General features: G+C 61.2%; 53 protein-coding genes and 2 pseudogenes (2 of these 55 running past the window's edge). 19 read left to right on the top strand and 36 right to left on the bottom strand.

Annotated features, from left to right (window positions below; genetic code table 11):
• Window positions 1–1,311 carry the 5' portion of a glycine betaine/L-proline transporter ProP gene (gene proP, locus Q7C20_RS01570; protein WP_375064743.1) on the bottom strand. It extends 192 nt beyond the left edge of the window, so 1,311 of the gene's 1,503 nt are visible here — the first part of the coding sequence; its start codon is at window positions 1,309–1,311; the stop codon falls past the left edge of the window.
• Window positions 1,312–1,463: 152 nt separating this feature from the next.
• Here proP and Q7C20_RS01565 point away from each other — a divergent pair, with 152 nt between their 5' ends.
• Entirely contained in the window at window positions 1,464–1,994 is a 531-nt protein-coding gene (locus tag Q7C20_RS01565) for a GNAT family N-acetyltransferase (RefSeq protein ID WP_375064741.1), read from the top strand.
• Between the two features lie 143 nt (window positions 1,995–2,137).
• Window positions 2,138–3,541, top strand: coding sequence for an MFS transporter (locus tag Q7C20_RS01560; protein WP_375064739.1), 1,404 nt, complete (start codon window positions 2,138–2,140; stop codon window positions 3,539–3,541).
• Between the two features lie 45 nt (window positions 3,542–3,586).
• Here Q7C20_RS01560 and Q7C20_RS01555 read toward each other — a convergent pair whose 3' ends face one another.
• From Q7C20_RS01555 to Q7C20_RS01545, 3 genes are all read right to left on the bottom strand, one after another.
• Window positions 3,587–4,879, bottom strand: a complete 1,293-nt coding sequence (locus Q7C20_RS01555; protein WP_375064737.1) for a PQQ-dependent sugar dehydrogenase — start codon at window positions 4,877–4,879, stop codon at window positions 3,587–3,589.
• On the bottom strand, window positions 4,876–5,289 hold the full coding sequence (locus tag Q7C20_RS01550; protein ID WP_375064735.1) for a DUF2231 domain-containing protein: 414 nt from the start codon (window positions 5,287–5,289) through the stop codon (window positions 4,876–4,878). The genes Q7C20_RS01555 and Q7C20_RS01550 overlap by 4 nt, the downstream gene beginning before the upstream one ends.
• Before the next feature lie 89 nt (window positions 5,290–5,378).
• Entirely contained in the window at window positions 5,379–5,693 is a 315-nt protein-coding gene (locus Q7C20_RS01545) for a hypothetical protein (RefSeq protein WP_375064733.1), read from the bottom strand.
• 466 nt (window positions 5,694–6,159) lie between these two features.
• Here Q7C20_RS01545 and Q7C20_RS01540 point away from each other — a divergent pair, with 466 nt between their 5' ends.
• Together Q7C20_RS01540 and Q7C20_RS01535 are read left to right on the top strand one after the other, a co-directional pair.
• Entirely contained in the window at window positions 6,160–6,639 is a 480-nt protein-coding gene (locus Q7C20_RS01540; protein WP_375064731.1) for an AAA family ATPase, read from the top strand.
• The gene (locus Q7C20_RS01535) at window positions 6,636–7,412 is read left to right on the top strand and encodes a nucleotidyltransferase domain-containing protein (protein WP_375064729.1); all 777 of its coding nucleotides are present in this window, start codon (window positions 6,636–6,638) and stop codon (window positions 7,410–7,412) included. The genes Q7C20_RS01540 and Q7C20_RS01535 overlap by 4 nt, the downstream gene beginning before the upstream one ends.
• 188 nt (window positions 7,413–7,600) lie before the next feature.
• Here the strand turns inward: Q7C20_RS01535 and Q7C20_RS01530 are convergent, their stop codons facing one another.
• Complete coding sequence (locus Q7C20_RS01530) at window positions 7,601–8,068, bottom strand: MarR family winged helix-turn-helix transcriptional regulator (RefSeq protein ID WP_375064727.1); 468 nt, start codon at window positions 8,066–8,068, stop codon at window positions 7,601–7,603.
• 64 nt (window positions 8,069–8,132) lie between these two features.
• Here Q7C20_RS01530 and Q7C20_RS01525 point away from each other — a divergent pair, with 64 nt between their 5' ends.
• On the top strand, window positions 8,133–9,641 hold the full coding sequence (locus tag Q7C20_RS01525; protein ID WP_375064725.1) for an FAD-dependent oxidoreductase: 1,509 nt from the start codon (window positions 8,133–8,135) through the stop codon (window positions 9,639–9,641).
• Here the strand turns inward: Q7C20_RS01525 and Q7C20_RS01520 are convergent.
• Entirely contained in the window at window positions 9,628–10,191 is a 564-nt protein-coding gene (locus Q7C20_RS01520) for a TetR/AcrR family transcriptional regulator (protein WP_375064723.1), read from the bottom strand. The genes Q7C20_RS01525 and Q7C20_RS01520 overlap by 14 nt on opposite strands.
• A 142-nt stretch (window positions 10,192–10,333) precedes the next feature.
• Between Q7C20_RS01520 and Q7C20_RS01515 the strand changes: the two genes are divergently transcribed.
• The gene (locus tag Q7C20_RS01515) at window positions 10,334–11,044 is read left to right on the top strand and encodes a glutathione S-transferase (protein WP_375064721.1); all 711 of its coding nucleotides are present in this window, start codon (window positions 10,334–10,336) and stop codon (window positions 11,042–11,044) included.
• A 29-nt stretch (window positions 11,045–11,073) separates the two neighbouring features.
• Here the strand turns inward: Q7C20_RS01515 and Q7C20_RS01510 are convergent, their stop codons facing one another.
• Window positions 11,074–11,718, bottom strand: a complete 645-nt coding sequence (locus Q7C20_RS01510; protein WP_375064719.1) for an aspartate/glutamate racemase family protein — start codon at window positions 11,716–11,718, stop codon at window positions 11,074–11,076.
• Window positions 11,719–11,803: 85 nt separating this feature from the next.
• Between Q7C20_RS01510 and Q7C20_RS01505 the strand changes: the two genes are divergently transcribed.
• Window positions 11,804–12,247 (top strand): HIT family protein, encoded by a 444-nt coding sequence (locus Q7C20_RS01505; RefSeq protein ID WP_375064717.1) that lies wholly within the window; start codon window positions 11,804–11,806, stop codon window positions 12,245–12,247.
• Window positions 12,244–12,672: a bleomycin resistance protein gene (locus Q7C20_RS01500; RefSeq protein ID WP_375064715.1), complete on the top strand. Its 429-nt coding sequence runs from the start codon at window positions 12,244–12,246 to the stop codon at window positions 12,670–12,672. The genes Q7C20_RS01505 and Q7C20_RS01500 overlap by 4 nt, the downstream gene beginning before the upstream one ends.
• Here Q7C20_RS01500 and Q7C20_RS01495 read toward each other — a convergent pair.
• Window positions 12,655–12,849 (bottom strand): annotated as a pseudogene (locus Q7C20_RS01495) (oxidoreductase); the annotation flags it as partial. The gene Q7C20_RS01500 and the pseudogene Q7C20_RS01495 sit on opposite strands and share 18 nt — an antisense overlap.
• Between Q7C20_RS01495 and Q7C20_RS01490 the strand changes: the two are divergent.
• Window positions 12,824–13,297, top strand: coding sequence for an NUDIX hydrolase (locus Q7C20_RS01490; RefSeq protein WP_375064713.1), 474 nt, complete (start codon window positions 12,824–12,826; stop codon window positions 13,295–13,297). The pseudogene Q7C20_RS01495 and the gene Q7C20_RS01490 sit on opposite strands and share 26 nt — an antisense overlap.
• Before the next feature lie 9 nt (window positions 13,298–13,306).
• Here the strand turns inward: Q7C20_RS01490 and Q7C20_RS01485 are convergent, their stop codons facing one another.
• A complete protein-coding gene (locus Q7C20_RS01485) occupies window positions 13,307–13,861 on the bottom strand; it encodes a cysteine hydrolase family protein (RefSeq protein ID WP_375064711.1) in 555 nt (184 codons plus the stop codon).
• A gap of 34 nt (window positions 13,862–13,895) precedes the next feature.
• Window positions 13,896–14,056 (bottom strand): annotated as a pseudogene (locus Q7C20_RS01480) (FAD-binding oxidoreductase); the annotation flags it as partial.
• Window positions 14,057–14,532: 476 nt separating this feature from the next.
• Between Q7C20_RS01480 and Q7C20_RS01475 the strand changes: the two are divergent.
• Window positions 14,533–16,731: an OsmC domain/YcaO domain-containing protein gene (locus tag Q7C20_RS01475; protein ID WP_375064709.1), complete on the top strand. Its 2,199-nt coding sequence runs from the start codon at window positions 14,533–14,535 to the stop codon at window positions 16,729–16,731.
• A gap of 192 nt (window positions 16,732–16,923) precedes the next feature.
• On the opposite strand, the gene Q7C20_RS01470 is transcribed toward Q7C20_RS01475, so the two are convergent.
• The 3 genes from Q7C20_RS01470 to Q7C20_RS01460 all read right to left on the bottom strand — a co-directional run bounded on the left by Q7C20_RS01470 (window position 16,924) and on the right by Q7C20_RS01460 (window position 20,158).
• A complete protein-coding gene (locus Q7C20_RS01470) occupies window positions 16,924–18,090 on the bottom strand; it encodes a cystathionine gamma-synthase (RefSeq protein WP_348060201.1) in 1,167 nt (388 codons plus the stop codon).
• Window positions 18,087–19,463, bottom strand: a complete 1,377-nt coding sequence (locus tag Q7C20_RS01465) for a cystathionine beta-synthase (protein ID WP_348060203.1) — start codon at window positions 19,461–19,463, stop codon at window positions 18,087–18,089. Before Q7C20_RS01465 ends, Q7C20_RS01470 begins: the two co-directional genes overlap by 4 nt.
• 308 nt (window positions 19,464–19,771) lie before the next feature.
• Complete coding sequence (locus Q7C20_RS01460) at window positions 19,772–20,158, bottom strand: ester cyclase (RefSeq protein ID WP_375064707.1); 387 nt, start codon at window positions 20,156–20,158, stop codon at window positions 19,772–19,774.
• A 147-nt stretch (window positions 20,159–20,305) separates the two neighbouring features.
• Here Q7C20_RS01460 and Q7C20_RS01455 point away from each other — a divergent pair, with 147 nt between their 5' ends.
• Window positions 20,306–20,554 (top strand): hypothetical protein, encoded by a 249-nt coding sequence (locus tag Q7C20_RS01455; RefSeq protein ID WP_348060207.1) that lies wholly within the window; start codon window positions 20,306–20,308, stop codon window positions 20,552–20,554.
• A 144-nt stretch (window positions 20,555–20,698) separates the two neighbouring features.
• Here the strand turns inward: Q7C20_RS01455 and Q7C20_RS01450 are convergent, their stop codons facing one another.
• From Q7C20_RS01450 to Q7C20_RS01355, 20 genes are all read right to left on the bottom strand, one after another.
• A complete protein-coding gene (locus Q7C20_RS01450; protein WP_375064704.1) occupies window positions 20,699–22,855 on the bottom strand; it encodes a TonB-dependent siderophore receptor in 2,157 nt (718 codons plus the stop codon).
• A gap of 226 nt (window positions 22,856–23,081) precedes the next feature.
• Entirely contained in the window at window positions 23,082–24,575 is a 1,494-nt protein-coding gene (locus Q7C20_RS01445) for a methyl-accepting chemotaxis protein (RefSeq protein WP_375064702.1), read from the bottom strand.
• A 407-nt stretch (window positions 24,576–24,982) separates the two neighbouring features.
• The gene (locus Q7C20_RS01440; RefSeq protein WP_375064700.1) at window positions 24,983–25,744 is read right to left on the bottom strand and encodes a PIG-L deacetylase family protein; all 762 of its coding nucleotides are present in this window, start codon (window positions 25,742–25,744) and stop codon (window positions 24,983–24,985) included.
• 177 nt (window positions 25,745–25,921) lie between these two features.
• On the bottom strand, window positions 25,922–26,581 hold the full coding sequence (locus Q7C20_RS01435; protein WP_375064698.1) for a glycosyltransferase: 660 nt from the start codon (window positions 26,579–26,581) through the stop codon (window positions 25,922–25,924).
• Window positions 26,578–27,177 carry an SAM-dependent methyltransferase gene (locus Q7C20_RS01430; RefSeq protein WP_375064696.1) on the bottom strand — a complete coding sequence of 200 codons (600 nt, stop codon included), beginning with the start codon at window positions 27,175–27,177 and terminating at the stop codon, window positions 26,578–26,580. Before Q7C20_RS01430 ends, Q7C20_RS01435 begins: the two co-directional genes overlap by 4 nt.
• Window positions 27,174–27,932, bottom strand: a complete 759-nt coding sequence (locus Q7C20_RS01425) for a PIG-L deacetylase family protein (protein WP_375064694.1) — start codon at window positions 27,930–27,932, stop codon at window positions 27,174–27,176. The genes Q7C20_RS01430 and Q7C20_RS01425 overlap by 4 nt, the downstream gene beginning before the upstream one ends.
• On the bottom strand, window positions 27,929–28,927 hold the full coding sequence (locus Q7C20_RS01420; RefSeq protein WP_375064692.1) for an acyl-CoA dehydrogenase: 999 nt from the start codon (window positions 28,925–28,927) through the stop codon (window positions 27,929–27,931). The genes Q7C20_RS01425 and Q7C20_RS01420 overlap by 4 nt, the downstream gene beginning before the upstream one ends.
• Window position 28,928: 1 nt before the next feature.
• On the bottom strand, window positions 28,929–31,088 hold the full coding sequence (glgX, locus tag Q7C20_RS01415; protein ID WP_375064690.1) for a glycogen debranching protein GlgX: 2,160 nt from the start codon (window positions 31,086–31,088) through the stop codon (window positions 28,929–28,931).
• Between the two features lie 176 nt (window positions 31,089–31,264).
• Window positions 31,265–31,519 carry a DUF2934 domain-containing protein gene (locus tag Q7C20_RS01410; RefSeq protein ID WP_348056642.1) on the bottom strand — a complete coding sequence of 85 codons (255 nt, stop codon included), beginning with the start codon at window positions 31,517–31,519 and terminating at the stop codon, window positions 31,265–31,267.
• A gap of 23 nt (window positions 31,520–31,542) precedes the next feature.
• Window positions 31,543–34,287 carry a malto-oligosyltrehalose synthase gene (locus tag Q7C20_RS01405; protein WP_375064687.1) on the bottom strand — a complete coding sequence of 915 codons (2,745 nt, stop codon included), beginning with the start codon at window positions 34,285–34,287 and terminating at the stop codon, window positions 31,543–31,545.
• Window positions 34,284–36,368 carry a 4-alpha-glucanotransferase gene (gene malQ / locus Q7C20_RS01400; RefSeq protein WP_375064685.1) on the bottom strand — a complete coding sequence of 695 codons (2,085 nt, stop codon included), beginning with the start codon at window positions 36,366–36,368 and terminating at the stop codon, window positions 34,284–34,286. The genes Q7C20_RS01405 and malQ overlap by 4 nt, the downstream gene beginning before the upstream one ends.
• Window positions 36,365–38,110, bottom strand: a complete 1,746-nt coding sequence (treZ, locus tag Q7C20_RS01395; RefSeq protein WP_375064683.1) for a malto-oligosyltrehalose trehalohydrolase — start codon at window positions 38,108–38,110, stop codon at window positions 36,365–36,367. Before treZ ends, malQ begins: the two co-directional genes overlap by 4 nt.
• Window positions 38,111–38,130: 20 nt before the next feature.
• Window positions 38,131–39,687, bottom strand: a complete 1,557-nt coding sequence (gene glgA / locus Q7C20_RS01390; RefSeq protein WP_348056650.1) for a glycogen synthase GlgA — start codon at window positions 39,685–39,687, stop codon at window positions 38,131–38,133.
• A gap of 573 nt (window positions 39,688–40,260) precedes the next feature.
• Window positions 40,261–41,214, bottom strand: coding sequence for a D-2-hydroxyacid dehydrogenase family protein (locus Q7C20_RS01385; protein ID WP_375064680.1), 954 nt, complete (start codon window positions 41,212–41,214; stop codon window positions 40,261–40,263).
• 26 nt (window positions 41,215–41,240) lie between these two features.
• Complete coding sequence (locus tag Q7C20_RS01380) at window positions 41,241–42,242, bottom strand: alpha/beta fold hydrolase (protein WP_375064678.1); 1,002 nt, start codon at window positions 42,240–42,242, stop codon at window positions 41,241–41,243.
• Between the two features lie 44 nt (window positions 42,243–42,286).
• Entirely contained in the window at window positions 42,287–42,730 is a 444-nt protein-coding gene (locus Q7C20_RS01375) for a YqaA family protein (RefSeq protein WP_375064676.1), read from the bottom strand.
• A 3-nt stretch (window positions 42,731–42,733) separates the two neighbouring features.
• Window positions 42,734–43,180, bottom strand: coding sequence for a DUF411 domain-containing protein (locus Q7C20_RS01370; protein ID WP_375064674.1), 447 nt, complete (start codon window positions 43,178–43,180; stop codon window positions 42,734–42,736).
• 99 nt (window positions 43,181–43,279) lie between these two features.
• Entirely contained in the window at window positions 43,280–43,738 is a 459-nt protein-coding gene (locus tag Q7C20_RS01365; protein WP_375064672.1) for an SRPBCC family protein, read from the bottom strand.
• A gap of 90 nt (window positions 43,739–43,828) precedes the next feature.
• On the bottom strand, window positions 43,829–45,823 hold the full coding sequence (locus tag Q7C20_RS01360) for a methyl-accepting chemotaxis protein (RefSeq protein ID WP_375064670.1): 1,995 nt from the start codon (window positions 45,821–45,823) through the stop codon (window positions 43,829–43,831).
• Window positions 45,824–45,964: 141 nt separating this feature from the next.
• Window positions 45,965–46,960, bottom strand: coding sequence for an aldo/keto reductase (locus Q7C20_RS01355; RefSeq protein ID WP_375064668.1), 996 nt, complete (start codon window positions 46,958–46,960; stop codon window positions 45,965–45,967).
• Window positions 46,961–47,078: 118 nt separating this feature from the next.
• Here Q7C20_RS01355 and Q7C20_RS01350 point away from each other — a divergent pair, with 118 nt between their 5' ends.
• Window positions 47,079–47,990 (top strand): LysR family transcriptional regulator, encoded by a 912-nt coding sequence (locus Q7C20_RS01350; RefSeq protein WP_375064667.1) that lies wholly within the window; start codon window positions 47,079–47,081, stop codon window positions 47,988–47,990.
• On the opposite strand, the gene Q7C20_RS01345 is transcribed toward Q7C20_RS01350, so the two are convergent.
• Window positions 47,987–48,892 carry an AraC family transcriptional regulator gene (locus Q7C20_RS01345; RefSeq protein WP_375064665.1) on the bottom strand — a complete coding sequence of 302 codons (906 nt, stop codon included), beginning with the start codon at window positions 48,890–48,892 and terminating at the stop codon, window positions 47,987–47,989. The two genes, Q7C20_RS01350 and Q7C20_RS01345, sit on opposite strands and share 4 nt — an antisense overlap.
• A gap of 102 nt (window positions 48,893–48,994) precedes the next feature.
• Between Q7C20_RS01345 and Q7C20_RS01340 the strand changes: the two genes are divergently transcribed.
• The 5 genes from Q7C20_RS01340 to Q7C20_RS01320 are packed head-to-tail and all read left to right on the top strand — an operon-like array spanning window position 48,995 to window position 53,410.
• Window positions 48,995–49,555 carry a carboxymuconolactone decarboxylase family protein gene (locus Q7C20_RS01340; RefSeq protein WP_375064663.1) on the top strand — a complete coding sequence of 187 codons (561 nt, stop codon included), beginning with the start codon at window positions 48,995–48,997 and terminating at the stop codon, window positions 49,553–49,555.
• A gap of 40 nt (window positions 49,556–49,595) precedes the next feature.
• Window positions 49,596–50,657 (top strand): acyl-CoA dehydrogenase family protein, encoded by a 1,062-nt coding sequence (locus Q7C20_RS01335; protein WP_375064661.1) that lies wholly within the window; start codon window positions 49,596–49,598, stop codon window positions 50,655–50,657.
• Complete coding sequence (locus Q7C20_RS01330; protein ID WP_375064659.1) at window positions 50,654–51,457, top strand: ABC transporter ATP-binding protein; 804 nt, start codon at window positions 50,654–50,656, stop codon at window positions 51,455–51,457. Before Q7C20_RS01335 ends, Q7C20_RS01330 begins: the two co-directional genes overlap by 4 nt.
• Window positions 51,444–52,643: an ABC transporter substrate-binding protein gene (locus tag Q7C20_RS01325; RefSeq protein WP_348056675.1), complete on the top strand. Its 1,200-nt coding sequence runs from the start codon at window positions 51,444–51,446 to the stop codon at window positions 52,641–52,643. The genes Q7C20_RS01330 and Q7C20_RS01325 overlap by 14 nt, the downstream gene beginning before the upstream one ends.
• Before the next feature lie 20 nt (window positions 52,644–52,663).
• Window positions 52,664–53,410 carry an ABC transporter permease gene (locus Q7C20_RS01320; protein WP_375064849.1) on the top strand — a complete coding sequence of 249 codons (747 nt, stop codon included), beginning with the start codon at window positions 52,664–52,666 and terminating at the stop codon, window positions 53,408–53,410.
• Window positions 53,411–53,470: 60 nt separating this feature from the next.
• On the opposite strand, the gene Q7C20_RS01315 is transcribed toward Q7C20_RS01320, so the two are convergent.
• Window positions 53,471–53,608, bottom strand: a complete 138-nt coding sequence (locus Q7C20_RS01315) for a hypothetical protein (protein WP_375064656.1) — start codon at window positions 53,606–53,608, stop codon at window positions 53,471–53,473.
• Window positions 53,609–53,794: 186 nt separating this feature from the next.
• On the opposite strand from Q7C20_RS01315, the gene Q7C20_RS01310 reads away from it, so the two are divergent.
• Window positions 53,795–53,989 (top strand): hypothetical protein, encoded by a 195-nt coding sequence (locus tag Q7C20_RS01310; protein WP_375064655.1) that lies wholly within the window; start codon window positions 53,795–53,797, stop codon window positions 53,987–53,989.
• A 15-nt stretch (window positions 53,990–54,004) separates the two neighbouring features.
• On the opposite strand, the gene Q7C20_RS01305 is transcribed toward Q7C20_RS01310, so the two are convergent.
• The gene (locus Q7C20_RS01305) at window positions 54,005–54,385 is read right to left on the bottom strand and encodes a fe2+ zn2+ uptake regulation protein (RefSeq protein WP_375064653.1); all 381 of its coding nucleotides are present in this window, start codon (window positions 54,383–54,385) and stop codon (window positions 54,005–54,007) included.
• A gap of 238 nt (window positions 54,386–54,623) precedes the next feature.
• Between Q7C20_RS01305 and Q7C20_RS01300 the strand changes: the two genes are divergently transcribed.
• Window positions 54,624–55,749, top strand: the 5' portion of a protein-coding gene (locus tag Q7C20_RS01300; protein ID WP_375064651.1) for an acylase. 1,154 nt of this gene lie beyond the right edge of the window; only the first 1,126 of its 2,280 coding nucleotides appear in the window; it begins with the start codon at window positions 54,624–54,626; the stop codon falls past the right edge of the window.

Here is a 55,749-nt window from a genome sequence, read left to right as displayed (position 1 = left end):
CAGGCCGGTGATCAGGCCGACCACGGCAAACACCATCAAATAATAGGCGGGCATGTACAAATCGCCAGTGCTTTCAACCATCCAGGCCACCGCGGTAGGGGTGAGGCCTGCGATCAATACCGAGACGTTGAACGCGCTCGCCAGTGCACTGTAGCGCAGATGGGTGGGGAACATTGCGGGGAGCGTCGAGGCCATCACGCCGATAAAGAAGTTGAGGATCACCGCAAGAATCAGCAGGCCGGCGAAAATCAGCCCGATCTTGCCGCTGGTGATCAGCATGAACGCCGGAATGGACAGGAACAGCAGGCCGACGCTGCCAGCGATGATGAACGGCTTGCGGCCGATTTTATCGCTGATAAACCCAATGAACGGCTGCACAAACAGCATGCCGACCATGATTGCGATGATGATCAGTACGCCGCTGTTTTCCTTGTAATGCAGGTTATGCGACAGGTAGCTGGGCATGTAGGTGAGCAGCATGTAATAGGTCACGTTGGTGGCTGCGACGATACCGATGCAGGTCAGCAGGCTGCGCCAGTGCTTGGTCGCAACTTCCTTGAACGAGACTTTGGGGCCGTGGGTCAGGCCTTCGCGGTCGCCTTGTTCGAGTTTGTCCATGTGCTGCTGAAACGCTGGTGTTTCTTCCAGGGCGTGGCGCAGGTACAGGCCGATGATGCCCAGGGGCAGGGCGAGGAAGAACGGCAGGCGCCAGCCCCAGGACTCGAAGTCCGCTTCGCCGAGTACGCTGGAAATCAGCACCACGACGCCGGCGCCGAGTACGAAACCGGCGATGGAGCCGAAGTCGAGCCAACTGCCGAGGAACCCGCGTTTGCGGTCTGGCGCGTATTCGGCAACGAAGATCGAGGCGCCGGTGTATTCACCGCCGACCGAGAAGCCCTGGGCCATTTTGCACACCAGCAGCAAGATCGGCGCCCAGATGCCAATCGAGGCATAGGACGGGATAAGGCCGATGGCGAAGGTACTCAGGGACATGATCACGATGGTGGCGGCGAGCACCTTCTGCCGCCCGTATTTGTCGCCCAGTGAACCAAAGAACAGGCCGCCCAGTGGGCGAATCAAAAACGGCACCGAGAAGGTGCCCAGCGCTGCGATCATTTGCACGCTCGGGGAAGCGTCGGGGAAGAACACTTTGCCGAGAACATAGGCGACAAACCCGTAGACGCCGAAGTCGAACCATTCCATGGCGTTACCCAGTGCGGCGGCGGTAATCGCCTTGCGCACCTTGGCATCGTCGACGATGGTGATGTCTTTCAATCCGATGGGATTGACGCTTTTCTTACGTGATTTCATGCGGACCACTCTAAATCTGAACAGGGGAGGTGCCATCGCAGCGATGGCACCGCTCTGTCAGTTCAGATACAAGACGACACGAAATAATTCACCGCTAATTGCGTTTTTTTGCCGGTGAGATCAGCTTCAGCCATCCTCGAAGGAGTTAATCGATGCACGGTGCCACTTCCCGTTTGATCTATCGCCAGCCAGAGCCCGGCGACGTGCATCGATTGTTCGCGATCTTCGGCGATCCGCAGACCAACCTGTTTAACCCCGGCGGGCCGATGGCAAGCCTGGCCGACGCACAACGCCTGCTTGATCGCTGGCTCGAACAGTGGGCAACTCAGGGCTATGGCTGGTGGGCCATTGCGCTAAGGGCGCGGCCTGAACACATCATCGGTTTTGGCGGCGTCGCGCCACTCAACTATCTCACCGAGCGACGCATCAACCTCGGCTACCGGTTCGCCGTAGAAGCCTGGGGGCAGGGTTATGCCACCGAAGTCGGCCGTGATGCGCTGGTGCTGGCCTTTGAGACCCTCGGTTTGCCTGAAGTATTCGGGTTGGTGCGGCCGGATCACGCCGCCTCTATCCGCGTGCTGGAAAAGCTCGGCATGCAGCGCTTTGGCGAGCTGGATGATGTACCGGGCAAACCACCGAGCCTGGTGTTCAGGCTTTGTCATCCTACAACTGCAATTTCCTGATCATTTCTAAGGGCTAGCAGTAGCTCGATTGGCGGCAATCTTTGCGATTGACACCGATTAGGTAGCTCGATATAAAAGCCATAGTTGTACGACGACATATGACGTTACATATGTCCTACCTAACAAAAATAAAAAGTGATGCCATGAATTTAAATGAGCCAATCAACGCCCATCGCGTCGGCCAGGCCGTCGGCAACTATCGCTGGACCATCTGCGCGATGTTGTTCTTTGCCACCACCGTCAATTACCTCGACCGCCAAGTGCTCAGCCTGCTGGCGCCGCAACTGTCGACGCAATTTGGCTGGAGCAACACCGACTACGCCAACATTGCTGCTGTGTTCCAGTTTGTCTATGCGATTTCCATGCTGTTCGCCGGGCGCTTTGTCGACAAGATCGGCACCAAGGCCGCCTACGTCGTGGCGATTGGTATCTGGTCCACGGGCGCCATCATGCATGCCTTCGCGGTTCCGATGGGCGAGGGCATCGCGGCGGTAAGCGGTGCGATCGGCCTGGCGGTGATTCCGGTGTCGATTGCCGGTTTCATGCTGTCACGCGCTGTGCTGGCAATTGGGGAGGCGGGTAACTTCCCCATCGCGATCAAGGCGACTGCCGAATACTTCCCCAAGAAAGAACGCTCCCTGGCCACCGGTATTTTCAACTCCGGTGCCAACGTCGGCGCGATTCTGGCGCCGATTTGCGTGCCATTGATTGCCGGGATGTGGGGCTGGGAAGCCGCGTTTATGGTCATCGGCATGCTCGGTTTTGTCTGGGTGGCCGTGTGGTCGGCGCTCTATCAGACGCCCGATCAGCAAAAACGCTTGTCGGCTGAAGAACTCGCCTACATCCGCAGCGACCAGACCGTACAGCCGTTTACGCCTGCGCCGGCCGGTACAACCGTGAAGAAAGTGTCGTGGTTCCAGCTGCTGACCTACCGCCAGACCTGGGCGTTTGCCTTCGGCAAGTTCATGACCGATGGCGTGTGGTGGTTCTTTCTGTTCTGGCTGCCGACCTACCTGTCAGCGCAATACGGCATGAAAGGCGCAGACATCGTGATGCCACTGGCCGTGCTGTACAGCATGACCATGGTTGGCAGCATCGGCGGCGGCTGGTTCCCCAGCTACTTTATGGCCCGTGGCGACGCACCGTATGACGGCCGTATGAAAGCCATGCTGGTGATCGCGTTGTTCCCGTTGGTGGTGTTGCTGGCGCAACCGTTTGGTTACATCAGCTTCTGGGTGCCGGTATTGCTGATCGGCGTGGGCGCCTCGGCGCATCAGGCGTGGTCGTGCAACATCTTCACCACGGTCTCCGACATGTTCCCGCAGAAAACCGTGGCGTCGGTGGTGGGTATCGGCGGCATGGCCGGCGGTTTGGGCGGTGTGGTGATGACCAAGATTGGCGGCTGGGTATTCGACTACTACAAGTCCATCAATGACATTCACACCGGCTACATGATCATGTTTGCGATCTGCGCGCTGGCGTACCTGGTGGCGTGGAGCGTGATGAAAGCGCTGGTGCCGCGCCACAAGGAAATCACTGACTTGTAAGGGATGAGTTCCCGCGCTGCCGAGCAGCGCGGGAAGGTTTGACGCTTAGCGGTTGCGTGTGACGCGCCAGACGGTGTTGGCCAAATCATCGGCAATGATCAGCGCACCCTTTGGATCTACGGTGACGCCCACCGGGCGCCCACGGGTCTTGCCGTCATCGCCACGGAAACCGGTGGCAAAATCGATCGGCTCACCCGACGGTTTGCCATTGCTGAACGGTACAAAGATCACCTTGTAGCCCACCGGGCTGTCGCGGTTCCAACTGCCGTGTTCGCCGACAAACACGCCGTCGGCAAATTTCTCACCCATCTCAGGAATGGAGAAGTCCACGCCCAATGCCGCCACGTGGGAGCCCAGGCTGTAATCGGGCTTAGTGGCGGCCGCGACTTTTGCCGGGTTCTGCGGTTGGGCGCGCGGGTCGACGTTCTGGCCCCAGTAGCTGTAAGGCCAGCCGTAGAACGCGCCTTCGCGCACGGAGGTCAGGTAATCGGGAACGAGGTCGGGGCCCAGTTCGTCGCGTTCGTTAACCACTGTCCACAGTTGCCCGGAACCGGGTTGAATGGTCAGCGCTGTCGGGTTGCGCAGGCCGGTGGCGTAGGGTTTGTGTGCGCCGCTGGCTGCGTCTACCTGCCAGACCATCGCACGGTCGATTTCCACTTCCATGCCGCGTTCGGTGACGTTGCTGTTGGAGCCGATGCCCACATACAACTGTCGCCCATCGGCGCTGATGGCCAGGGATTTGGTCCAGTGGTGGTTGATCTGCGCAGGCAGGTCGGTGATCTTGCTCGGCGGGCCGCTGGCTTTGGTCTGGCCGTCGGCATAGTCGAAGCTCACCAGCGCGTCCTGGTTGGCCACGTAGAGTTTGCCGTTCGCAAACGCCAGGCCGTAGGGCGCATTGAGGTTGTCGGCGAATACGGTTTTCAGCTCGTACGTGCCGTCACCGTCGGCATCGCGCAACAGGGTGAGGCGGTTGCCGCTTTTGACCTTGGTGTTGCCTTCAGCCTTGATCAGGCTGGCGATCACATCCTTGGGCTTGAGCTTGGCCGCGCTGCCGCCGCGGCCTTCGGCCACCAAAATGTCGCCGTTGGGCAGTACCAGCGTCTGGCGCGGGATGGCCAGGTCGGTGGCGATGGCGGTCACGCTGTAACCTTCCGGAACCTTGGGCTTCTGGTCGCCCCAGGGAGCAGGTTCGGCAATCTTCATGCTTGGCAACAGGCTGCTTTGTTGCTCCGGCAACTTGGGATCCGGGCCGCGAGCCTGAGTCTTGTCACCTTCGCCACCGCAGGCGGTCAACAACAGCGCGGCGCTTAACAGGGTCAGTGTGTTGGACGTTTTCATTTGGCACCTCCCGAACGCAGGCCGGTCCAGGTGGCGGCGAGCGCCAGCACGGTGACGATCACCGATAGCACCAAACCTGTCGGCATGGCAGCGTAAGCGTCTTTGGCATGCTGAAACGCGTTGATCAGCCCGAGCACAAAGGTCGCCAACAGCAACAGCACATACAGCGTGGGCTGCCCAGCTTTGCGTTCAGCGCGAAGCAGGTTGACCAGCGCAAACAAAAACGCAAAACCTGCGAACACCAGCGCGCCGGCGATCAGCCAGGAGGCGAAGTTAGCCCATTGAATCTGGAAGGTTTGAGTGTAGGCAATGTCACTGAGCAAGGCACCGAGGAACAATGGCACGGTGCCGGCGAGCAGGGTCGCATGCAGCGGCCCGGGTGTGTGGCGGTAGACGAGAAGGGTGGACATGAGGTGGCGGCTCCTTGTTGTACAACGCCCCTGGGGTCGGGGCAGCGCATAGGAGATGAGCCTTGGGCGTGTAAGAAAGTTCACCGGGGTTACGTGTCGAAATGTTTTTCGAACCAGCCCGCGTACGGCGTATTTTTAACCTGGCAGCGATTGAAATCCGGGCTGCCATCGCTCCACCATATGGGGCCGCGTTCGCCCAGCGCGACCTTGGCCTGTTGCACGTCGCGCCTGGCGTCCTTCAATGCGCTGGCATCGCCGCTGGCCTTGGCGGCTTTCACCGCCCGACGCGCGTCCATCAGCGCGTTCACCCACCTTTGGCGCTCATCTTCTTCCAATGCAGGGTTGGTGCTGCGCCACAGCTGGCCCTTGACGATGAAGTAGCGGCCGTCCGGCGTGTTAATCATGGTGCCGGCGCACCACGCGCAACACGCCCCACATCATCGACATCATGATTGCCAGCCAACCGGCGAACAGGCTGAAGAGTGTCATTGCAAGGTTCATCGCAACCTCCATTACGTTGTCGTCCTTATAGGTGACCGCCGGCCAAAATCAGGATTCAACTTAATTTACAGATGGCATCTGTGGAGTGAACCCGTGGCGGGGTTACTGACCTAAGGCCCTATAATCCCCACCTTTTGCTCATCACCAGGCGTTCCCATGACCCACCCTCGCATCGGCTTCGTGTGCCAATACAAGCATCCCGAGCGCCGCTTCGACATCATGATTGAAGCCAAGAACAAGAACGTGGCCTCTTAGGGGTTTTACCAGCACTGGCAGCGAAGCCTGCAGTAGGTACCTGAGGCTAGGGAGGTCGTTGCGCCCGCGCGCATCGGCGGTCATGCTCCTTCTCCTGACAAAAGGAACCGCCCCATGCCCACCCTGCACCTGCTCTGCGGCAAGATCGCCTCCGGCAAATCCACCTTCGCCAACACCCTCGCAACCGAACACGCCGCTATTTTGCTCAGCGAAGACGCGTGGCTGGCGCAGCTGTATCCCGGCGAGATCCTGTCCATCGCTGACTACGTGCGCAGCGCCCAGCGGGTTCGCGGGGTCTTGGGGCCGCTGGTGATAGACCTGCTGCGGTCCGGCGTGAGCGTGGTGTTGGATGTTCCTGCCAACACACGGGCCAACCGCGAATGGCTACTGGGTTTGGCGCAGTCGGCCGAAGTGCCGCACCGCCTGCATTACCTTGAACTGGACGACGCCACGTGCCGTGCCCGGTTGCATGCGCGCAATGCGGGTGGGCAGCATGACTTTGCCGCCACCGATGCCGAGTTCGATCTGATCACGCAGCACTTCTGTGTGCCGACTCAGGAGGAAGGCTTGGTGATTGAGGTGCATCGTCCATGAATAATGAACACCCAGTAGGCTTGGACGCCGATGGCTACGTCCTCAGCATTGCCGATGGCCCGGTGCAACCTGAATTCCAGTCGCTGCTGGAGGATGTGTGCCTGAGCCTTTCCCAGCCTGCATTGGGCTTGGAAGGCATCTACCTCTACGGCAGCGTGGCGCGGGGTGATGCGAGTGCCGGTCGTTCAGACCTTGACCTCACACTGGTGCTGCGCGACCCGCCGGATTCGCAGGTGCTCGAAGCGCTGGAACTGACCCGGCTGGCGCTGCAGAAACGGCACCCGGAAGTGACCAAAATCGATGTCGACATTGGCCACCGCAGCGAAGTGCTGGCACTCGAAAACGCGAACAAATGGGGTTTTTGGCTCAAGCATCATTGCCGATGTGTGTGGGGGGATGACCTCTCATTACAATTTGAGCGGTTTCGCCCATCGCGGGAAATCGCCCTGGCGCTCAATGGTGATTTCGCACACGTGCTGTCGGCTTATTGCACGCGTATCGAACAGGCCGAGTCCGTAGAGCAGCGGCTTACCCTGGAGCGCGAAGCCTCACGCAAGCTGATTCGCGCGACGCACACACTACGCGCGCAAGACGCGTCGGGCTGGCCACACACCCTGGAAGAACACGTGGCGTTATTCGTCCAGCATTACCCGGCGATGCGCATCCAGATTGCGTTCTTTCTGTTTGAAGCCCGCAACCCCAGTGCCGAGGGCGAGGCGTTCGTGGCACGCCTGAAGACCTTTGTGGCCTGGATGGTTTTACAACAGAAGTAGCGAGGGAAGGGCGGATGGGCAGCGGGCTTGTTGTGGCGAGCGGGCTTGCCCCGCGTTGGGCTGCGTAGCAGCCCCTCCCAGAATCCCCGCAATTCCCGGATATTACGCAGCGTCTGGTTTTGGGGCTGCTTCGCAGCCCAACGCGGGGCAAGCCCGCTCGCCACAATGGCCTTTCGACGCTGCGCTTTTCAGCGCAGGATCGAGTCGTCCTTGATCTCATCGGCAAACTTGCGCATCAAACGCACCAGGTTATCGAAGTCGCCTTCCTCCCAGGTGGAGAAGATCGACACGCCCATGCGCTCGCGCGCCGCGTCAACCTTGTCGGTCATACCTTTACCTTTTTCGGTGATCACCGACTCGCGCACGCGACGGTCAACCGCGCTTTCCTGGCGCAAGATCAAACCGAGGGTCTCCAGTTTCGCCACTTGGCGGCTGACCGTGGTGTAGTCGCGGCCCACGCGGTCAGCCAGCTCCACCACGCCAATCGGTCCCAGCCGTTCAACCAGCACCAGCAATGGAAACAGCGCGCGGTCCAGGGCAATTCCGGCCTCGCGCACCATCGCTTCATCGCGCTGGGGGCGGTTCATCACCCCGACAATCTCAACCAGCGACCCATGCAAGTCACGCAGCTGAGCGCTTATATGTGCTTTTTGCACGCTTTTTCTTGACACTGTTTGCCTTCCTCTTAATATGTGCGTATTGCACATATAGGTGGTCCTGATGAACGCACGATACGCTGTCGATGTTCTGATTTGTGGTGCCGGTGCGGCCGGTTTGACCCTGGCGATCGACCTGGCCAGACGCGGCGTACGCTTTCGTCTGATCGAGAAAAACCACCAGCCTTTCCATGGTTCCCGTGGCAAAGGTATTCAGCCCCGATCCCAGGAAATTTTCGAAGACCTGGGCGTACTCGACCGCCTTTTTGCAGTGGGTGGAGTCTATCCGACTGAGCGACGCTACCGCGACGATGGCAGTTACATTGACGCCGATTCCATCGAGCACACTGCCGCAACGTCGTCCGAGCCTTACACGCAGCCATTGATGGTGCCGCAATTTCTGACCGAGCAGGTGCTGCGCGAGCGTTTGCTCGAGCTGGGCCATCGGCCAGCCTTCGGGTGTGAACTGGTTGGGTTTGAGCCGGACGCTGACGGCGTCAGCGCGCAGTTGATGACAGACAACGGCCCGCAAACCCTGCGGGCACGCTGGCTGGTGGGCGCGGATGGCGGCCGCAGCTTTGTGCGGCATGCGCTGGATATCGGCTTTCCCGGCAAAACCCTCGGCGTGCGCGCATTGGTGGCGGATGTGCAGTTGTCCGGCCTTTGCGCGGACTACTGGCACCGTTTCGGCGAAGGCGACAGTCAGCGCCAGATCATGATTTGCCCACTCGCGCGCACCGGACTGTTCCAGATTCAGGCGCCGGTGCCCCTGGACGCCGACGTCGACCTCAGCGCCGAGGGGCTGGCCGCGATAGTTGCCCAGCGCACCGGGCGCGACGACATCCAGGTGCATAGGGTGTCGTGGGCGTCGGCCTACAGCATGAACGCGCGGTTGGCCGACAGGTACCGCGTCGGGCCGGCGTTTCTGGTGGGCGACGCTGCGCATATTCATCCGCCGACCGGTGGTCAGGGGCTCAACACCAGCGTGCAGGACGCCTACAACCTCGGCTGGAAACTCGCGGCAGTGGCGGGCGGTGCGCCAGAGGCGTTGCTCGACAGCTACGAAGAGGAGCGGCGCCCGGTTGCGGCGTCGGTGCTCGGTTTGGCGAGCAAACTGCTGGATAACGCGAGTCGGGGCGACATGCGCCGGGGCAAAGAAGTGTTTCAGCTGGATATTGGTTACGCGCAATCGTCCATGACGCTGACGCAAACGGCGCGTGACGGCAGGGTGTGTGCCGGCGACCGAGCGCCCGATGCAACGCTGCGCGGTGCTTGCGGGGCCTCCTTGCGGTTGTTCGACCTGCTTCGGGGGGCGCATTGGACGCTGTTAAATTACGGCGCTACACCGGGCGCTGTGTCGCCTCGGCCTGGGTTGCAGATCCACCACGTCGGCCCGCAAGGCGACGTGATCGACGACTTGGGCCAGGTTCAACGCGCCTACGCCCTGGCTGCAGGTGACCTGGTGTTGGTTCGCCCGGATGGCTACATCGGCGCGATCGTCGCGTCCGACGAAATCGAACGGTTGGAGGGCTACCTGGCGCAAGGAGGCCTCACCGCCGTCATACCGGAATAAGCCCCGCGTCCTGATAGCTCTGGACCAGTTCGTCATACAGGCTCATGTCGGCACGCGTGCGAGCGATCAACTGCGCGCCGGCGATGGCGGTATAGATCGCCCGGGCGCGGCGCTGGCAGAGCTCGGCATTGCCCCATTCCATCTCGGTGAGCAGCGCCGTCAGCCACGCGATGTTGATATCGGCAAACGCCAGTACCTCGCGCTTCACGGGCTCGGGCAGGTCCTGGTATTCGGCCGCCATGAAGCTGGCCAGGCACAACCGATTGTTGTTTTCCAGGGACTGCCGAAAGATATCGGGATAGCGCCGCAGGCCGTGCAGCGGGTCCGGGTTCTCCTGACGGATTGCTTCAAGCGTTGCGGCGGCATCTTCCCAATAGCGCTTGGCGACGGCGGCGCCAAGGTCGGCCTTGCTGGGGAAGTGGTAATAGATACTCGCGTTCTTGATCCCCACGGCTTCGCCGATGCTGCGGAAATTAATTCCGCTGTAGCCCAAATGCTGACCTGCCGCTTTGGCAGCTTCCAGAATGGCTTCCCGGGCGTTTTCGCTCACGGCCTGATTCCTCGATTCATTAAGTCGCGTAGGCGGATTCTACCCCCATGGCCGCTTACCTGCCAATTGGTAGGTAGTTGTTGACAGTCCCGAATAAAGCTTCCAATCTCTACCTACCACTTGGCAGGTAGGCAGAAAAATCATGACTCACCAACAGCCACACTCCGACGTACCCACAGCTCCATATTTTAAAATCTACGACTGGTACAACGGCCCTTATCCGGCTCGGGTGCGCATCGCGCTGGCCGAGAAAGGCCTGCTGGACCGCACGGAATTTGTGTCCATCAACTTGTGGGAAGGCAAGCACAAACAGCCTGCTTTTCTGGCCCTCAACTACTCCGGCACGCTGCCCGTGTTGCAGCTGCAAGACGGCACGCTGATTGCCGAGTGCACCGCGATCACGCACTACCTGGACACCCTGGACGGCCACCCGACGCTGACCGGCACAAGCCCGCTCGAGCAGGGCCTGATCCATATGATGACCCGGCGCGCCGAGCTTGAATTGATGGACGCCGTCAGCGTGTATTTCCACCATGCAACGCCGGGTTTGGGGCCAGAGGTCGAGTTGTACCAGAACGCCGAATGGGGCCAGCGCATGGGCGACAAGGCGATTCGAGGCATGCGCTATTTCGATGGCCTGCTGAAAACCCGGCCGTTTGTCGCAGGTAATGCGTTCTCGATGGCCGATATTGCGCTGCTCGGCGGCCTGATTTTCGCCGCGCTGGTGAAATTGCCAGTGCCGGATGAATGCACGGCGCTAATGGAGTGGCAGGCGCGGATGAATGAGCGCGCCAGCGTTCAGACATGGCGCGGGATGGTTGAAGAGGGCGACCAGCAACACCGGGCGAGCTGATAACCGCGCGGCGAAACGCGCTTTACGCATCAGCGCTCAAGCGCTTTTAAAGCCGCTTTCAACCCGGCCAGTGCACTGGTCAGCGGCGTCGGGCCAGCGGTGACACGGCTGGCTGCGCCGCTCATTGACGCCTGGCCCAGCGCGACGACGGACGCGCCTTCACCGTAAGCACGGTCGGCGGCACGTGCGATGGTCGACAAGTAACCCTCGTTATCACCCGCTTTGAACAACGCCCATGCGCCGGGGACGAGTCTCACGTCGACAGAGGCATCTGTTTGCAGTGCGGCCTTTTGGAACAGGCGTGAGGTGGGTTCCAGGGTTGTTTCGACGGCGCACAGCACCACGATTTTTCCGCCTGCCTGGACGGCATCGATGGCCAGCGCTTCATCGGTGCGCAAAATCGGCACGCGTGTTTCATCGGGGATGTTTTCTATCGACGAACCCAAGGTCGAGCAGGTCAGTACCACGGCGTCGGCGTGCTGCGCCATGGCGAGCAGCGCCGCGCAGGTTGCGTCGGCGATTTCGGCGGTCAACTTTCCGTCAGACTCCGCAGCGGCCAAGAGGTCTGCACGCACCTCATGCAGCAGCACATCTGCTCCCATACCCAATGCGCTGGCTGCCGCGTCGAACACGGCGATGTTGCTGGCTGCGGTATGAAAACAAGCAATTCGCATAGGCGGTCCCAAGGGTTCAAGAGCTGACCCGCCATCTTTATCACGGTTAAGATGCCGACGACATCGAACTCATTAAGGACAATGCATGCCGCTGATCACGGAACGCGTAGAACTGGCCCGCAACGGCGCCAACGATAAAGTCATTTGCCCCATGGCATCCGGGTGGGCGGTGATGGGGGATGTGCAGTTTTTGCCGGGTTACTGCCTGTTGTTACCCGACCCAGTGGTTGCCAGCCTGAATGATCTGGACACGCAAGCCCGCGTGACCTACTTGCTGGATATGGCCCGACTCGGCGACGCAGTGTTGGCGGCCACCAACGCCTTGCGCATGAACTACGAGATTCTGGGCAATTCGGAGCCGGAGTTGCACTGCCATATCTTCCCTCGCTACGCCTCGGAGCCGGACGACAAACGCACGATGCCTGCGTGGTTCTACGACTGGAAAAATGCCCCACCTTACGCGGAACAACTCCACGGGGACCTGCGCAAGAAAATCGCAGCGCTGCTCTCTGCGGGAGCCGGCGCATGATGCAAAGAAACAGGCTGGTGCCTGAATTGATGGTGACGGACCTGAGCAAAAGCCTTGAATTCTGGGTGGCTTTTTTGGGGTTCACGGTGGCTTACCAGCGGCTGGAGGAGGGCTTTGCCTACCTCGATCTGGAGGGCGCGCAAGTGATGCTGGAGCAAGTAGAGGCCGACGCGAACCAATGGGTGACCGGCGCGCTGGAGAGACCTTTCGGGCGCGGCATGAATCTGCAGATCGATGTGGTGGCGGTGCCGCCGGTTATTCATCGGCTGGAGCAGGCCGGGTACCCGCTGTTTAAAGCGTGCAAGGATGTTTGGTATAGGGCGGACGAGGTGGAAGTGGGGCAGCGTGAATGCCTGGTCCAGGACCCGGATGGCTACCTCGTGCGGCTGGTTGAACGGCTCGGGGAAAGGCGGGTGTCCGTCTGACATCCGCAGAAGGTTTACGCCGGCTGCAACCGCCGCGCGCAGCACCGCCAGCGTAGCCTCACGGTCGTTCGGCGGACCGAACACGCCGGGGCCGGCCAGTTGCATTGCGCCGTAGCCGATGCGATGTACTTCGCGGTCGCCAAGAGAAAATATGCCGCTGTTTGCCAAACGAGTCATCCGTGCCACCTTGCTTCACCTGAGTAAGGCTCTCGCGGTGCTCCTGTTCCGGTTCGTTCACACAAAAGGCGCGCTGGCGGGTGACAACTACTGGGCCACGCCCGGTGGCGGTGTGGAAGACGGCGAGAGTTTCCAGGCCGCGGCGATGCGTGAGTTGCGCGAAGAGACCGGCATTGTGGTCAATCAGGTTGGCGCCTCGCTGGCCGAGAGCAGCTTTCCCATGAAGCTGCCCAACGGTGAAACGGTGTTGGCCGTTGAGCGGTATTTTGTGGTTCACGCGTACAGCGAAGTGCTTTCAAACGCCGAATGGACGCCCGAAGAAACCCAGGTCATGGCCGCTCACCACTGGTGGACCGTTCAGCAATTGCGAGCGACCCAAGACACGGTTTTTCCCGAAACGCTGATCGACATGCTGGAGCAGGCCGGAGTATTTGCACCCACCGCCTGAGCCTGTGGTTCAAGCGAGTATTTCACGGGTCTGCAGCACCCTGGCGTAGTCCATCGCCAGGTTACTCAGCGACAACGCATGCACCTCCTCGGCAGCCCAGAGCCGGCCCGACAAGTCGGCTTGATCAAACGTGTAGCAGGCATCGGCAGCGACGATCACGTCAAACCCCAGGTTGCCCGCCGAACGCGCCGTAGACTCAACGGAGTTATTGGTGATCACGCCAACGATCACCAGTTGCTTGATCGCACGCGTGTGCAACCAGCGTTCCAGGCCGGTGGCAGTGAACGCATCCGGAACGTTTTTCTCGACCACGTGTTCATGTTTGAGGGGCTGCAAGGCCGGCTGAAATTCGCAGCCCGGTTGGCCCGGCCAAAATACCGAACCAGGTGTGCGCGAGATATGCCGCACATGCACGACAGGGCGCTGAGCCTGGCGCCAGGCGCCGAGCAGTGCTTGCATCTGCAACTCGGCCTCAGGGTTGTTGCGCCGCCCGAGTTTCGGTTGGTTCATGCCTTGCTGCATGTCGATGATCAGCAGTGCTGCGTTAGTGTCCAGCGGCGCCATGGTTCACTCCTTTGATGGGGTGATGCACTCTATCTCAGCGCAGCTTTTCGAGCATCTGGCAGTACCACATTCTCGCTGCCAGCATCGGGTTGCCGCACACATCACTCAGCAGCACTTGATGTGTTTGCAGCCGGCGAATGTATCGAATTTGCCCTGCGTTCAGGTCGGCACTTCGGACATGATTTCGCCCATTAAGACGCTGTATGGCGATGTGTTGAATCGGGTGGAAAAACACCTGCGATCGGCTGAGTTGAAGTGAATGTTGGCGTTGTGGCGAGCGGCTTCTTGTGGCGAGCGGGCTTGCCCCGCGTTGGGCTGCGAAGCAGCCCCAAATCAGGCGCTGAGGAGTGCCTGATTAACCGCGTTGACTCATTGGGGCCGCTTCGCAGCCCAACGCGGGCGGTGCGACGATTCGACAAGCCCGCTCGCCACAGTGAGCCCTTTTGCCACAGTGAGCCCTTTTGCCACAGAAAGCCCGCTTGCAACAGCAGGGTGGCGGCGAAGGTGAAGGCGAGGAGGTTGCAGGTGATGGATATGGGTCCATGTCTGCCAAGTGAGGTGGGTGAAAAGTAGCACCGATCGGCAGCCGAGTCGGAAAACCCTGAGACTTCCCGGCGAAAATCTTCATAATGGCGGCCATTTTGTTTAGCTCGTTATTCTGGTGTGTCCGCATGGAAATTAAGGTCAACTTTCTCGACAACCTTCGACTTGAAGCCAAGTTCGACGATTTCACGGTGATCGCCGACCAGCCCATTCGCTACAAGGGCGACGGTTCGGCACCGGGGCCGTTCGATTATTTCCTGGCTTCGTCGGCGTTGTGCGCGGCGTACTTTGTAAAACTGTACTGTGACACTCGCAACATCCCAACCGACAATATTCGCCTGTCGCAGAACAACATCGTCGACCCGGAAAACCGCTACAACCAGATCTTCAAGATCCAGGTCGAGCTGCCCGCAGACATCTCGGACAAGGACCGCCAGGGCATCCTGCGTTCCATCGACCGTTGCACCGTGAAGAAAGTGGTGCAGGCCGGTCCAGAGTTTGTGATCGAAGAAGTCGAAAACCTCGACGCCGATGCGCAGGCTCTGTTGATGCCCGCGTCGACGTCGCAGGCGGGCACCTACATTGCCGGGAAAGATCTGCCGCTGGAGCAGACCATCGCCAACATGTCCGGCATTTTGGCCGGCCTGGGCATGAAGATCGAGATCGCTTCGTGGCGCAATATCGTGCCGAACGTGTGGTCGCTGCATATCCGCGACGCGCATTCGCCGATGTGCTTCACCAATGGCAAGGGCGCGACCAAAGAGGGCGCGCTGGCGTCGGCGCTGGGCGAGTTTATCGAACGTCTGAACTGCAACTTCTTCTACAACGACCAGTTCTGGGGCGAAGAATTGGCCAACGCGCCGTTCGTGCATTACCCGGACGAGCGCTGGTTCAAGCCCGGGCCTGAAGATGAGCTGCCGAGTGAAATCCTTGACGCTTACCTGCTGAAAATCTACGACCGCGAGGGCGAGCTGCTTGGCTCGCACCTGTACGACACCAATTCGGGCAATGAAGAACGCGGCATTGTTTCGCTGCCGTTTGTGCGCCAGTCGGACGGTGAGGTGGTGTATTTCCCGTCCAACCTGATCGAAAACCTCTACCTCAGCAACGGCATGAGCGCGGGCAATACCCTGGCCGAGGCCCAGGTGCAGTGCTTGTCGGAGATCTTCGAGCGCGCGGTGAAACGCGAAATTATCGAAGGCGAATTCGCGCTGCCGGACGTGCCGGCCGACGTGCTGGCGAAGTACCCGAGCATTCTGGCGGGCATTCAGGGCCTGGAAGCTCAGGGTTTCCCGGTGTTGGTCAAGGATGCCTCCCTGGGCGGTGAGTTCCCGGTGATGTGCGTGACCCTGATGAACCCGCGCACCGGCGGCGTGTTTGCCTCGTTTGGTGCGCACCCAAGCCTGGAAGTCGCGTTGGAGCGCAGCCTCACCGAATTGCTTCAGGGCCGCAGCTTTGAAGGCTTGAACGATCTGCCGCAGCCGACCTTCGAAGGCCAGGCGGTGACTGAGCCGAACAACTTCGTCGAGCACTTTATCGACTCCAGCGGTGTGGTGTCGTGGCGCTTCTTCAGCGCCCAGTCGGACTATGAGTTTGTGGAGTGGGACTTCTCGGGCGAAGGCGAAGACTCCAACGTCCAGGAAGCCGCGACGCTGTTCGGCATTCTGGAGGGGATGGGGAAAGAGTCCTACATGGCGGTGTACGAACACATCGGCGCAACGGCGTGCCGGATCCTGGTGCCGGGCTACTCGGAAATCTACCCGATAGACGACTTGGTCTGGGACAACACCAACAAGGCGCTGTTCTTCCGCGCTGACATCCTCAACCTGCACAGCCTCGACGAGGATGAGCTGCACGCGTTGGTCGAGCGCCTGATCGAAAGCGAGCTGGACGACTACACCGACATCACCACCCTGATCGGCATCGAATTCGACGACAACACGGCGTGGGGTCAGTTGACCATTCTGGAATTGAAACTGCTGATTTTCCTGGCCCTTAATCAGTACGAAGAGGCCAAGGAGTGTGTGGAGATGTTCCTGCAGTACAACGACAACACCGCCGACCGTGGCCTGTTTTATCAGGCGATGAATGCGGTGCTGGAGATGCAGTTGGACGACGACCTGGAGCTGGACGATTACGAAGTCAATTTCCGCCGGATGTTTGGCAACGAGCGGATGGATGCAGTGATTGGCTCGGTCAACGGCAGCGTACGGTTCTACGGGCTGACACCGACCAGCATGAAGCTGGAAGGGCTGGACCGGCATTTGCGCCTGATCGACAGCTACAAGAAACTGCACAGCGCGCGGGCCAACATCACTTCAGCCTGACGCAAAACCCAGTGGGAGCTGGCTTGCCTGCGATGGCGGCCAGCCGAGATTCACCTGCCGCACCACACACCAAAAATGGGAGCGGGCTTGCTCGCGAATGCGGTGTGTCAGTTAACACATTCAGCGACTGACATACCGCATTCGCGAGCAAGCCCGCTCCCACATTGGATCTCTATTGTTTGGGCGACCGGGTTAAATTGACGCCAATGCCTGCGCCAAATCTGCCCTCAGGTCTTCCACATCTTCAACCCCCACCGACAACCGCACCAGCCCGTCACCAATGCCCAATTGCGCCCGCGTTGCCGCTGGAATGCTTGCGTGAGTCATGATCGCCGGGTGTTCGATCAGGCTTTCAACGCCGCCAAGGCTCTCGGCCAGGGCGAAGATTTTGACGTTCTCCAGAAAACGCGTGGCACCGGCCAGGTCGCTGTTCAAGTCCACTGAAATCATGCCGCCAAAGCCACGCATCTGCTTTTTAGCCAGCGCGTGCTGCGGGTGGGATTCCAGGCCCGGATAGTAGACCCGCGCGACCTGCGGTTGCTGTTCCAACCAGGTCGCCAGGTCCAAGGCATTGCTGCAATGGCGCTCCATGCGCAGCGCCAGGGTTTTCACGCCGCGCAGGGTGAGGAAGGCGTCGAACGGCCCGGCAATGGCGCCCACCGAGTTTTGCAGGAAGCCCAGGCGCTCGGCGAGGTCCGGGTTGTGGCCGACAATCGCGATACCACCGATCACGTCGGAGTGGCCATTGAGGTATTTGGTGGTGGAGTGCACCACGATGTCGAAACCCAATTCCAGCGGGCGCTGAATCCACGGGCTGGCGAAGGTGTTGTCGGCTACGCAGATAATGCCGCGATCACGGCAGATGCGCGCGATGGCGCTCAGGTCGGTCAGGCTCAGCAGCGGGTTGCTTGGGGTTTCGACCCAGACCATGCGCGTGTTGTCTTGCAGTGAGGCTTCAAACGCTTGCAAGTCGCTCAAGTCGACATAGCTGAAACGGTGCCCCGCGCTGCGTTGGCGCACTTTGTCGAACAGCCGAAAGGTGCCGCCGTACAAGTCATTGCCCGACACGATGTGCGCGCTGGCATCCAACAGTTCCAGCACGGTGGAAATCGCCGCCAGCCCCGACGCAAAGGCGAATGCCGCACTGCCGCCTTCCAGGTCCGCCACGCAACGTTCCAGGGCAAAACGCGTCGGGTTGTGCGAGCGCCCGTAGTCAAAACCCTTGTGCACGCCGGGGCTGTCTTGCAGGTAGGTGGAGTTGGCGTAAATCGGCGGCATCAGCGCGCCCGTGGTCGGGTCGGGTGACTGCCCTGCGTGGATCACGCGGGTGGCAAACGCGCTTTTATCGGACTGACTCATGCAAGGGATCTCCGTAGATGATTAAGCAGGTCAACGCGGGTGATCAGGCCGTGAAAGCCTGAAGCGTCGGCAATGATGGCAACGAGGCCGCGATCCAGTTCGGCCTGCAGTTCGGCCAGGCTGGCGCCCGGCGCCAGGGTTTGCAGGGTGTCGGTCATGGCGCTGGCGACCGTCGTGGAAAAAGCAGCCGCGTCGTGGTGCAGGCCCAGCAGGATGTCGGATTCATCGATCACACCCACCAGCTTCTGACCGTCGACCAGCACCGGCAGCTGCGAGACATCCGCCAGGCGCATGCGCTGGAAGGCGATGAGCAGGGTGTCGTCGGGGCTCACGCTGATCACGCGACCGTCTTCGAAGCGCCGCGCGATCAAGTCGCGCAGGTCGCCGTAGTGTTTGTATTGCAGCAGGCCGGCGTCGTTCATCCATTGGTCGTTGTAGACCTTGGACAGGTAGCGCGTGCCGGTGTCGCAGACAAACGTGACCACGCGCTTGGGTTCGGTCTGTTCGCGGCAATAGCGCAAGGCGGCAGCAAGCAAGGTGCCGGTGGACGAGCCGCCGAGAATGCCTTCGGCTTTGAGCAATTGGCGGGCGTGGTCGAAGCTTTCCTCATCGCTGATGGAATACGCCTGGCGCACGCTGGAGAGGTCGGCTATCGAGGGGATGAAGTCCTCGCCGATGCCTTCCACCGCCCAGGAGCCCGGGGTTTCCAGCGTGCCGCTGCGGCTGTACTCGGCCATCACCGAACCGACCGGGTCGGCGAGCACCATGGCGAGCTCTGGCTGCACGCGCTTGAAGAAGCGCGTCAAGCCGGTGAGGGTGCCGGCCGAGCCGACGCCCACCACGATGGCGTCGACGTCGTGCTGGGTTTGTGCCCAGATCTCCGGCGCGGTGCTTGTTTCGTGGGCCAGCGGGTTGGCCGGGTTGTTGAACTGGTCGGCAAAAAACGAATCGGGAATGCCCTTGGCCAGGCGCGCGGCCACGTCCTGGTAATACTCGGGGTGGCCTTTGCCGACGTCGGAGCGGGTGATATGCACCTCGGCGCCCATGGCTTTGAGGTGCAGCACCTTTTCCGTGGACATCTTGTCGGGCACCACCAGCACCACGCGATAGCCTTTGGCGCGACCGACCAGCGCCAGGCCCAGGCCGGTATTGCCGGCGGTGGCTTCGATAATGGTGCCACCGGGCCGCAGGCGGCCGTCGCGTTCGGCGGCGTCAATCATGGCCAGACCGATTCGGTCCTTGATGGAGCCACCGGGGTTTTGCGATTCGAGCTTGAGGAACAGCGTGCAAAGGCCGGTATCGAAACGGCTGACGCGCACCAGCGGCGTGTTGCCGATCAGTTCGAGGACGGCGGGGCGGGGAAGCGTGGGCATGTCGTCACCTGGGTTCGGAAAAGGCACAGGGCGGGGCACAGCAAAAAACAAGGCCTGGCTTGGAACATAGGCCGGGATCACGCCGGTCGCAACCTGGCGGTCCGCTGGATGTCTTTTTTTGGCGCATGAGGGCGCTTAGCGGGTATGGGTATTTATACGGTCTTCACCGCCCGCCACAAGGGTAGGGCCTTATCAGGCTCTGGAAGTGGGTAGAGACCATCGACACCATGGCCAGCTCTGAATCACGGAGTCGCCCGCAGTGATCAGGCAAAACGGTTCACCCGGTTCACCACATGTGGCTCCAACCATCAAAGCTGTGCTTCGATCGCCGCCTTGTCGATCACTGACCAGACGTGCGCAATTCTCCCATCGACGAATTCGTAGAAGACGTTTTCATCAAAGGTAACGGTCTGGCCGTTGATGGGCAGGTCAAAAAATTCACCGCGCGGGCTGACGTTGAAATTCAAGCGAGCGGCAACGGTGGGCGGGTCGGCGACCAGCAGCTGAATGCGAAACACCAGGTCGGGGATTTCGCGAAAGTCCCGTTCCAGCATGGCGCGATAGCCTTCAAGTCCAACCGGCGTGCCGTTGTAGGTCACCTGCGGGTGGACGAAGTGGCCGAGAGTGTCCCAGGCCTGACGGTTCAGGCAGTCGATGTAGCCGCGGTAGAGGTCGGCGAGTTCGTTTCGAGTCATCAACGGTCTCCTTGATGGGCCTTGGGGCTGCCAGTCCAGTTGGCGGCGCCTCTGAAAAAAATTGAACGGCTTTTGACGGTGCCCGCCTAATGATTAGCGTGTGGGTCATTCCACGGGCGATTTGCCAATGACGGCATACTCCGAGAGGTGTTCAACGTGGCTAAAGACGACAAGAAAAGCAAAGGTGAAGCTTCGAAAGCCAGCAAGGATTTGAAAGACAAAAAGTCTTCACCTGAAAAGAAATCAGCGGCGGCCTCGACTCTTTCGAAGTCTTCTGAAAAGAAAGACAAGAAGAAAGATGACGAACCCAAAAAAACTGTAAAAAAAGCTGATAGCAAGCCAGAAAAGGCCAAGAAATCAGAGAAGGCCGAAAAGCCTGCGAAGAAGAAAAAGTGACATCTGCAACCCGCTAGGGCGTTTCGCCCTAGCTCTCTTCGGCTTGCATACCTTTCATAGCCACCCGTTGCGGCAAAGCGCCAAGCGCAATGCACCGCCCAATCATGCCTTGGAAAGTCCGGCGCGTCCCTGCGCCAATACCTGTCAGAAGCTGTACTTGGCCGTCATCATCATGTTGCGCGGGGCGCCGTATGAGTCACCGCCGTAGCTCACGGAGTTGGCGATAGCCTGATAGTAGTGGCGGTCGAAGACGTTGTTGGCGTTGAGCTGCAGGTCCAGGTGTTTGCTGACCTTATAGCCCGCCATCAAATCGGTAACGGCGTAGCCACCTTGCTGGAGGCGGTAGGTGCTCCCATCGGCGAGGACCAAGTCGTTGTACATGCGGCTCTGCCAGGACACATTGCCGCCCACGCGCAGTTTTTCCAGCGGGCCCTGGAAGTTGTAGCGGGTGGTGACTTTGAACAGGTGCTCGGGGGTGTCGGTGTCGAACTGCTTGTTGACCTTTTGCGGGTTGGCGGCGTCCTTGATGGTGTGGGTGCGGGCGTAGGTATAACCGCCGCCGACCTGCCAGTTTTCGGTGAGGGCGCCTTGCAGTTCAAAGTCGATACCCTGGCTGCGAATTTCGCCGGAAGCTTCCGAGCAGGAGGCTTGCGGGCAGTTCGGCACGACCACGGATACGGCGCGGTTTTCCTGGTCTACGCGAAACAGCGCCACGCTCGCGTTCAGCGCGCCGCCGAGGTATTCGCCCTTGATGCCGACTTCATAGTTTTTGCCGACGATGGGCTTGAGTGGAGTGCCCGAGGTGCCTTTTTCGCTTTGCGGCGTGAAGATGTCGCTGTAACTGACGTAGGCCGAATGGTGGTCGTCCAGCTCGTAGATCAGGCCAGCGTAACGGGTGAGGTTGCGCGTGACCTTGTAGTCGCCGTCGCCATCCCGGTTGTCGTAGTCGTACCAGTCCAGGCGCGCGCCAAGGATCAGCTTCAACGGGTCGGCCAGGCTCAGGCGGGTGGTGACATAAACGCCGTCCTGGGTGGTGACTTCGCGCTGATTATCTGTGCGGATGAAGTCTGGCTTGCCTGCACTCAGCGGCCAATTCATTTCGTACGGGCTGTAGTTGTGCGTGGTCATGTCATAAACACGTTTGCTGGCGCCCACCACCAGTTCGTGGGTACGCCCGAATGCCTGGAACGGGCCGCTGGCGAAGGCGTCAACACCGGCCTGGTTTTCGTCATAGGCAGCCTGGTAGACCGTGCGGGCCAGTGTGTTGTTGACCCAGCGTGACTGGTAGGAACCGGAGAACATAGCGTTCTGCTCGGCGTAGTTGGCATTGACTTGCAGGCTCCAGTCATTGGCCAGGCGCTGGCGCAGTTCGGCGAATACGGTGTTGATTTCCTGGTCCTTGTTTTCCCACCCAGTGCCCGGGTTGTAGGAGCGCGGCAGGTTCAGGTGGTGGCCGTCCTGGCCGACCATTGAGGAGCCCCAGAAGTAATTGGTCTTGTCCTTTTGATTTGAGAAACCAAGCGTCAGGGTGGTGTCTTCGCTCAGGTCGGCTTCGGTGACCGCGTAAAACAGGCCGTGATCTTCCTCAGCGTTATCGATGAAGCTGTTGGCATCGCGGTAGGAGGTGACCACCCGGCCTCGCAGCGTGCCGCTGTCGTTGAGCGGGCTGGAGGCGTCGACTTCGCCACGGTAATCGTCCCAGCTGCCGGCGGCGCCGGTAAGCGTGACTTGCTGCTCGGCCAGCGGCCGCTTGCGAATCAGGTTGATGGCCGCTGATGGGTTGCCCGCACCCGTCACCAAACCGGTGGCACCGCGCACGATCTCGACGCGATCAAACATTGCCAGGTTCGGCTGCGCGCCCACCGAAGCGCCGTTGTAGCCGCTCGGGATACCGTCATACATCAGGTTGTCGATGTCGAAACCGCGCGATGTGTAGGACTGCCGGCCAGGACCGTTGGAAAAATTCAGGAACAACCCGGGCGTCGCCTTGACCACGTCGTTGATGTTGGTCATGGCCTGGTCATCCATGCGCTGGCGCGTGATGACGGTGACGGCCTGAGGGGTTTCACGCAGGGTCAGCGGTAGCTTGGTCGCCGTCGACATCGAGCCAGTGGTGTAGGAGTCGGAGCCTTCAGTGGTGCTGCCCAGGGCCTGGCTGCTGGTGATCTCGGTGGCGCCCAATTCAAGCACTGCTGCCGGTTCAGCGTCGGCGGCGAAGGCCGCTTGTGAGGTCGCAAGACAGATAGCCGCGGCTATCAAATTAGGTGAAAACCCTTTGCCGCCGTGTTGTTGCACAAACATGAACCTGACTCTCCCTGGACGCTTTCCGTAGCGAATAATAAAGTTGATGATAATTATTCGCATCAGTTTGGCAGATTGGATCCGACCAAAAAAGCCTTCCAGGAGAGATAGTTAACAAATTTTTCACTTATTCAGTGATCGGGAGTTCCCGGGAAGGGCGGTCGCGGCCACACGCCGACCGATATCGCGTCGGTCAACGCGCACCAGATTCACAGACGCCTGAACCTCAGGGATGAAACCTGCGCCCCAGCGCATCGAGGCGCACGGCAATCGGCGGCAACCGCTCACTGCTGCGCGCCAGGGTTTCCACATCGTCGGCGGTGTTTTGCGCAATGCTCTGCACCGACTGCAACCGCCCGACAATCTCCAGGTTCGCCGTGGTCTGCTCGCGCGTCGTGGTGACAATTCGCCCGTTCAGTTGATCGATGTGTGCAATATCAGCGCCCACGGCCTGCAACATTTCGACTGCCAACTGGCTGTCCTGCACACAACGCTCCACGCCTTGCTGGCTGTCGTGCATGGCTTCCACGGCGTGACGGCTGCCTTGCTGCAAGCCTTCAATAATGTGTTTGATTTCCTGAGTGGACACCGCCGTGCGCTGCGCCAGGCTGCGCACTTCATCGGCCACCACGGCAAATCCACGGCCTTGCTCACCGGCGCGCGCGGCTTCAATGGCGGCGTTGAGTGCGAGCAAGTTGGTCTGGTTGGCGATGCTGCTGATCACTTCAAGCACCGAGCCGATTTGTTCGGCCTGAGCCGCCAGGCCTTGCACAGTCTGGTTAGTGCCGTTGATACGTGACGCCAATTGGGTGATTTCCAGTTGCGCACGGCCCACGCTTTCCTGACCGCGCACGATCTGCTGGCTGGCTTTGCCGGCGTGTTCCACCGCTTGTTCAACGTGCAGCGTGATATGACCCATCGCGTCCTCCATGCGCTGCATCGAGCCAGTCATCTGGGTGATCTCTGCCAACTGGTGCCGCGCGCCGGTTTCCAGAGTGCCGCTGGCGCTGGCCAGCTCATGGCCGAGTTCGCCGAGGCCTTGAGAGTCGCGGGCGACGCCGTCGATCAAGTGGGTGATCTGTTGCAGGAAGTGATCGAAGCGTGTGGCCAAAGACACATGCACGTTGCCTTCGCCCTTGGCGGTTTCCACCGTGAATTGCGAGGTCACCGCGAGCATTTTCTCAAGCATTTCCTGGCTCTCGACCGCGTCGCGCTGGCTGTGAATGGCCAGGTAGAGCAGGGCGACGGTTTCCATCACCACGTAGAACGCGTGGACGAACACCATGTTCCAGCCGCCGTGATGGTCCATCACAAACACCGGAAAGCCTTGATGTTGCAAGGCATGAAACACCACGTGGTGCACGGCGATAGTGGCCGCTGCCACCACAATGGGCAGCCAGTCGCGGTAGAACGTCAGCACTGCGAGCAGGGCGAAAATGCCGAAGTGCGATTCGATCACGCCCTGTGCCTGGTTGATGTGCAGTGCGGCCATGACCATCAGCCCGGCACCGAGTAAGCAGCGCATCAGTCGAGAGCCACCCAGCGCGCGGTATGCCACAGTCAGCACCACACTGGTGCCACCGCCGACAATCACTGACTCAATCAACGTGTCGTGCCAGAACGCCAGGCCCAGCGAGAACACAAACATCAGCCAAATCAAGGCCAGCATGATGCGGTCGGCCTTGCGGTAGTGCTCCAGGAATCGCGTGCGGACGGGCATTCACTCTTACTCCATGTGGTCGAGCCAGGATCAAAGCATGCAGCGTGCCATCATCAGCAAAGGCAATAGCATATCGGCATCATGGTGAGCGACTTCAGACGGGACAGACCCCTTGTGGCGAGCGGGCTTGCCCCGCGTTGGGCTGCGAAGCAGACCCAGAGAAGAGGAACGCGGTGTTTCAGACACTCAGCGGTAGGCTGTTTTGGGGCTGCTACGCAGCCCAACGCGGGGCAAGCCCGCTCGCCACAGGGAGACTCGGTTGCCCCTAAAAGCTGTGTCGATATCTAGGCTTGATGCGCCGATATGTCTGCATCGCAGGCAAACCAACTCCCAAAAGTTGGCCAGTCGACATCCAAAAACAGAAGATTCCCACCACCCACCGTTGCGGCGAGTGCTGCACGCGGCCTTTACGAAAACACAATCTCATAGGGCTCGCGCATACGCTCCAGCAGCTCTTGGGCGAGCATTGGCGCGAGCCCGATCTCCGGGTCGCCGACCAATTGGCTGGCGTACGCATGGGCCGCGTGCAGTTTGCGCGCCACGCTCCAGGTGTCGAGGCGTACTTTGCGCGCGCGTTGCCAAGGGATGACGGCGCCTTCGCGCGCCGGCCAGTGCCAGGCCCAGATGGGCAATTCATACAGCCGCGTATTTATCAGGCTGCACGCTTTGGCACTGGCGCGGCCGACGGCGTCATGGTCGTTATTGCCGTCGTTACGCCAAGTGGTGAACACCACGTCGCCGGGCTGCAGGTAGCGCGCGATAAATTGGCTCAAGGGCTGCTCGCTGGCGGCCAGCGCATCGTCGCGAAAGCCGCCCCGAATCCACTTCAAACTGTGCAGTGGCATTCCCAGGCGGCGCAGTGCTTCGGCGCTTTCCTGGGGGCGAATCACACTCAGGCGGCTCGCCGGCCACGCGCTCGACCCCGGATGACTGGCGCTGCCATCGGTGATGGACATCAGCAACAAGGGGTGCTCCAGGGTGCTGAGTATTTGCAGCAGCCCGCCACAGGCGAGTACTTCATCACCCGGATGGGGCGCGATAATCACCACGCGTGCACCCGAGGGCACCAGTGAGGAGGGCGTGATGGCAGGGATTTGCGCCAACTGCGGCGCACTGTTCCAGATTTGCGCGGGACCGCGGCGGCCGTCGCTGAGGGAGGCAGGCTTCATTGGGGGTCGCATCCTTGTCGATTCGCTGGGTCGTACCCCGTTGACGGGACGACTCTTGTTCATTCACCGCAGACTCCGCTGCGGTGGTGTGCGGCAACCCAACCCTGGATTGCCAGCAAGGCGATGTCAGCATAGACAAGGATTGGTCACTTTCACATCTTGAAACGTGGAAAATTTTCAGGTCGCGTGCATCAGGCTCTTCAAGTAATCGCCAAAACCACCTTCGGCGCGGCAATCCAGCCGCGCGCTGGTGATGACCTGCGGGGTGTGGCTCCAGGCAATCGAGGCACCGCAACGTTCCAGATTGCGCACCAACTGCACGTCTTCGTGGCAGGCCAGCGGCTCAAACCCTCCGGCCTGCACATACGCGCTGGCACTCACGCCCAGGTTGGCACCGTGAATATGCCGGTGGCCATCCCGGGCCTGATACGCCTGGTTGTAGAGAATCTGCGCGGCCGGGTCGAAACCCTCACTCCAGGCGTCTACGGTGACCGTGCCGCACACGGCATCCACGCCCAGTGCCAACTGCGCCACCAGCCAGTCGGGGGCGACACGGCTGTCGGCATCGGTGCAGGAGATCCAGCGCGCGCCTTGGTTCAACAAATGCCGTGCGCCCACGCCGCGCACCTGCCCGACATTGCGCGCCTGCACGTGCAGGCTTTGCACCGGGTACGCCTGGGCGATTGCCGCACTGCCATCGCTGCAAGTGTCGAGAACCGCGAGTATCTGCACGGTTTCGCCAAGTAACCCTGGGTGACTGGCAGCGATCATTGCGGCTTTCAGGCATTCGCCCAGCAGCGCTTCTTCGTTGTGCACCGGGATCAGAATGCCGATCATCGCAAGCCCTCATGGGTCGCGACCGAGGTGCCGTCGCGGCTCCACAGGTCGAGTAGAAAGTCACTGTCATGATGCTGCGAGACGTGGTGCATCCCGAGCCGCTGTTCAAGCGCGGCGTGCACCTGCTCAGCCGTTTGTGGGCAACCCTGAATCGCGGGGCGCCAATGACAGGCGAGCAGTTGCCCGTCATCGGTCAAGGAGGCGAGGGCGTGGTCGATCAACGTGTTCAAGTCATCGGCGTCGAGGTAGTAGCACAACTCGCTCAGCACGATCAGGTCGAACGGGCCGGCAGGCCATTGTTCAGGCAAGCGGCTTTGCACGACGTGGGCATGGGGAAAGCCCAGTAACCGGGTTTTCGCCAACTCGACGGCAGCACTGGCGGTGTCGCAACACAGCAGGCGATCACAGCGTGCGGCCAATTCGGCGCTCAGTTCACCGTTGGCACAGCCCGGCTCGAAAATCGAGGCGTAACGCGGGCGCGTCAGCACCGCAAGGGTCATGGCACGCTTGCGCCGTTCATACCAGCGCTGACGGAAGGCCCAAGGGTCGTCATTGCCGGCAAACAGCTCATCGAAATAGGGCGTGGCAACACTCATACAAACACCACTTCAAAAGGTTGCAGCAGGCGCTCCACCACGTAGGGCGCGAGCACCGGCGGCAGGCCAATCTGCGGGTCGCCTTCCAACTGGCTGGCGAACGCGTGGATGGCATGACGTTTACGCGCCACGGCCTCGGGCGTCAGCGCGATTTTCCGCGCGCGGTGCCATGGCACCTGGCTGTCTTCGGGGGTTGCCCAATGCCAGGTCCACACCGGCAGTTCATACACCGTGGCACCTACCGCAAGGGCTGCCTTGGCGCTGGCGCGGCCGACGGCTTCGTGGTCGCAATGCCCGTCTTCGCGCCAGGTGGTGAACAGCACGTCATTGGGCTTGAGATGCCGCTCGATAAACGCACTCAGCTCTTCCTCTCGCGCGGCAACCTGGCTGTCGGAAAAGCCTGCACGCAGCCATTTCAAACTGTGCAACGGCAAGCCCAGGCGATGCAGCGCCTGCGCTGACTCCTGCGGGCGCACCACGCTCAAGCGCTCCACCGGCCAGCGCCTGGAGCCGGGGTGGCTGGCACTGCCGTCGGTGACGGAAATCAGTTGAATCGGCCGTCCGAGCGTGGCCAAGCCTTGCAACAGCCCGCCACACCCGAGCACTTCATCATCCGGATGCGGCGCCACGATCACCGCGCGATGGCCTTCGGGCACCAACTGTTCGACGCTGACGTGCGGCAACTCGGCCATGTGCGACGAAGACTGCCACTGATGCAGCGGCGTGCCCTGGCCGACAATGGGATTGGGTTTCATAGTTGCCACCTTCCTGTGGGTTCGCCGGCGACCAGTTCGCCCAGGGCAGCCAGGTCGCGTTCGGCATGGCTTTGCCGCACGTACACCGGCAGGTCCGCCATCAACTGGGCGAAATGCGCATCCTTGCAATACGGCCCTGCGCCGACCGCGCGCCCGACATGGTGAATAACCTGTTCCACCGTGTCTTCTATCGAGGCGCGTACCTGTTGAGCCAATCGCCGTGCGTTTGCTTTGGGGTTACGGTCGACCTGTTCAGCACTGTCGCGCAACACGCACGCGGCACTGTTCAACACGCTGTCCACCGCGCCCAAATGCGCCAACGCATGGGGCTCCGGACGCTTGCTGCATTGCTCGCGCAATGCCTCGGCCAGGCGCTGCGCCGCGCCGTACCAGCATGCGGCGATGCCAATGCCGCCCTGCCAGAAACCCGGCCGCGACAAATAATCGCCCGGCCCGCCCACCGCAATGCCCCTGGCGCCGTCGAAGACAATCTCGACGCTGCCAGTGGCGGCCATGCCCACGGCGTTCCAGCCTTTGTCCGTCACGGTGATGCCCGGTTGGCGCATCTCCACGGCGACCAACTGCTGGTGGTCCTCTTCATCCCACGCGGTCAGCAGCCCATGGCTGACAACCGACGCCCCGGAACACCAGGCCTTGCACCCGTCAACGATCAACCGGTGGCCATCACGGCGCACCCGCACCTTGTTGGTGGGTGGCTCGGCGGCCCACATGCCCCAAGTGCTACCCAAGGGCGGCAATGGGCTGCCGAGTTCGGCGATGATCGCCAGGGCATCGGTGTGGCCCTCAAACAACTTGCACAGGCGCAGGTCATGCCCGGCCACTTGCGCCAGGCGGCTGAACCGCGCCAGCATTTGCCCGCTGCCGGGTAACGGCAGCTGGTCCAGGCCTTCTTCCTGAAGGGCCTTCAGGGCGTCGCCCAGGGCTTGCGTGTCCGCGTAGCCCCGGCTGCCTTGAAGGAATCCATGCAGAGCCATGTCACACCTCGTCGTCGCGCTGCAGTTCAAACAGCAACAGCGAGCGGCCAGTCACGGCGTACTCATGCTCGAATTCAAAGCGTTCCTGGCCACGCACGGCCGGGGCATTGGTGTCGAGCATGCAGGTCCAGAACTCACCTTCAGGCACCGGCGGCAGGCGGAAATTGACCATGTCATGGTGGGCGTTGACCACCAGCAACAAGGTGGCATCTGCACCGGCACGGCGAATCCCGGTCTCCTGGGCGCGGCCATCCATCAACATGCCCAGGCAGCGACCGTGGCTGTCTTGCCACTGCTCGATGGTCATCTCGTTGCCATCCGGCGCGAGCCAGGTGACGTCCTTGACGCCGATATCCTCGTTGTAGTCGCCCACCAGGAAGCGCCCACGGCGCAGGATCGGATAAGCCAGACGCAGCTTGATCAAGCGTTTTACAAACTTGAGCAGCGCCTTGCCGTCTTCGTCCAGGTCCCAGTTGACCCAGCCAATTTCACTGTCCTGGCAATACGCGTTGTTGTTGCCGTGCTGGGTGCGCGCAAATTCGTCACCGGCCACCAGCATCGGCGTGCCTTGGGACAGCAGCAGCGTGGCGAAGAAGTTGCGCATCTGGCGCAGGCGCAGCGCGTTGATTTCCGGGTCTTCGGTCGGGCCTTCGACGCCGTGGTTCCAGGACAGGTTGTTGTTGCTGCCGTCCTGATTGTTTTCGTCGTTGGCTTCGTTGTGCTTGTCGTTGTACGACACCAAATCGTGCAGGGTGAAACCGTCATGGGCGGTGATGAAGTTCACCGAGCTGTACGGACGACGGCCACGGTGGTTGAACATCTCACCGGAGGCAGTCATGCGCGCAGCGAAGTCCGCCAACTGACCGTCGTCACCTTTCCAGAACGCGCGCACGGTGTCGCGGAAACGGTCGTTCCATTCCACCCAGCCCGGCGGGAAGTTGCCGACCTGGTAGCCGCCGGGGCCGCAGTCCCAGGGTTCGGCGATCATTTTCAACTGGCGCAGCACCGGGTCCTGGCGGCACGCCACGAGGAAGCTGTGACGCTCGTCGAAACCGTCGCGGTAGCGGCCAAGAATCGTCGCCAAGTCAAAGCGGAAACCGTCCACGTGCATCTCAGTGGCCCAGTAACGCAGGGAGTCGGTGACCATCTGCAGCACGCACGGGTGGCTCAAGTCCAGCGTGTTACCGGTGCCGGAATCGTTGATGTAGAAGCGCTTGTCGTCGGGCATCAAGCGGTAGTACGAGGCGTTGTCGATACCGCGCATCGACAGGGTCGGGCCGCGTTCGTTGCCTTCGGCGGTGTGGTTGTAGACCACGTCGAGGATCACCTCGAGCTTGGCTTCGTGCAGGTGCGCGACCATCTCCTTGAACTCGGCGATCTTGCCGCTGGCAAGGTAGCGAGGGTCCGGGGCGAAAAACGCGATGCTGTTGTAGCCCCAGTAGTTGGTCATGCCTTTTTGCAGCAGGTGCTGATCGTTGACGAAAGCGTGCACCGGCAGCAGTTCCACCGACGACACACCCAGCTCGCGGATGTGCTTGAGCACGTCGTCTTCCATCAAGCCGGCGCAGGTACCGCGCACCGACTCGCCTACCGACGGGTGACGCATGCTGATGCCGCGCAGATGGGTTTCATAGATGATCGTGCGGTCCCATGGTACCCGCACTGGCTGGTCATTGCCCCAGGTGTGAGCGGGGTCGATGACTTTGCACTTGGGCACAAACGGCGCGCTGTCGCGTTCGTCGAAGCTGAGGTCGTCGTCGGGGTGGCCGATGGTGTAGCCAAACAGCGCTTCGGACCATTTGAGTTCGCCCACCAGCTGTTTGGCGTAGGGGTCGATCAGCAATTTATTGTGGTTGAAGCGATGGCCGTTGGCCGGGTCATACGCACCGTACACGCGGTAGCCGTAAATCAGCCCGGGGTGGGCGTCGGGCAGGTAGCCGTGGAAGGTTTCGTCGGTGTACTCGGGCAGTTCGATACGCTCCAGCTCAACTTCGCCGGTGTCATCGAACAGGCACAATTCCACTTTGGTGGCGTTGGCCGAGAACAGTGCAAAGTTGACGCCCAGACCATCCCAGGTCGCACCGAGGGGGAAGGGCAAACCTTCACGAATCCGCGACGGCTCTTTTTCCGACGTCGGTTGGCTATTTTCGGGTTTGCTCATTGTTGAATTGCTCCTGCAAGGGTCTTTTTCAGGCCGAACGCGGCCGTGCTGACGGTACGTCAGACAAAAATCGTTTGGGTTGCATGATGCCTGTGGGAGCGGGCTTGCCTGCGATAGCGGCGGTACTTTCAATATCGCTATCGCGGGCAAGCCCGCTCCCACAGGGGCATAGTCGGTTAGCCGGCGGGCTTGGGTGGCGCCTTGGGCTTTTTCGGCGCGGCGGGCTTCGCGGCGGCGGGTTTGGCTTTGGGAGCTGGCTTGGGTGCGGTTTTGGGCTTGGCAGCCGCTTTTGGCTTGCTCGGCGTCAGCGCTTCGGCTTCAGCCAATTTGCGCGCCATGTCCCAGTGACGGGCATCTTCACCATGGGGTTCGCCTTCCGATTCCCAGATCTGATGTGCCAACTCGCGAATACGTTTGTCTTCAGTACTCATCACAATGCTCCTCGCAGAAATTTTCAGCTTTCTTGATCATCAGGATTGATAAAGACATTGACCGGGAAATCCCCCAGGGCAGCGCTGATCAACAGCTCCTTGTCTGGTGTGACTGCGCTTGTTTGAAAAAGTCCCTTCCAGTTTTGCGTTGTGGCGGCGAACGGTAATTTCACCCGCGTATCGCCCCAAGCCTGAGCATCGATGCGCGGCAGCACACCGTTTTCAAGCAAGCGATGTGTCCAGCGCGGCACGATCACGAGCAGACGTTTGCCCGCGTGTTCGCGACAGAAGGCGACGACGTGTTCTGCGTATTTGCCGGTGACTTCCAGCGGCGTGTAGCTACCGCTGCGCAAGAGTTCGGGGTCGGCTGCGCGCAACGCCAGCACTTGGGCAATCAGCGCCTGCTTGATGCGCCCATCGCGCCAGTTGAACAGCAGTTCATCGATGTCCGGCGGGGTGTTCAATGCCCGTTGCCGTGCGTTGAAATCCACCGGGCGGCGGTTGTCCGGGTCGACCAGGCTGAAGTCCCAGAACTCATCGCCCTGGTACAAGTCCGGCACGCCCGGCACGGTCATGCGAAGCAAGGTTTGCGCCAGCCCATTCAGGGCACCGGCCGGGGCAATGGCCTGAGCGGCCTCTGCCAGAGCGTTGCGCAAGGTACGGCCTGCTTCGTCCAGCAGCAGGCGCGAGAGGAACGCTTCGACGCCTTTTTCATACGCCTCGTTCGGCGCACTCCAGCTGCTCTGCAATTTGGCTTCGCGCAGGGCTTTTTGTTGCCACTGCCACAGACGTTCCTGATAACCCTCAAGGTTCAGGTCCAGCGGCCAACTGCCGAGCAATGCCTGATAAAGAATCAGCTCATCGCCCGCAGAAGGGCTATCGGGGGCCGTTCGCAGAGGCGCCGCCAGCGTGCGCCAGCGCTCAACCTGTTCGACGTACCACGGGGCGCACTCGCTGAGCACGGCCAGGCGCGCGCGGGTGTCTTCGCCGCGTTTGTGGTCGTGGGTGGCGGTGGCCAGCAGGTTGTCGGGGAAGCTCTGCAAACGCTGGCTGTTGATGGCGTGGAACTCCGCCACGGGCGCACTGAACTGCTCGGTGCTGAAGCCCACGTCATTACGCGACAGCAAGACCGCCGAGCGATAAAACGCAGTGTCTTCCACCGCCTTGGCAGCGGCGGGTGACGTCAGTTGCTGGAAGCGCACGCAGGCATGCTTGAGGATCTTGCGCTCACGGCCCACCGGGCGGTTACGCCACGGTTGGCCACCGAGCCATTTCTCCAAGTGATCGAGCACCGGCCAGTCGCCTTCGCCCAAGGTGCTGCGCGCGCCTTGCATGGCTTGCTGGAAAACCACGTCGTCCGCTGCACTGCGGCCGCGTGCACTGATATAGGTGCGGTATACCGGGAAGTGCACGATCAGCTCCTGCAACGCTCGGCGGATCGCGCCGAGGGTCAAGTCGCGGGTCATCACATCGTCACGGGCCACTTGCAGCAGGGCCTGGGCCACGCTTTCAAAGTCGCCGCCGAGGGAGCCATTGAGGATTTGCTGGCGCGCCAGCCGGGCTTCTTCGATAAACGCCGAAGGCCGTTCGCTGTGGCGCGTCCACAGTTCGGCGAGGGGTTCGAAGCCTGCGGGATCATGTTGCAGCAGTGACAGCTGATTCATGAACTCGTAGCCGGTTGTGCCGTCCACTTGCCAGTCTTCACGCAGGGTTTCGCCTTCGCCGAGGATTTTCTCGACAAAGATCGGCAAGTGCCGCGCAGGCGACAGTGAGTCCACGCGGCGGCGCAGCTTGCGGCAATAACCGCGCGGGTCGGCCAGCCCGTCGATATGGTCGATGCGCAAGCCATCCACCAGGCCTTCACTGATCAACTGGAAAATCTTGCCATGGGTGGCTTCGAACACGGCGGTGCGTTCAACACGCAGGCCGCCCAGTTCGTTGACGTCGAAGAAGCGCCGCCAGTTGATGTCGTCGGCCGCCGTGCGCCAGCTGGCGAGGTGGTAGGTCTGCTGTTCGAGCAATTGATGCAAGCGCTTGAAGCCCTCGGGTTGACGACTGTCAAACTCGCGCAGCCGCGCTTCGATGGCCGGCAGCACCTCGGTTGCACGCTCGGCCAACGCTTGCTTGAGCCAGGCCGCTTCGTGGTAGGCGTCGTCTTGATAGGTGAGGGCAGTGAAGCGCTCGGCCAGCGGTTTGAGCAATTCATCGGTACCCAGAATCGCTGCGTAATCCCGTGGGCAAATCGGGAAGCGATGCTCGTAATGCTCAACGTAAAACGAGCCGTGGGTGGCATCGAAGTGCAGGGTCAGGGTGCCGGTTTGCAGGGCTTCGCCGTAATCACTGCCCAAAAACGGCATCAGCAATTGGCCCTTGAGCAACGGGTCGGGCGAGTGCCACTGAATATCGAAAAACTCGCTGTAGGGGCTCAATCGCCCCCATTCCAGCAGGTCGAGCCACCACGCGTTATCCGCGCCGCCCACGGCCATATGGTTGGAGACGATATCGAGGATCAGCCCCATCTCGTGTTCGCGCAGCGCTGCAACCAGACGGCGCAACGCCGGTTCACCGCCCAGCTCGGGGTTCACCGTTGTCGGGTCCACCACGTCATAACCGTGCATGGAGCCGGCGCGGGCGCTGAGCAGGGGCGAGGCATACAGGTGGCTGATGCCCAGTTGAGCAAAGTACGGCACCAGCGGCACCGCATCGTCCAGGGTAAAACCTTTATGGAATTGCAGGCGCTGGGTAGCGCGCAGGGGAACAGCTTTCATCGGTCACGCTCATAGGCTTGGTTGCGCGCGACGGCCAGTAATTCCAGGCGGCGGGCGGCATTGTCATTGTCGAGCAGGCTCGCGGCTTCGCCCGGCAGGCGTCGGCGCCAGTTGGGATGGGTGTCGGTGGTGCCTGGCAAGTTCGGTTGTTCCACAAGGCTCAGGGCATCTTCCAGCGGCAGCAGCACCAGCGGCGCACGGGTGTGGCCGAGGTAGCGCACGCTGGCGTCGATCATGTGGTCGGTCTCGTTGCGGATCTCATCGACGAAATTCTGCGGGTCCTGGCTCAAGGCCTGGCGCAGCGCCTGGCGCTCGCGCAAACGGTGCTCGCTCCATTGCTCCACGGTCGGCGCATCGATCAAGCCGAGCTGAATGTTCCATTCGATATCACGGCTGTGCCACCAGCCGTTGAGGGTCGGCAAATCATGGGTGCTGGTGGTTGCCAGGGCGTTGTCCGGCCAGTCGAGGATCGGCCTGAACTGGCCGTCGTTGCCTTGTTCGAACAGCAGCACGCGCATGCCCAGAATCGAACGCCCAATCAGTTTTTCGCGCAGGCCATCCGGCACGGTGCCGAGGTCTTCGCCAAGCACAATGGCTTGGTGACGATGAGACTCCAGCGCCAGCAAGCGCAGCATGTCGTCTACCGGGTAATACAGGTAGGCGCCTTCGCGGGGTGAGGCGTCCATGGGAATCACCCACAGCCGTTGCAGGCCCATCACGTGGTCGATGCGCAGGCCGCCGGCGTGGGCGAAGTTGGCACGCAGCATTTCGATAAAGGCGCGAAAACCGTTGCGCTTGAGGCCTTCGGGCGAAAACGCGGAAATGCCCCAGCCTTGGCCAGCGCGGTTGAGAATGTCCGGTGGCGCGCCGACGGTGAGGTCGGCGAGCAATTCATCCTGACGGCTCCATGCCTGGCTGCCGCCGCCATCAGCGCCCACGGCGAGGTCGGCAATCAAGCCGACGCCCATGCCGCTGCCGCGTGCCGCCTGTTGTGCGCGCGCAAGGCTGCGCGCGCACAACCATTGGCTGAAGGCGAAAAAACCGATTTCGTCACGGTGCTCTTCGGCAAACTGCACCAGCGCCGGGCTTTGCGGGCTGCGCCATGCTTCGGGCCAGTGGCGCCAGTCGAGTTCTTCACCGGCGGCCGCGCGCACCGCTTGCACGGCTTCGAAACGGCAATGGTTTTCCAGGGCTTCGCCACCGGCCTGGCGGAAGCTCAGGAAGTCGGCCTGTTGCGGATGCCCGCCGTGACGGAAGTCTTCATACAGTACGCGCAGCAGGCGTTGTTTGGCCTTGGCCGCAGCGGGCCAGTCGATCAGGGTCTGCTGCTCCAGCGTGTGCAACTCATCCGCCAACCCGGCTGCCTCAATGGCGTCGCGCACTTCGCGTTCACCCAGGATGCAGGCCGGTGACGCATACAGGCTGTTGAGAAACAGCCGGCTGGAGGGTGAATACGGGCTGTAGCGCTCGGGGTCGGCGCTGAACATCGCGTGCATCGGGCTGATGGCCAAAGCGTCGGCACCGCGCTCGGCGGCTGAACGGACCAGATGCTCAAGCGCCAGGGTGTCGCCAAAACCGCCGTCACCGAGGCGGCGCAGCGAATACAGTTGCGCGCTCAGGCCCCAGGCGCGGGCGGTTTGGGTGTCGACCGCTTCAGCCACGCTGTAGCAATGGGTCGGCGCCACGGCGAGGGTGAAGTCTTGGTCGCCGATATGCACCTGGTGATAGCCCAGAGCTACGATGCCCGGCAACACCGCGTCGCCGTCCAGGCGCAACTCCAGGGTTTCGCCGTCTTCCAGGTTGACCCGGCACAGCGTGTCGGGTTCGAAGTAGCGCGCCAGGTCCAGGCCTTCACCGCTGTCGATGGTCAGCAAGGGGGGAAGGTGTTTGTCTTGTTGCACCTGCTCCAGTTCGAGCAGGCTGGCGTCGATCTCGGCGTCAGTATCGGCCGGGTGGCCCAGGCCTTTGAGAACGGCACGCAGGGCGTCGGGTTTCACGTGTTGCAGGCGGCCATTTGCGTCAATCCAATCGACGGCCAGGCCCGCGCGGCTGGCGAGAATTTCCAGGTTCGCTTCGCTCAAGAGTGCTCTCCAACAGGGGATAGGGCGACGCGCGCGCTGTACGGCGCCAACTGCGCCTCATCAGCGGCAGGCGTCGTAAATAACAGATGAGGCGGCGCCGGGAAATCCAGCGGTTCGGCGCTCAGGTTCAAGTCGATTTGCAGCACGCTGCCGTTGCCCAGGCGCCAGCGGGCGCTGACAGCGCCGTCGGCCAGCACCTGCGCACCGAGTGCCACGCTGCCAGGCACGTGCTGCACGATATGCCGGTGACGCAGGCCCAGCAGCTTGCGATAAAACTGGGTGTGTTCATTTTCGACAAACTTCGGCGCCGATTGCAGAAACGTCGGCAAGGCATTGGGGTCAGGAATGCGTTCACGCCGCTCCGGGTCCTGGAACGCGGCAAAATCGGCAAACTCATTGCGACGGCCTTCGCGCACCGCCTCCGCCAGTTCGCCGTGGTGGTCGGTAAAGAACAGGAAAGGTTCAGCGGCGTTGGTCTCATCGCCCATGAACATCATCGGAATCATGGGCGACAGCAGCAGGAGGGTGGTTGCCGCTTTCAACGCCTGGGGCGAGCAGAGTTGGTGCAGGCGCTCACCGAAGGCGCGATTGCCGATCTGGTCATGGTTTTGCAAAAACAGCACGAAGGCGCTCGGCGGCAAATGTCCGCTGGGTTCGCCGCGTACATATCCGTGGCGGGTGGTTTCGCCCTGATAGATAAAGCCCTCGCTCAGGCAGCGCGCCAGCTTGGCCGTGGTGTCTTTGGCGAAGTCGTTGTAATAGGCATCGGTTTCGCCGGTGAGCAGCACGTGCAGGGCGTTATGGCCGTCGTCGTTCCACTGCGCGTCGAAGTCATGTTCGAGCAAGCTGGCCTGATTGAATTCATTCTCCAGCACCAGCCACACGTGGCGGCCGATGTCGGCCTGTTGGCGCACGCGTTGCGCCAGCTCCTTCAGAAACCCCGGGTTGTCGATGGCGTGCACCGCGTCCAGGCGCAGGCCGTCAAAGCGGTATTCGAGCAACCACATCAATGCGTTATCAAGGAAAAAGTCGCGCACTTCCCGGCGCGCAAAGTCAATACCCGCGCCCCACGGCGTGTGCACGTCCTCTTCAAAGAAATTTTTGGCGTACTGGCCCAGGTAGTTGCCGTCTGGCCCGAAGTGGTTGTAGACCACGTCAAGAATCACCGCCAAGCCGTGTTCATGGGCGCTGTCGATCAGGTGTTTGAGTTGTTCGGGGGTGCCATACGAGGCTTGAGGCGCGTAGGGCAGCACGCCGTCGTAACCCCAATTGCGAACACCGGGGAACTGCGCCAATGGCATCAGCTCAATCGCGGTCACGCCCAGTTCGGCCAGGCGAGGCAACTGAGCTTCGACGCCGGCATAGCCACCCAGCGCGCCCACATGCAGTTCGTAGATGACCGCCTCGTGCCACGGGCGGCCTTGCCAGTTGCTGTGTCGCCACTGGTAGGCGAGCGGGTCGACGACCAGGCTCCAACCATGCACATCCAGGGCCTGGGCCCTGGATGCTGGGTCGGGAACATCCATCTCGCCGTCGATGTTGTAGCGATAACGCGTGCCCGCCGGGCACTGTATTTCTGTTTCGAACCAGCCATCTGCCTGAGGCAGCATGGCGAACGACTTGCCGTCTTCCAATTCAACGCTGACATAAAACGCGTCTGGCGCCCACAAGGCGAAACGCGTGTGTTGCGCGTCCAGCATAATTGCGCCGTGGGGCCAGGTTTCCAGAGTCCTTAACGGCATCTATAGAGACCTCCCTTTGATTATTTAGCGGATTTCCCCAGTGCTTTAGCCACCAGTTGTTCGTACAGCTCGGCGTAGGGTTCTACCGCCTGGCTCCAATTGAACGGTTGAGTCATGGCGCGCGAACGCATGGCGTTGAGCAGCCCTGGGAAGCCGAACACCTTAAAGGCGCGGGTGAGCGCTTCTTTATAGCTGTCGACTGTGGATTCATTAAACAAAAAGCCGGTGACGCCATTTTCAATGGTGTCGGCCAAACCGCCGGTGTTGCGCGCGACCGGCAGCGAGCCGAACCGCTGGGCGTACATCTGGCTCAAGCCACACGGCTCATAGCGCGATGGCATCAGCAGGAAGTCACTGCCGGCGAACATGCGGCGGGCATCGGTTTCATTGAAGCCAATACGCACGCCCACCTGGCCGGGGAAGCGCAAGGCCAGCTCACGCATGGCTTGCTCTTCTTCTGGCTCACCGCGACCGATGATCGCGATTTGACCGCCTTGCTCAACAATAAAGCTGGCAACGGCTTCGGTCAGGTCCAGGCCTTTTTGGTAGACCAGGCGTGACACCACAGCGAACAGCGGGCCGCTGGAGTCATGCAAGCCAAACAATTCGCGCACGTGCGCGGCGTTGATGGCCTTGCCTTCCCAATCGCCAATATTGAAGTTGTGCATCAGGTGCGGGTCGGTCGAGGTTTCCCAGCTGTCTTCAATACCGTTGGGAATACCGCTGAGCAGACCTTGCTGAGTCTTGCTGGCAAGAAAACCGTCCAGGCCACAGCCAAATTCTGGGGTGGTGATTTCCTGGGCGTACGTGGCGCTCACCGTAGTGATATGGCTGGAGTACGCCATGCCGGCCTTGAGGAACGACATCTTGCCGTAAAACTCCATGCCTTCCTGTTGCAAGGCATGCGGCGGGATACCCAGCTCGGGAGTGCATCCCAGGCTAACCACGCCTTGGTAGGCCAGGTTATGGATAGTGAACAAGGTGGGCGTGCGTGACCCGCGCCAGTGCATGTACGCCGGGGCCAGGCCAGCCGGCCAGTCGTGGGCGTGCACCAGGTCTGGGCACCAGTGAATTTGCGCCAGGTTGGCGGCAATATCAGCGGCAGCCAGGCCCAGGCGGGCGAAGCGAATATGGTTGTCCGGCCAGTCGCGACCGTTGTTGGCGCCGTAGGGCGTGCCTTCGCGCTCGTAGAGCTCAGGGCAGATCAGTACATAGATGACCAGGCCGTCCTTGAGGTCCATGCGCCCGATCTTGCACGGTGGCAGCGCGGCGTGGCCACCCAGCTCACCGATAATATGAATCGGGTTGTCGCTTTCCATCACCTGCGGGTAACCCGGAATCAACACGCGCACATCGTGCAAATGTGCCATAGCGCGGGGCAGGGCGGCGGACACGTCGCCCAGGCCACCGGTTTTTACCAGGTCGGCAAACTCGGAAGTGACAAACAGCACTTTCTTTCGATTAGGGTTCTGACTCACGATCGGCCGCACAGTGTTGGGCAGGTCGGCCAAGGAAGTAGGCCCCCCTACCGGCTGACTAACACGCTCTCCCTGAGTATTTAAAGCGGCACTGATCATACTGCACTCCTACATTTTGGTGGGCTAATGGCCCGCTGCCATCGGCTCCGAAGACCGCATCCTGCGGCCAGGCGCACAAGCGCTGTGCAGATCTGGCAAGGCTTATGCCAGTTGCACGTCAAACAGAAATAGTTTGGATGGGCGGGCATCCGGTGTATTCCGAACGCGCACGCCTTACCTAAAACTGGACCTACGGCAGAGTTGGAAAGTTTCGATTTTTTGCGGGGTTTTTGTTTTGGCACGGACCCATCGGCCCTGAGTCTAGGACAGATCCCAGCGCCTGTAAGGTTTTCAAGAGGATTTTGTAGGACAAAGATATTTTAAGGTCAGAAGCACTGGTTATGAGCTGATCCGCTTCTATAAGTGAACTCGCTCACTGCGTCGTGCGGGCTTGTTGTGGCGAGCGGGCTTGCCCCGCGTTGGGCTGCGCAGCAGCCCCAAAAGTCCCCCCCAATCTACCTGATGCACCGTAATAGCCCACTCAGGAGCGCTGCGCACTCCAACGCAGGGCAAGCCTGCTCGCCACAGATGCACAGACGCAGCGCTCACCTCACCTGTGCAGTTTGCCGCCTGTTAGCCGAGCACGCGAATGGGCGCTTTATCTGCCCACGCCTGAATATCCTCAATCATCTGCTGATAAAACTGCCGGTAATTCTGCTCGCTCACATACCCCACGTGGGGCGTAGCCAGCACGTTCGGCAAACGACGGAACGGATGATCAACCGGCAGCGGCTCTTCGCCATACACATCCAGCGCCGCCCCCGCCAGGCGCCCGGCGGAGAGCGCCGCCACCAGCGCCTGCTCATCCACAATCGGCCCGCGCGCAGTGTTCACCAGCCGTGCAGTGGGCTTCATCCAGCCCAGCGCCTCGGCGTCCACCAAGCCGCGACTGCGGTCGCTGAGCACCAGGTGAATCGTGAGGATATCGGCCTGTTCAAACAATTCCTGCTTGCTGACCCACGTCACGCCCGACTCGGCTGCCCGCTCCGGCGTAAGGTTTTCACTCCAGGCGATGACCCGCATCCCGAATACCTGCGCAAACTGCGCAACCTTCTGGCCAATGCTGCCCAGCCCGAGGATACCCAGGGTCTTGCCGTACAAATCGCCACCCAGGCCAACCTGCCAGTTGCCGACGCGCAGGGAATTGGCTTCGGCGAGCAAATTACGCGTGGAGGCCATGATCAGCGCCCAGGTCAACTCCGGTGCAGCTTGCTTATAGCTGTCGGTGCCGCACACCTGAATGCCCAATGCCTTGGCGGCCGGGATATCGATGGCAGCATTGCGCATGCCACCGGTGACCAGCAGCTTGAGGTTCGGCAAGCCCTGCAGCAGCGCCTTGTCGAACGTCGAGCGTTCGCGCATCACGCAAATAACCTCGAACCCCTTCAAACGCTCGGTCATCGTGGCGGTATCCGCCGGGTAATCATCAAGGAAATGCACGTGCCCGACCGCAGCCAATACCGACCAGTCCACCACACCACTGGCCACACCTTGCCAATCATCAATGACTGCGATCTGTACCGACATGCACGCGTGCCTCGAAAAAGGTTGGATTAAAGGGCATTCAAGCCCTGCAACAGCGCTTTATGAAATTGAGCCGGCTCTTCCATCTGCGGCGCGTGCCCCAGGCCCGGGAATTCCACCAGGGTTGAATGGGGGATCAGCTTCGCCACTTGTTTACCCAGTACGTCGTAGTGACCGAGCTTTGCCTTGACCGCTGGCGGCGCGATGTCGCTGCCAATCGCAGTGGTGTCGGAGGTGCCGATCAACAGCAGGGTCGGCATCTGCAAATCCTTGAACTCGTAGTACACCGGCTGGGTGAAGATCATGTCGTAAATCAACGCCGAGTTCCACGCGACCTGAGTATGCCCCGGGCCTTTGTTCAGGCCGGCGAGCATATCGACCCAGCGGTCGTATTCGGGTTTCCAGCGCCCCACATAGTAAGTGTTCAGTTCATATTTCCGGATGCCCTCGGCGCTCAGCTTCAGCTCGCGCTCATACCATTGATCAACGCTGCGGTAAGGCACGCCCAGGGCTTTCCAGTCTTCCAGGCCGATAGGGTTCACCAGCGCGAGCTGTTCGGTCTGTGCGGGGTAGAGCAGTGCGTAACGGGTGGCGAGCATGCCGCCGGTGGAATGGCCGACGAGGGCGGCCTTTTGAATGCCGAGCTTTTCCAGCAACTGATGCGTGTTGATCGCCAATTGCTGAAAGCTGTACTGGTAATGGTCAGGCTTGCTGGAGGTGCAAAAGCCGATCTGGTCGGGCGCGATTACCCGGTAGCCGGCATCGCTCAGGGCTTTGATGGATGCATCCCACGTGGCGCCGCAAAAATTCTTGCCGTGCATCAACACCACGCTGCGGCCATTGGCCTTGCCGTTGGCCGGGACGTCCATGTAACCCATTTGCAGGGATTTGCCCTGGGACTGGAAGTTGAAATGTTCAACCGGGTAGGGGTATTGGAAGCCCTGAAGTTCGGGGCCGTAAGTGGCGGCAAACACGGGAGCGGCACTGGCCGCCAGCAGGCCGGCGATGCAAAAAGCACGGATGGTAGGCATGGAAGGGCTCCGATAAGAATGCCCCGGATGCTGTTGCGAGGGGATTAAGTGGGGATTAACACCCACTGCAGGGTCACCGCCGCCAGTACGCCGTAGCGCAGGCCCTTGGCCAGCGTGACCAGCAGCAAGAACCGCCACAGCGGCTCACGCATTACACCGGCCACCAGCGTCAGCGGGTCACCAATGATCGGAACCCAACTCAGCAGCAGCGTCCAGTGCCCCCAGCGCTCGTAGTGCTTGCGGGCCTTGTCGAGCTGCCGGGTGCTGACCGGGAACCAGCGCCGTCCCTTGAAATGGTCAACCCAGCGGCCCAACCACCAATTCACCACCGAGCCCAATACATTGCCCAGCGTGGCGATGCCCAGCAGCAGCCACAGGCTGTAATGCCCGCTGAGCAATAGCCCCACAAGCACGGCTTCTGACTGCAAAGGCAGCAGGGTCGCGGCGCCGAATGCCGCGATAAATAAACCCAGGTAACCTGCCAGCATTGATCAGTGAGCCGGGTAATCAGCCACCACGACGTCTTTACCCTCGCGCGTTAGCCCAATGACTTGGTAGGCATCGCTTTGGCCGTCCACTTCCATGCCCGGCGAGCCCATCGGCATACCCGGCGCGGCAATGCCGAGCAAGTCATCACGTTTGCGCAGTGCCAGCACTTGCTCGGCAGGCACATGGCCCTCGACGAACTTGCCGTCGATCACGGCGGTGTGGCACGAAGCCAGGCGTGGCGCGACGCCGAGGCGCTGTTTGACCGCGCTCATGTCGGCTTCCACGTGGTCATTGACCTTGAAACCGTTGCTTTCCAAGTGGCTGATCCACTTTTTGCAGCAACCGCAATTGGCGTCGCGGTGCACGTCGATGGGGATCAGGTCAGCGGCTTGGGCGAGGGTGGTGGTGAATAACGCGGTGAGCAGGGCCAGTCGCAATGGGGTTTTCATGGGAGGGCTCGGGAGTCGGAATAGGCCGCGATGATGACGGGCTCATCGCAGGCAAGCCAGCGCCCACAGAAGCAGCGATGTGCCGGTAATGTTTCCAAATTATACGAAGTGAGTGTTTTCCAGTCGTTGCTTGAGCTGGCTCAGCGCGGTGGCGGACAGCTCGACCATTCGCCCATGCAAGGTGACGAGTTGCAATTCGGTTTGGTAGGTCAATACGCGCTTGAACAGCGTCCCGCCGCGATGGGGTTGCAGGAAGTAATGAATGGAGCCGTCGACGGCCAGGGAGGTGAATACGGTTTTGAATTCCTGCGGCGGGTTGGCCACTTGCACCCGATAACTCATGGGGACGCGCACGCCGAGCAGGTCGATGACTTCGGTAAACCGCGTGCCGGCCGCGAGGGAGCCGGTAGTGCCGGTGTCGGCACCGAGGGAAGTGGGGTGCCACTCGTGCCAGCGGTCGGGCTGGGTGACGTAGTCGTACACCACCTCGATGGGGGCCTCAATAAAGCGTTCCTGGCTGATCCGCTCCAAGCGGGTCGACTGCTCCACAACGCGCATGACACACCTCCTGTGTGGCGAGATTTTGTCCTGAGAACTTTCAGAATAGCCCCACTCCCGCGCATTGCACGGGAGTGTCTCAGCCATTTATCAGCGCACCTTGAAACGGCTCATCAGCGTGATCACCTGGCCATTGGCATCGATCAGGCTGCGGGTATTGGTTTCAGTGGCATGGCCGCTTTCCACCAGTTCCTCAACCATATGTCGGATCTGCACCATGCTGCGGTTGATCTCCTCGGTGACGGCGCTTTGTTGCTCGGCCGCCGTGGCGATCTGGGTGCTGAGGTTATTGATATGGCTCACGGAACCGGCCATTTCGTCCAACCCGGTGTTCACCCGCGCCGTGGCGTCTGCTGCCGACTGGCAGCTGGCCTGGGTGGCTTCCATCGCGGTCACCGAAGAACTCACGCCGGTGGTCAGGCGCGCGAGCATCTCGTTGATCTGCGAGGTGCTGGCCTGAGTCCGTGCGGCCAGCGCACGCACTTCATCGGCTACTACCGCAAACCCACGGCCTTGCTCACCGGCACGTGCCGCTTCAATCGCGGCGTTGAGGGCCAGCAGGTTGGTCTGGCCGGCGATTGCACCGATCACCCCGAGGGTTTCGGTAATACGCGCGGCGTCCTGGCGCATGGCTTCCACGGTGTGGGTGGCGCTGGACACTTCGCCGATCAGCGCGCTGACGCTGGTTGACGCCTCACCCACGACCACGCGGGAGCGGTCGGCGTGCTCATTGGCGCGCTGGGTGAAGGCCGCCGTTTCGGCGGCATTTTGCGCCACGGTGTCGGCGGTGGAGCTCATTTCGGTGATGGCGGTGACCGTCTGGTCGGTCTCCGAGGCGTGCCGCACCAGAATCTGGTTGATGTGAGCCGAGGTGCGCTGCAACTGCTCAAGGCCCGACGACATGGCCGCCGTGGCTTGGGTCACTTCACCGATCATGTTTTGCAGGTAGACGATAAAGTGGTTAACCGAGTGGCCAATGGCACCCAGTTCGTCTTCGGCGCGAATGGTGATGCGCCGCGTCAGGTCGGCATCGCCGGCAGACAACGCGTCGATATTGGTCTTCAGCGAGCGCATACGCTGCACCAACTGGCGAATGGCATAGGCTGCCAGCAGCACCAGCAACAGCACCATCGGAATCTGCAACATCGCCAGGGTGCCGAGTACATCATCGCGCTGGGCGGTGATCAGCGAGGTGGGCAGGGCGGTGGCGAGGAACCACGGCGTGCCTTCGATCGGGCGCAGGTAGAAGGCGCTGGCCACGCCCCCGTTGTCGAATTCAGTACGTTGCAGGCCTTTGTCGCGCTGGGCCAGGGCTTTGCTGACTTGGGCGGCAAACGCCGACGTGCCGGCCAGTTCGCTGACGTTTTTCAACACCACCGGGCTGTTGATGCGCGAGCTGTTGCTGATGATCTTGCCGTCGCCTTCGACGATCAGCATTTGGCCGCCGATGTCTTTCTCTTTGCTGGCCACCAAGTCATTGAAGAAGCCCAGGGTCACGTCAATAGTGGCAACGCCATACGCGGCGCCGTCACGCTGGATCGCCATGGCGCAGTTGGTGCGTGGCTCCTGGCTGGCGTCGTCCTTGTAGGCCGCCGCCCAGGCACACTGGCCGCGGGGCGAGGCGAGGCCGCCTTTGTACCAGCTTTGGTCGTAGTAGTTGGGCGCGGCGTCACTGTTCCAGAACGTGTTGACGGCCAGCTTGCCTGAGGCATCGCGGTGCCAGAACGTGCTGAATTTGTTGCGCCCCTGAGCACGCTGATTAGGCAGCGGCCAGATCCCGCCGCCGAACACTTTCAGTTCGCCGTACTGATCCACCAGGCCAGGCAGGACCTTGTCGATGGCATCGCTGTCGAGCAAGGGGATGGTTTGAGTGATGCTGCGTTGCTGGGCCTGAACCTTGTTCAGTTCGCCCTTGATCTGTTCGGCCACCTCGGCGACGCGGTTGAGCACCACCTGTTCTTCAGTGTGACGCAGCTGGGGCGCAACCAACTGGCCGATGCCGACGACGGTCAACACGATTAACACCAGAACGAACAGCACCAGAAACAGGGTATAGCGGGCTTGGATAGAGCGCAGTGGGGGCATGGAGTCGTCCTTACGAAGCGTTTATTGTCGACGCGGCTTTGTTAGAGCTTCGTCGTGCTATCGGCTCAGACGGGTGGAGCTTTAGGTACCAGGCTGCAACAAATTCAGGGGCACCAAGGCGGGCGCCCCTGAACGCTGCGGCTAGCGGTTCAGCATGCCCATGACTGCCTGCGGGTAACGCAGGCCGGCAGTGGCATCGGCGGGGAAAATCGCCTCAAGTGCCGCGAGTTCCGTCGCGCTGAGGGTCAGCGAAACCGCCGCCACATTCTCTTCCAGGTATTTGCGTTGCTTGGTGCCGGGAATCGGGATCAGGTAATCGCCCTGAGCCAACACCCAGGCCAGCGCCAGTTGGCCGGCCGTCACGCCTTTGTCCGCCGCGAGTGCCTGGACCTGTTTCACCAGCAGCAGGTTTTTCGCGAAGTTTTCGCCCTGAAAGCGCGGGCTGAAGCGGCGGTAGTCGTCGGCATCGAAGTCGTCCGGGCTTTTCAGTGCGCCGGTCAGAAATCCTCGGCCAAGCGGGCTGTAAGGCACAAACGCAATGCCCAGGCGTTGGCAGGCGGCGAGGCAGCCGTTGTCCTCCTGATCGCGACTCCACAACGAGTATTCGCTTTGCAGCGCGCTGATGGGGTGCACCTTGTGCGCACGTTCCAGCGTAGCGGAGGAGGCCTCGCTTAAACCCAGGTAACGCACTTTGCCCTGTTTAACCAGTTCGGCCATGGCGCCCACGGTTTCCTCGATGGCCACGTCCGGGTCGATGCGGTGCTGGTAATACAAATCCAGGGTTTCTACGCCAAGGCGTTGCAGAGTGCCGTCGATGGCTGCGTGGATGTAGTCCGGGCGACCATTTACCCCACGCAGCGCCGGGTTCGCCGGGTCGCGCACGATGCCGAATTTACTCGCCAGAAAGACCTGATCGCGTTTGCCGGCAATCGCCTTGCCAATCAGCGCTTCATTGGTATGCGGGCCATACATATCGGCGGTGTCGAGAAAGTTGACGCCCAGCTCCAGCGCGCGGTGCAGGGTGGCGACGGCTTCAGTGGTGTCGGTGCCGGTGGTGTAAAAGTCGGTCATGCCCATGCAGCCAAGACCAATAGCGCTGACGAGGGGGCCGTTTTTACCGAGTTGACGGGTGTGCATGGGTAAAGCTCCGGTGCGTAGGAAGACCTCCATTGTCATCCTCGACAAAAGCGGGATAAACCGGCTAAAAGCACTATCACTGTTCGTAAAATCTAAATAATCCATGAGGAGTCGGCCCTTGGACCGCTTTAGCGCGATGCGCGTATTCACCCGGATTGTTGAATTGGGTGGTTTTGCCAAGGCGGCTGACAGTCTGCAATTGCCACGGGCGTCGGTGACGATTCTAATCAAGCAGCTGGAAGCCCACCTCGGCGTGCAGTTGCTACAACGCACCACGCGCCAGGTCAGCCCGACCCTGGACGGCGCGGCCTATTACCAGCGCTGCGTGCAGTTGCTCACCGATTTGGAAGAAACCGAGGCGGTGTTTTCGACCCGCCGCCAGAACCCGCGCGGGACGCTGAGCATCGACATGCCCTCGGGCATCGGCCGGTTGATCGTAATTCCGGCGCTCCCGGCGTTTACCGCGCGCTACCCGCAGATCGAGCTGGAAATCGGCCTCAATGACCGTACCGTGGACCTGATTCGCGAAGGCGTCGACTGTGTGCTGCGCGGCGGGCCAGCCCTGGACGAATCACTGGTCGCACGGCCGTTGGCAATGATGGACCAGTTGACCCTGGCCAGCCCGAGTTACCTTGAGCGCTTCGGCTTGCCCGCTGCCCTGGACGACCTGAACGGGCACCAGATGGTCGAGTATGTCTCCAGTTCCACCGGCAAACGTTTCGGGCTGGAATTCCAGGTCGGCAATGAGCTGCGCGAGGTCAATTTGCCCAAGGTGGTGGCGGTCAACAGCGCCGACGGTTACTTCGCCGCATGCGAGGCGGGGTATGGGTTGATCCAGGCGCCGTACTATCACGCCCGGCGGCAACTGGCCCAAGGCACACTGGTAGAAGTGCTGCCCGGGCATGCGCCGCCGAACATGGCACTGACGGCGTTCTACCCGCCCCATCGGCAGCTGTCACAGCGGGTTCGGGTGTTTATCGACTGGCTGGTGGAACTCTGCGCCACGCCTGGCACCGGCTTGCGGCGTTAAGCCTGGGCCTTGCGATAGGCGCCTGGCTGGTGCCCGGTGACCTTGTGAAAGGCGCGGGTAAATGCCGCCACCGATTGGTAGCCCGCCGCCAGCGCTACCTGCGCCACGGTCTGGTCTTTCTTGAACAGTTCGCAGGCGTGGCGCATACGCATCATCAGCAGCACTTGCCCCGGCGATTGCCCGCACAGCTCATTGAAACGTTTGAAAAACGCCGAACGTGACAGCCCGGTGCAGGCCGCCATGCTTTCCAGGGTCCAGGCGTCTGCCGGGCGCGCGATCAACTGTTCCAGCAGGTTTGCGAATGCCGGTTGCCGGCCCAATGCCGCGAGGCCGCCGAGGTCCGTGTTGTCGAGCACCTGTTGGCGCAGCACGTACAGAAACAGCAGGTGACAAAGGCGTTCGAGCAACGCGGAAGAGGGCGCGGGCGCGCGCTCGCATTCTTGCAGGATCAATTCGAACAGGTTGCGCGCGGCGGTCAACGACGGGTCGCCGGCACGCAGGATGATCCAGGCGGGCAGGGTGTCTACGATCATTGCCGACAAGCCGGACTGGAAATGAAAGAACCCGCAGACCAACCCCACACCGTCGTTCGCACTGCTGTCCAGCGCCTGCATCGGGCGCCGAGGGCATTCCTGCGCGCCCGCCGCCGTCGGTTCTCCGGAAAGCCGGTAAGCCAAGTCACGCAGCAGAAACACCGCGTCACCATTGTTAAGGCGCTGTGGGGTCGATTCACCGTCGATATGCAGCCAGCATTCGCCCTGCACGATCAGGTGAAAACTCGCACTGGCCAAACCGTGGGTGCTCGCATGCCAATCGCCGCAATAGCGGCCTACGTGGAACAGACTGGTGTTGAGTTCAAGGCTGTCTAATAACCAATCGACAAGTGCACTGGACGAATTCATCTAAAGGAAAGACCCAAGAGCAAGTAATCACTACTTTAGCCTATTGAGGCGTTTTTTTATAACCAACAGACTGGCTGCACGAACCCCTCAGGAGACTACTCCATGTCCCGTGTACCGTTACTGACCCCTGACACCGCGCCGGAAGCCGCCAAGCCGTTTCTGGAAAATGCCTTGAAGGGCTCGGGCTTCATTCCCAACCTGCTCGCCGTGCTGGCGAATGCGCCGGCTGCGCTGGAAACCTACATCACCGTGTCCGGCATCAATGCCAAATCCGACCTCAGCCTGGCCGACCGTGAAGTGGTGCAATTGATTGCCGCGACCACCCACGGCTGCGACTTTTGTGTGGCCGGCCACACCGCCGTGGCGCGCAACAAGGCCAAGTTGCCGGAAGCGGTGATTGACGCCCTGCGCCAGCGCGGCGAACTGCCAAACGCGCGCTACGAGACGCTTGCCGCGTTTACCCGCGAAGTAATTGCCACCCGTGGCGACGTCAGCGATGAGGGCTACGAAGCGTTCCGCGCGGCGGGCTACACCGACGGTCACGCCCTGGAAGTTATTTTGGGCGTGAGCCTGGCAACCTTGTGTAACTTCGCTAACGTGTTTGCCCGTACGCCGCTGAACCCGGAGTTGGCGCAATACCGTTGGGAACAACCGGCTGGCTGAACGGGCGTCTGCCCACCTGCTGCAAAAAGGAGAAACATGAATGCTTGACCCAATCTTGAGCCGTTGGCTCGATGTTCAAGCGCAGGCCCTGGATGTGGGCAGTTGCGATCCACAGGAAGTGCTGCCAAGGCTGGCAGAGGCCAATGTATTACGTATCGGCGTGCCCAAAGCACTCGGCGGCCTGGGCGGTGACGTGACCGGCGCGGTGGACGCCATCGCCAATGTCGCCAGCCATTCTTTGGCGGCGGCGTTTGTGTGCTGGGGCCAGCGCTCGTTTATCGAATACCTGCTGCAAAGCCCGAATGAGCGGCTGCGTGAGCAACTGTTGCCGGACTTGCTCAGCGGCAAGCTGGCGGGCGCGACCGGGTTGTCAAACGCGATGAAATTCCTGTCGGGCATCGAGACCCTGCAAATCAGCGCCGAACCCACAGAGCATGGCTGGACCCTCAATGGCCGCCTGCATTGGGTGACCAACCTGCGCAAGAACGGGTTTGTCGCGGCGGTCGCCATTGAGCATGCCGGGGGTGGCGCGCCATTTATTCTGGCACTGCCTGACTCGGTCGCAGGCTTGCAACGCTCCCGCGACCTGGAACTGCTGGGGCTGCAGTCAAGCAACACGGCGGCGCTCTGGCTTGAAGGCGTGGAGTTGAGCCGTGACTGGTTGCTGCACGAGGACGCGCGCAAGTTTTTGCCAGCGGTACGCCCGGCGTTTTTGGGGTTGCAATGCGGGATGTCGATTGGCCTGGCGCGCCGCTCGTTGGCAGAGGTAGCCAACCACTTGGGCGCCAGCCGCACGGTCTTGCGTGAAGAGCTGGAAGCGTTGCGCGTCACCCTTGATCACCTGGTTACCGAGCTGAAGAACGGCCTGTTGGCCGGGCGTTTTGCGGCGGAGCCGGTGCCGCTCTTCAAGCTGCGCATTGCCTTGGCGGAAACCGCCGCGAGTGCCGTGCAACTTGAGTTGCAAGCCAGCGGTGGCAAGGCTTACCTCACCTCTCACGGCAGCGGGTTTGCCCGGCGCTGGCGCGAGTCGGCGTTTGTGCCGATCGTCACGCCAAGCCTGGTGCAATTGCGCACCGAGCTGCAACGCCAGGCCAGCCCGTGAGCCAGGCGGTATTGAGCGCCCAGGGGGTTTGCCTGGGGTACGCCAGCGGGCCGGTGCTGGAGGGTTTTGACCTGCACCTGCAGCCCGGCGAAGTGGTGTCGATCCTCGGCCCGAGCGGGGTCGGCAAATCGAGCCTGTTGCGGGTACTCGCAGGTTTGCAGGCGCCCCAGGGCGGTAGCGTGCAGGTGCTCGGCGAGTGGCTGAACGGCCCGCACCCACGGGTGGCGGTGGCGTTTCAAGACCCCAGCCTGTTGCCGTGGCTGAACCTTGAAAAGAACGTCGCGTTCGGCCTGGATTTCGCCCGCCAACCCTCGTTGAGTCCCGAGCAACGGCGCCAGCGCGTCGACCAGGCCATCGCGGCCGTGGGCCTGGAACACGCCCGGCATCAATTCCCGGCGCAGCTCTCCGGCGGCATGGCCCAGCGCACTGCACTGGCGCGCTGCCTGGCGCGTCAGCCGCAAGTGTTGTTGCTGGATGAACCGTTCGGCGCGCTGGACGAAGTCACCCGCGCCGACATGCAGCACCTGCTGCTTGAGGTCAATCGCCAACAAGGCTCGGCGGCCGTGCTGATCACCCACGACATTGATGAAGCGCTGCTGTTGTCTGACCGCGTGCTGCTACTGGGTAACCGCCCGGCGCGGACCTTGGGCGAATGGCGTATCGACCTGCCGCAACCGCGTGAAGAACAGGTTGAAGCCATCGGCGCACTGCGTATCGAGATTCTGAAAACCTTACGGCAGGCGAGCCGCCCTCAACCCAACCCCTCTCAATTGCCGGAGCCCAGCCATGTGTCTGGATGACCTGACCCACTCGCGCCGTGATTTTCTCAAACTGTCGGCGGTACTCAGCGCCGCCGGTGCCTTACCGCTGTTGAGCAGCCTGCAAGCCCGCGCGGCCAGCGAGCCGGACGCGCCGGTGCGCATCGGTTACCTGCCGATCACCGACGCCACGCCGCTGCTGGTCGCGCATAACAATGGCCTGTTCGAAGCCGAAGGCATCAAGGCCGAACGCCCGGTGCTGTTGCGCAGTTGGGCTCAGGTGATCGAGGCGTTTATCTCAGGCCAGGTCAATGTGATTCACCTGCTGTCGCCGATGACCGTGTGGGCGCGTTATGGCAGTAAAGTCCCGGCCAAAGTGGTGGCCTGGAACCACGTGGGCGGTTCGGGCTTGACGGTGTCTCCGGGCATCAGCGACGTGAAACAACTGGGCGGCAAGTCGGTGGCGATTCCGTTCTGGTATTCGATTCATAACGTGGTGGTGCAGCAACTGTTCCGCGACAACGGCCTGACGCCTGTGGCGCGCGCCGTCGGCTCGCAGATCGCGGCCAACGAAGTCAACCTGATCGTATTGCCGCCCTCGGACATGCCGCCGGCCCTGGCCAGCAAGCGCATCGACGGTTACATCGTCGCCGAGCCGTTCAACGCCCTCGCGGAAAACCTCAAGGTCGGTCGCGTGCAGCGCTTTACCGGCGATGTGTGGCGCAACCACGCGTGCTGCGTGGTGTTCATGCACGAGCAGGATTTAACCCAGCGCCCCGAGTGGTCGCAAAAGGTGGTGAATGCAATCGTCAAGGCTCAGGTGTGGACACGCGACAACCGCGAAGAAGCGGTGAAGCTGCTGTCCAAGGACGGCCCGAACCGCTACACGCCGCATGCCGAGCCAGTGTTGAGCAAAGTGCTGGCCCCGGCCGCCAGCGACCGTGCCGCCTACCTGGCTGACGGCGCGATTCAACACGCGAACTGGGACGAACACCGCATTGATTTCCAGCCTTACCCATTCCCCAGTTACACCGAGGAACTGGTGCGCCGCTTGAAGGACACCTTGATCGAAGGCGACAAGAAATTCCTCGCCGACCTCGACCCGGCGTTTGTCGCCAAAGACCTGGTGGACGACCGCTTCGTGCGCAATGCCATCGAGGCCGTGGGCGGCATGAAGACCTTTGGGTTGCCGGACGGCTATGAACGGCACGAGGAGATTGGCGTTTGAACAACGGCAAAACCGTCGCATTGCCCGGCTGGTTGCTGGGCATCAGCGGCTTGGCAGGCTTGCTGGTGCTGTGGTGGCTGGGCGTGAAAATGTTTGGCGATGCCGACGGCTTGTCGGCGCGCTTCTCGCTCGCCGCCACCTTTGGCAGCCTGTGGGAATTGATGGGCCGTGGCGAGCTGTACCTGCACATTGCCGTGAGCCTCAAGCGCATATTCGTCGGCTTGTTTCTGGCGTTGTTGGTCGGCGTGCCACTGGGCTTGCTGGTGGGCAGTTCGCGCAACCTGGAGGCGGCGACCACGCCCGCGTTTCAGTTTTTACGGATGATTTCGCCGCTGTCGTGGATGCCCATCGTGGTGATGCTGATGGGCGTCGGCGATCAGCCGATCTACTTCCTGCTGGCCTTTGCCGCCGTATGGCCGATCATGCTTAACACCGCCGCCGGCGTGCGTCAGTTGGACCCGCGTTGGCTCCAATTGAGCAAAAGCCTGAGTGCCACACGCTGGGAAACCTTGCGCCGGGTGATTATTCCCGGAGTGACAGGGCATGTGTTGACCGGCGTACGCCTGGCTATCGGGATTTTGTGGATCGTGCTGGTGCCGTGCGAAATGCTCGGCGTGAGCGCGGGGCTCGGCTACTACATCCTCGACACGCGTGACCGGCTGGCCTATTCGGAGCTGATGGCGATGGTGCTGTTGATCGGGTTGTTGGGTTTTGCGCTGGATGCGCTGGCGCGGTGGCTGCACCAGCGTTGGGTGCACGGCGGGTAAAGCGTGTTATTGAGCAGCCCTGAAAAAAGTGGTTCAGGGCTGCCGACCGTAGCCGACCGATCAGCGGCGTTCGTAGCCAGGTCCGCCGTCATAGCGGTGGTCATGCCAGCCGCCACCGCCGCCGCGTGGGAAAAAGAAGCAGCCGCTCATGCTCAGCATGATCAGCAGGGGAATCAGCAGTGTGATTCGACGTAACATTTCGAAATCCTCTAAGGTACTCACAGGGTCAATCAGGCGACGTCGGTCAAGCGTGGTGCGAGCCAAACTTTTACATCGCCTGTAACATATGACCCTGCCGACCCCCATCCATCCCGCCCATCGGGTATGTGCTTGGCATGGTTGGCGATACACAGTGGATACATTCTCAAGGTTCAGGAACCCGTCATGACCCAAAAGCAGCGTTTTAAGTATTCGATTCTGATCGCCCTGACCGTACTGGCGACGATGTTTGGCCTGTCCTACCTGCAGAACACCGGGGCTATCAGCGAGAAAACGTTCCAGTACATCGCCATTGCCGTGGCGGTGACCGTGGTAGTGATCAACGGCATCATGCGCCGCAAGGTCAAGCCGAACTTCTGACGTCCAGTGCTCGAGTCAGGCGCGACCGTCGAGCACTTTGGCAGCCTCTTCATGGAGGCTGTAGCTTTTATCGGCATTGAGGGTGATCACGCCCTCGCTGCACAAGCGTTTGAGCACTTCACGCACACTGAGAAACGACAACGGAATGCCCAGCGCGAGTAAATGGCTGTGTACGCCGCGTACGCCCAGGCTGCGCTGGTTGTCTGCCGCAGTGAGCAGGGCATCGATGACCTTCAGCCGAATCAGGCTGGTGCGCAAACCGAAGCATTTGAGCAAGTGACGAATACGCCCGTTGCCATGACGCTCGGGCGTATCGCCGAACGCTTGGGCGCCGCCGCCAAAACCGGCGTCGGCAGCGGATGAATGTCCGTCCGTGGGCAGTTGCGAGTTGTACATGCAAAAAACTCCTTATCAGAGCCTGATCAGGAAAATGATGGCGCTCTTGATTAATAAGACGAACGAGCGAGCAAAATCATGAAGCGGCGAATGTAGAAATTTTGTCGGTATCGGTTTTGTCACATCGCGCCCGCCATAAATAAACCCGTACCTCGGCTAAATTATTCCCGGTGCATTGCGTCCTTACGGTGGGGTCACTGCCCCATGCGAGGGTGTTCAATTTGACTGTGGAGCTTGCGTGATTATTGCCAACGGGTTGTCCAGGGTATGTGTGGCCGGTGTGATGCTGGGCTTATGCGTTGCCGCGTCGGCGCGGGAGCCGGCGGCACCGGCATCGGCCGAAATTCGCCGGACCACGTACGGCGTGCCGCACATTCGCGCCAGCGATGAGCGAGGCCTGGGTTTCGGCATCGGCTATGCCTATGCCCAGGACAACCTGTGCCTGCTGGCCAACGAAGTGGTCACCGTGAACGGCGAGAGCGCCAGGTTCTTCGGCCCGGAGCAGGGCACCCTGGAAGGGCGCAACAACCTGGCCAGCGATGTGTTCTTCACCTGGCTGAATACCCCCGAAGCGATCAGCGCGTTCTGGAAGGCACAGACTCCACAGATTCAACAGCGCATCGAAGGCTATGTGGCGGGTTACAACCGTTACCTCAAAGAGCAGGGCGCCCCCCAGCAGTGCCAGGCCGCGTGGGTGCGGCCGCTTGTGACTGAGGACCTGGTGAAGCTGACACGTCGGCTGCTGGTAGAGGGTGGCGTAGGTCAATTCGCCGAAGCCTTGGTCGGCGCCACACCGCCGCACGCCACTGCCAGCGTTCAACCGGGTAGCGCTGCGTTTGCGCTGGCCGCCGCTAATCAACAACGATTCACCCTCGACCGTGGCAGCAACGCCGTGGCTGTCGGCCGTGATCGCTCGTTTAATGGCCGTGGCATGCTGCTGGCCAACCCGCACTTTCCGTGGGTGGGTGGCATGCGTTTTTACCAGATGCACCTGACCATCCCCGGCCAATTGGACGTGATGGGCGCCGCGCTGCCGGGCTTGCCGGTGATCAACATTGGGTTTAACAGGCACGTGGCCTGGACCCATACCGTCGACACCTCGAAGCATTTCACCCTGTACCGCCTGACCCTTGATCCCAAGGATTCCACGCACTATTTGCTCGACGGCAAGTCCATCGCCATGGCTAAAACCCCGGTCACGGTGCAGGTCAAACAAGCCGATGGCAGCCTTAAAGACGTCACCCACACGGTTTACAGTTCGCAATTCGGCCCCGTGGTGCAATGGCCCGGCAAGCTGGATTGGGACAACCACTACGCGTTCAGCCTGCGCGACGCCAACCTGGGCAACGACCGCGTGTTGCAGC

The organism is Pseudomonas sp. AMR01, assembly GCF_041946035.1.
GTDB classification, from domain to species: Bacteria; Pseudomonadota; Gammaproteobacteria; order Pseudomonadales; family Pseudomonadaceae; genus Aquipseudomonas; species Aquipseudomonas antarctica_B.
This window is presented reverse-complemented; position numbering and strand designations above follow the sequence as displayed.

What these genes read in the sequence shown, in the direction of transcription:
- Q7C20_RS01315 (WP_375064656.1), bottom strand. Translation starts at nt 53,608, where the DNA reads ATGTTACGTCGAATCACACTGCTGATTCCCCTGCTGATCATGCTGAGC.
- Q7C20_RS01515 (WP_375064721.1), top strand. Translation starts at nt 10,334, where the DNA reads ATGACTCACCAACAGCCACACTCCGACGTACCCACAGCTCCATATTTT.
- Q7C20_RS01325 (WP_348056675.1), top strand. Translation starts at nt 51,444, where the DNA reads ATGTGTCTGGATGACCTGACCCACTCGCGCCGTGATTTTCTCAAACTG.
- Q7C20_RS01365 (WP_375064672.1), bottom strand. Translation starts at nt 43,738, where the DNA reads ATGCGCGTTGTGGAGCAGTCGACCCGCTTGGAGCGGATCAGCCAGGAA.
- Q7C20_RS01340 (WP_375064663.1), top strand. Translation starts at nt 48,995, where the DNA reads ATGTCCCGTGTACCGTTACTGACCCCTGACACCGCGCCGGAAGCCGCC.
- Q7C20_RS01435 (WP_375064698.1), bottom strand. Translation starts at nt 26,581, where the DNA reads ATGATCGGCATTCTGATCCCGGTGCACAACGAAGAAGCGCTGCTGGGC.
- Q7C20_RS01550 (WP_375064735.1), bottom strand. Translation starts at nt 5,289, where the DNA reads ATGTCCACCCTTCTCGTCTACCGCCACACACCCGGGCCGCTGCATGCG.
- Q7C20_RS01370 (WP_375064674.1), bottom strand. Translation starts at nt 43,180, where the DNA reads ATGAAAACCCCATTGCGACTGGCCCTGCTCACCGCGTTATTCACCACC.
- Q7C20_RS01500 (WP_375064715.1), top strand. Translation starts at nt 12,244, where the DNA reads ATGATGCAAAGAAACAGGCTGGTGCCTGAATTGATGGTGACGGACCTG.
- Q7C20_RS01510 (WP_375064719.1), bottom strand. Translation starts at nt 11,718, where the DNA reads ATGCGAATTGCTTGTTTTCATACCGCAGCCAGCAACATCGCCGTGTTC.
- treZ (WP_375064683.1), bottom strand. Translation starts at nt 38,110, where the DNA reads ATGCCGTTAAGGACTCTGGAAACCTGGCCCCACGGCGCAATTATGCTG.
- Q7C20_RS01460 (WP_375064707.1), bottom strand. Translation starts at nt 20,158, where the DNA reads ATGACTCGAAACGAACTCGCCGACCTCTACCGCGGCTACATCGACTGC.
- Q7C20_RS01345 (WP_375064665.1), bottom strand. Translation starts at nt 48,892, where the DNA reads ATGAATTCGTCCAGTGCACTTGTCGATTGGTTATTAGACAGCCTTGAA.
- Q7C20_RS01535 (WP_375064729.1), top strand. Translation starts at nt 6,636, where the DNA reads ATGAATAATGAACACCCAGTAGGCTTGGACGCCGATGGCTACGTCCTC.
- Q7C20_RS01355 (WP_375064668.1), bottom strand. Translation starts at nt 46,960, where the DNA reads ATGCACACCCGTCAACTCGGTAAAAACGGCCCCCTCGTCAGCGCTATT.
- Q7C20_RS01360 (WP_375064670.1), bottom strand. Translation starts at nt 45,823, where the DNA reads ATGCCCCCACTGCGCTCTATCCAAGCCCGCTATACCCTGTTTCTGGTG.
- Q7C20_RS01545 (WP_375064733.1), bottom strand. Translation starts at nt 5,693, where the DNA reads ATGATTAACACGCCGGACGGCCGCTACTTCATCGTCAAGGGCCAGCTG.
- Q7C20_RS01525 (WP_375064725.1), top strand. Translation starts at nt 8,133, where the DNA reads ATGAACGCACGATACGCTGTCGATGTTCTGATTTGTGGTGCCGGTGCG.
- glgA (WP_348056650.1), bottom strand. Translation starts at nt 39,687, where the DNA reads ATGATCAGTGCCGCTTTAAATACTCAGGGAGAGCGTGTTAGTCAGCCG.
- Q7C20_RS01560 (WP_375064739.1), top strand. Translation starts at nt 2,138, where the DNA reads ATGAATTTAAATGAGCCAATCAACGCCCATCGCGTCGGCCAGGCCGTC.
- Q7C20_RS01470 (WP_348060201.1), bottom strand. Translation starts at nt 18,090, where the DNA reads ATGAGTCAGTCCGATAAAAGCGCGTTTGCCACCCGCGTGATCCACGCA.
- Q7C20_RS01430 (WP_375064696.1), bottom strand. Translation starts at nt 27,177, where the DNA reads ATGAGTGTTGCCACGCCCTATTTCGATGAGCTGTTTGCCGGCAATGAC.
- Q7C20_RS01450 (WP_375064704.1), bottom strand. Translation starts at nt 22,855, where the DNA reads ATGTTTGTGCAACAACACGGCGGCAAAGGGTTTTCACCTAATTTGATA.
- Q7C20_RS01305 (WP_375064653.1), bottom strand. Translation starts at nt 54,385, where the DNA reads ATGTACAACTCGCAACTGCCCACGGACGGACATTCATCCGCTGCCGAC.
- Q7C20_RS01505 (WP_375064717.1), top strand. Translation starts at nt 11,804, where the DNA reads ATGCCGCTGATCACGGAACGCGTAGAACTGGCCCGCAACGGCGCCAAC.
- Q7C20_RS01410 (WP_348056642.1), bottom strand. Translation starts at nt 31,519, where the DNA reads ATGAGTACTGAAGACAAACGTATTCGCGAGTTGGCACATCAGATCTGG.
- Q7C20_RS01420 (WP_375064692.1), bottom strand. Translation starts at nt 28,927, where the DNA reads ATGGCTCTGCATGGATTCCTTCAAGGCAGCCGGGGCTACGCGGACACG.
- Q7C20_RS01565 (WP_375064741.1), top strand. Translation starts at nt 1,464, where the DNA reads ATGCACGGTGCCACTTCCCGTTTGATCTATCGCCAGCCAGAGCCCGGC.
- Q7C20_RS01405 (WP_375064687.1), bottom strand. Translation starts at nt 34,287, where the DNA reads ATGAAAGCTGTTCCCCTGCGCGCTACCCAGCGCCTGCAATTCCATAAA.
- Q7C20_RS01555 (WP_375064737.1), bottom strand. Translation starts at nt 4,879, where the DNA reads ATGAAAACGTCCAACACACTGACCCTGTTAAGCGCCGCGCTGTTGTTG.
- Q7C20_RS01310 (WP_375064655.1), top strand. Translation starts at nt 53,795, where the DNA reads ATGACCCAAAAGCAGCGTTTTAAGTATTCGATTCTGATCGCCCTGACC.
- Q7C20_RS01485 (WP_375064711.1), bottom strand. Translation starts at nt 13,861, where the DNA reads ATGGCGCCGCTGGACACTAACGCAGCACTGCTGATCATCGACATGCAG.
- Q7C20_RS01425 (WP_375064694.1), bottom strand. Translation starts at nt 27,932, where the DNA reads ATGAAACCCAATCCCATTGTCGGCCAGGGCACGCCGCTGCATCAGTGG.
- Q7C20_RS01385 (WP_375064680.1), bottom strand. Translation starts at nt 41,214, where the DNA reads ATGTCGGTACAGATCGCAGTCATTGATGATTGGCAAGGTGTGGCCAGT.
- Q7C20_RS01335 (WP_375064661.1), top strand. Translation starts at nt 49,596, where the DNA reads ATGCTTGACCCAATCTTGAGCCGTTGGCTCGATGTTCAAGCGCAGGCC.
- Q7C20_RS01490 (WP_375064713.1), top strand. Translation starts at nt 12,824, where the DNA reads ATGCCGCTGTTTGCCAAACGAGTCATCCGTGCCACCTTGCTTCACCTG.
- Q7C20_RS01475 (WP_375064709.1), top strand. Translation starts at nt 14,533, where the DNA reads ATGGAAATTAAGGTCAACTTTCTCGACAACCTTCGACTTGAAGCCAAG.
- Q7C20_RS01465 (WP_348060203.1), bottom strand. Translation starts at nt 19,463, where the DNA reads ATGCCCACGCTTCCCCGCCCCGCCGTCCTCGAACTGATCGGCAACACG.
- Q7C20_RS01375 (WP_375064676.1), bottom strand. Translation starts at nt 42,730, where the DNA reads ATGCTGGCAGGTTACCTGGGTTTATTTATCGCGGCATTCGGCGCCGCG.
- Q7C20_RS01540 (WP_375064731.1), top strand. Translation starts at nt 6,160, where the DNA reads ATGCCCACCCTGCACCTGCTCTGCGGCAAGATCGCCTCCGGCAAATCC.
- Q7C20_RS01380 (WP_375064678.1), bottom strand. Translation starts at nt 42,242, where the DNA reads ATGCCTACCATCCGTGCTTTTTGCATCGCCGGCCTGCTGGCGGCCAGT.
- Q7C20_RS01445 (WP_375064702.1), bottom strand. Translation starts at nt 24,575, where the DNA reads ATGCCCGTCCGCACGCGATTCCTGGAGCACTACCGCAAGGCCGACCGC.
- Q7C20_RS01440 (WP_375064700.1), bottom strand. Translation starts at nt 25,744, where the DNA reads ATGAAGCCTGCCTCCCTCAGCGACGGCCGCCGCGGTCCCGCGCAAATC.
- glgX (WP_375064690.1), bottom strand. Translation starts at nt 31,088, where the DNA reads ATGAGCAAACCCGAAAATAGCCAACCGACGTCGGAAAAAGAGCCGTCG.